The following is a 57,298-nucleotide window of genomic DNA, read 5'->3' as shown; positions in this document are numbered from 1 at the left end:
CACGGCGACAGTGATCTTCTTCGACAGGTCGCCCGAAGCGACCGCAGTCGTCACCTCGGCGATGTTGCGCACCTGGCCGGTCAGGTTCTCGGCCATCGAATTGACGTTGTCGGTCAAGTCCTTCCAGGTGCCGGCGACGCCGCGCACCTGCGCCTGGCCGCCGAGCTTGCCCTCGGTGCCGACTTCGCGGGCGACGCGCGTCACCTCGCCGGCAAATGAATTCAGCTGGTCGACCATGGTGTTGATGGTCGATTTCAGCTCGAGGATCTCGCCCTTGACGTCGACGGTGATCTTCTTCGACAGGTCGCCCAGCGCCACAGCCGTCGTCACCTCGGCGATATTGCGCACCTGGCCTGTCAGGTTTTCGGCCATCAGGTTCACGTTGTCGGTCAGGTCCTTCCAGGTGCCGCCGACACCTTCGACGCGCGCCTGGCCGCCGAGCTTGCCTTCTGTACCGACTTCGCGCGCGACGCGCGTCACTTCCGAGGCGAAGGAATTGAGCTGGTCGACCATCGTGTTGATGGTGTTCTTGAGTTCGAGGATTTCGCCTTTCACGTCGACGGTAATCTTCTTCGACAGGTCGCCGGAAGCGACGGCGGTCGTCACCTCGGCGATGTTGCGCACCTGCCCGGTCAGGTTCGTCGCCATCGCGTTGACGTTGTCGGTCAGGTCCTTCCAGGTCCCGGCCACACCTTTCACGCGGGCCTGGCCGCCGAGCTTGCCTTCGGTGCCGACCTCGCGCGCCACGCGCGTCACTTCCGAGGCGAAGGAGGCCAGTTGCCCGACCATGGTGTTGACGATCTTGCCGATGCGCAGGAATTCGCCGCGCAACGGCCGGCCGTCGATTTCGACCATCATCGTCTGCGACAGGTCGCCTTTGGCGACTGCGCCGATGACGCGCGCCACTTCGGCCGTCGGCTGAACCATGTCCTCAATCAGATCGTTGACGGAACGGACGCTCGATTCCCAGCTGCCGGTGGCGTTGCGGACACGGCCGCGTTCGCCGATCCGGCCATCCTTGCCGACGACCTTGCTGAGGCGTTCGAACTCGCGCGTGACCTGATCGTTGAGTTCTACGATTTCGTTGAAGGTGTCGGCGATCTCGGAATCAAGGCCGGCGTAGACATTGTCGATACGAACGGAGAAATCACCGCTCCGAAAAGCCTTCAGCGCGTTCAGTATTTGACGGTGGTCCAATTGCCTTGTGGATGCAAGCACGCTCACAGCGCCCCTCCCAGCTCACGGATTTCTTGAATGTCCTGGTGAAACTGTCCCCTGCGGCCGACACAACTCCCCGCAAGCGCAAGAACGCGGCATGCTCGATTTGGTTCCAGACGAAACTGCCGCTATGCGGCAGGAATTTCGCAGCCGCATTCACGAAACGACGAGCAACAAAGATCCATAATGATGTATCGATCAATATTTCTGCCCAACGGAACATCTCGAAAAAACTCTCGTTGGTATAGATCGCGATAGAGCGATGCAACTCGATGGAGACACTAAGATGATGAAAATTCTCTCTGCATCCCTACTTGCTATCGGCCTGGCCACATCTGCCATGGCACAATCCATGGACTCCGCGACCGGTAGCGCCGATGGCAATACCGGCGTCAACACAGGCACTTCCGGCGGCAACACCGGGACCGGCAGCGCAACTACCCCGAACACGATCGATCCGAACGCAACGAACGCTACCACGCCGCAGACAAACGGTATGGAGGACCGCTGTAAGGATACGGCGAGCAGCGATACCGACAACAATACCCCCAGCGGCGCCATGACGTCGGATATGCAGAACTGCAACAAGTAACGGAGTTTTGCTCAGCCGTCATTTCAGCCCGCTGCCTGGTCCAGGCCGGTGCTCGCGGTTCAAACCACAGCCAGAAACATGCACTGACCGGGCACGGGCTCATTACTTCTGAATGGATCGGCGAGCCCAAGCCGGGCGGCCGATTAACTAGTCTCAGCTAGGTTCTGCGATAGGCAGCGGCCAGCCCGGACGGGCGGGCGGGCGTTCTGCTGATTTCGCGGAGAGAACTGGTGGAGCCAATCGGAATCGAACCGACGACCTCTTGAATGCCATTCAAGCGCTCTCCCAACTGAGCTATGGCCCCACTCCGGCAGTTCACCGGCGCCGTTTCCGGCGAAGAGATCCGGCGCGGGTTCTAGACCGCGCCGTTAGTGAAGGCGGCTTCTAACCCCGCCTTCAGTCAATATCAAGCCTTCAAGAACCGCTTTTTCTAGGCAGCGCCGCGAAAGCCGGCGAATGCGGTTCGCTCAGACTTCGTCGTCGTCTTCGCCGACGCCGATCATGTCGGCAACGTCGTCGTCTTCTTCCTCCTCGTCGGCGAGGAACGTGTCATCCTCGTCATCGCCAAGGTCAACGTCGTCTTCGTCATCGCCGAGATCGGGAAGCTCGTCGGCCTTCGCGTCCTCGTCCGCCTCTTCGAGCGAGACGACCTCGACGCCCTCTTCCTCCTCGGCGTCCACTTCCTTCTCGGCAACTTCCTCTTCCTCCTCGAGAGCGGCGATCTTGCCTTCTTCGAAATAGGAGCGCGGATAGCTCTTGCCCGTGTAAGGCGAGACGATCGGGTCCTTGTTCAAGTCATAGAATTTTCGACCCGTCTCCGGGTCGATGCGTTTGGTGCCAAGTTCGGGTTTTGCCACAGCAAGCCTCGTCGATGAAAGTTTGGTCCCCTTAACCAGAGTTTACGGCGCTGTCAAAGCGAAAAGCCGGCGTCCCAAAAAGCTTGAATTCGAAGGCCTTCGTACCAAGGGGATGACCATTTCGGTCCGCCATGATAGGAGACCGCGCAAACCAGCAGAAAATGGCCGGCCGCCGGCGTTTCCAGGAAAGAACCATGTCGCACACTGCCGCCCCGAAGCAGGCCACCGCCCGCAAATCATCTGGCCTTTCAGGCGCGGCACGGGTGCCGGGCGACAAGTCGATCTCGCACCGCTCGTTCATGTTCGGTGGCCTGGCCTCCGGCGAAACCCGCATCACCGGGCTGCTGGAAGGCGAGGACGTGATGCGTACGGGCGCTGCCATGAAGGCCATGGGCGCCCATATCGAGAAGCATGGCGCTGAGTGGGTGATCCGCGGTACCGGCAACGGCGCGCTGCTGCAGCCGGTAGGCCCGCTCGATTTCGGCAATGCCGGCACGGGCTCACGCCTCACCATGGGCCTGGTCGGCACCTATGACATGGAAACCACCTTCATCGGCGACGCCTCGCTGTCGGGCCGGCCGATGGGCCGGGTGCTCGAACCGCTCCGCCAGATGGGCGTGCAGGTGCTGAAGGCGACGCCCGGCGACCGCATGCCGATCACGCTGCACGGGCCCAAGCACGCCGCGCCGATCACCTACCGCGTGCCGATGGCATCGGCGCAGGTCAAGTCGGCGGTGCTGCTGGCTGGGCTGAACACGCCGGGCATCACCACCGTCATCGAGCCGGTTATGACGCGCGACCACACCGAAAAGATGCTCAAGGGGTTCGGCGCCAATCTGTCGGTCGAGACCGACGAGCGCGGCGTGCGCCACATTTTCATCGAAGGCCAGGGCAAGCTCACGGGGCAGACGATCGCGGTGCCTGGCGACCCCTCCTCGGCCGGCTTTCCGCTGGTGGCGGCGCTGATCGTGCCGGGTTCGGACATTATCATCGAAAACGTGCTGATGAACCCGACCCGCACAGGCCTTCTGCTGACGCTGCAGGAAATGGGCGCCCGGATCGACATTCTCGACCGCCGCAATGAAGGCGGCGAAGAGGTCGCCGACCTGCGCGTGCGTTACTCCGAGCTGAAAGGCGTCACCGTACCGCCCGAACGGGCGCCGACGATGATCGACGAGTATCCGGTGCTTGCCGTGGCGGCCAGCTTCGCCGAGGGCGAAACGCTGATGCTCGGGCTGGAAGAGCTGCGCGTGAAGGAATCCGACCGGCTGTCGGCAGTGGCCGAAGGGCTGAAGCTCAACGGCGTCGATTGCAGCGAAGGCGAGGCCTCGCTTGTCGTGCGCGGAAAACCCGGCGGCAAGGGCCTCGGCCAACACCCCAACGGACAGGGCACCATCGTCCAGACCCATCTCGACCACCGCATAGCCATGAGCTTCCTGGTGATGGGGCTGGCGACGGAAAAACCGGTGACCATCGACGATCAGGCGATGATCGCAACGAGCTTTCCGGAATTCATGGGACTGATGAAGGGGCTGGGCGCGGAGATCGAGTAGCTTGATGGCAATCAATAGCCTTGGGGGTTGGGGCCAAACTGCAACGTCGGCGGGACAGCGCCCCCCTCTGTCCTGCCGGACATCTCCCCCACAAGGAGAGAGATTGGCAGCTTCGGCGCTCCGCTCAATCCTGCGACGTAGACAATTGGCGAAAGCCGCGATGGCCGCCGATCTCCCCCCAAGTGGGGGAGATGTCCGGCAGGACAGAGGGGGGCGCGAAGGATCGCCACGCCTATCTGGATCATTGCGCTTTTCGATTCCGGTGGGCGGCCAATGACCTCAACTTTCACCATCGCCATCGACGGACCTGCCGGTGCCGGCAAAGGCACCCTTGCCCGGCGGCTGGCCGATCACTACCGGCTGAACCTGCTCGACACCGGTCTTACCTATCGCGCGGTGGCGCATTCGCTGCTCCGGCTCGGCCTGCCGCTCGACAATGTCTCGGCCGCTGAAACCGCGGCTCGCCAGGTCGATCTGGCAAAGCTCGACCGCGCCGTGCTGGCGGCACACGCGGTCGGCGAGGCGGCTTCGAAAGTGGCTGTCATCCCGTCGGTCCGGCGCATACTGGTCGACAAGCAGCGCGACTTTGCAAAAACCCCGCCGGGTGCGGTGCTCGACGGCCGCGACATCGGCACCGTCGTCTGTCCCGATGCCGACGTAAAACTCTATGTCACGGCCAGCGCCGAGGTGCGGGCAAAGCGGCGGCTGGATGAAATCGAGAGCATCGGCGGCACTGCCAATTTCGATGAAATCCTTGCCGATATCGTGCGCCGCGACGAGCGCGACATGGGCCGCATGGACTCGCCCTTGAAGCCCGCCGCCGATGCGCACTTGCTCGACACGTCGGAAATGGCTATAGAGGCCGCGTTTCTGGCAGCTCAGGCGATCATCGACGATGTCCTGGCCAAGAGAAACGAAGCCTGAGCCGGGTTTTCCTGCCGCCGCCGATTGCCGGCGACAAAAAGACTTCCCATATCGGGTATGAACCAGCCTGCTAGCATTCTTCATGCGCCGGAATTGCCGCTCAAGGGCGGCCAAGGGCTTTTTGCCCGGAACGCCGGCAGGCCAACGCAACGCTAACCCACGGCGCCCGCCCCGCGACAGATTGCGGGGCATTCCAGGAGAAACTATGTCAGTTGCAAATCCCACTCGCGATGATTTCGCGAGCCTGCTCGAAGAATCATTTTCCGCCGGCCATTCCGGCGAAGGCCAGGTCGTCAAGGGCATCATCACAGCCATTGAAAAGGACATGGCCATCATCGACGTCGGCCTCAAGGTCGAAGGCCGCGTGCCGCTGAAGGAATTCGGCGTCAAGGGCAAGGACACGACGCTCAAGGTCGGCGACACGGTCGAGGTCTATGTCGAGCGCATCGAGAACGCGCTTGGCGAAGCCATGCTGTCGCGTGAAAAGGCCCGCCGCGAAGAGAGCTGGGTCCGTCTCGAGGAGAAATTCACCAAGGGCGAACGCGTCGAAGGCGTGATCTTCAACCAGGTCAAGGGCGGCTTTACCGTCGACCTCGACGGTGCCGTTGCCTTCCTGCCGCGCAGCCAGGTCGATATCCGCCCGATCCGCGACGTCTCGCCGCTGATGCACAACCCGCAGCCCTTCGAGATCCTCAAGATGGATCGCCGCCGCGGCAACATCGTGGTGTCGCGCCGCACCGTGCTCGAGGAAAGCCGCGCCGAACAGCGTTCGGAAATCGTGCAGAACCTCGAAGAGGGCCAGGTGGTCGAAGGCGTCGTCAAGAACATCACCGACTATGGTGCGTTCGTCGACCTCGGCGGCATCGACGGCTTGCTGCACGTCACCGACATGGCATGGCGCCGCGTCAACCATCCGACCGAAATCCTCAATATCGGCCAGACGGTCAAGGTGCAGATCATCCGCATCAACCAGGAAACCCACCGCATCTCGCTCGGCATGAAGCAACTCGAGAGCGATCCGTGGTCCGAGATCGGCACCAAGTTCCCGATCGGCAAGAAGATCAAGGGTACCGTCACCAACATCACCGACTACGGCGCGTTCGTCGAGCTGGAGCCGGGCATCGAAGGCCTCATCCACGTTTCGGAAATGTCGTGGACCAAGAAGAACGTGCATCCCGGCAAGATCCTGTCGACGACGCAGGAAGTCGACGTGGTGGTGCTCGAAGTCGATCCGGCCAAGCGCCGCATCTCGCTCGGCCTCAAGCAGACGCTGGAGAACCCGTGGGAGGCCTTCGCGCGCAGCCACCCGGTCGGCAGCCAGGTCGAGGGCGAGGTCAAGAACAAGACCGAGTTCGGCCTGTTCATCGGCCTCGAAGGCGACGTCGACGGCATGGTCCACCTTTCCGACCTCGACTGGACCCGTCCTGGCGAGCAGGTGATCGAGGAGTACAATCGCGGCGACATGGTCAAGGCGCAGGTGCTCGACGTCGACATCGACAAGGAACGCATCTCGCTCGGCATCAAGCAGCTGGCCAAGGATACGGTCGGCGAAGCAGCGACGTCAGGCGAACTGCGCAAGAACGCAGTCGTCACCTGCGAGGTTATCGGCGTGAAGGATGGCGGTCTGGAAGTGCGGCTGGTCGACAGCGGCATCGAGACCTTCATCAAGCGCTCCGACCTCAGCCGTGACCGCGACGAGCAGCGCCCCGAGCGCTTCACCGTCGGCCAGAAAGTCGACGCCCGCGTCATCGCCTTCGACAAGAAGACCCGCAAGCTGCAGGTCTCGATCAAGGCGCTGGAAATCGCCGAAGAGAAGGAAGCGGTCGCTCAGTACGGCTCAACCGATTCCGGCGCTTCGCTGGGCGACATCCTTGGCGCCGCGCTGAAGAAGCAGGGCAGCTAAGCCAACACCGCGCCTCGCGCGGGTTATAAACGAAACAAAAAAAGCCCCGCCGGAACGATCCGGCGGGGCTTTTGCTTGTGACCTTTGCTTGTGACGAGCCGCAGGCTTAGGCCCTGCCGTAAAGCGGCACCAGCGTGCCGCTGATGGCCATGTTGGCCGGCGAGGCGAGATAGGCAATGGCCTCGGCGGCCGCTTCAAGGCTGACCCATCTGCTGAAATCTGCGTTCGGCATGTCAGCCCGGTTGGCCGGCGTGTCGAGCGTCGAAGGCGCCACGGCGTTGACCAGGATGCCGTTGCCCTTCAGCTCTTCGGCTATCGCCACGGTCATCGCGGCGACTGCCGCCTTGGCGGCGGCGTAGGCCACCTTGCCGGAGCCGCGCCGCGGATCGAGCCCGGCTCGCGCGGTGACATTGACGATGCGACCCGGCACGGAAGATCCCAGCATCGAGCGTATCGCCGCGCGGCAGCACAGAAAGGTGGTGCGGGCATTGGTGTCCATCATCTCGGCGAAGGAGGCGGGTTCGATCTTCTCGACCGGCGCCGCGGTGAAGCCGCCGGCAAGATGCACCGATGCCCATAAATCTGGAACGCTGGCATAGAAGGCGTCGACCTTGGCAGGGTCGGCAAGGTCGACATTGTGCGCCAGCCTGACGCGGTCATGCGCCGGAAAGGGAAAATGCGCAGGCGCGGCAGCGTGGGCATTGGGCACATGGCAGATCGCGCCCTGCTCCAGCAGTTTTCCTACGACCGCGCCGCCAAGGGCACCGGTGCCGCCGGTCACCACGATATGTCTGCCGTCCAGTGTTTCCGTCATATTCGACCGCTCCGTCATTGCGCGCCGCCGATGCGGAAGGTCGCGCCTTTCGCGCGATCACTCAACCGAAATCTCGATGACGTAAGGTCGTCCAGTCGCCCGCGCGCGCCCAAGCGCGTCCGCCAAGCCGCCGGTGCCGGAAATCCGCTCGGCGGCAATGCCGTAGGCTTCGGCCAATTTGCAGAAATCCGGCGGTGCCGGGGAGACGCCGACCGGCTCGACGCCGACGTCGAGCATCGAGGTTTCGATCTCGCGGTAGCCACGATTGTTCCAGACTGTGAAGATCACCGGCGCCGCCGCGTCGAGCGCGGCGCCCAGTTCCGGCAGGGTGAACTGGAAGCCGCCGTCGCCGGTGAGGCAAACGACCGGCGCCTCAGGCCTGGCAAGGACGGCACCGATCGCCGCCGGCGGGCCATAGCCGAGCGCGCCGAAGCCGGTGGCGGCGTTGAACCAGCCGCCCGGCCGGTCATGATCGTAATAGAGGTTGGCGGCGTAGACCGGCTGGGTCGAATCGCCGACGATGATCGCGCCAGGCAGCGCATCGCGGATCGTCTCGACGGCGCGCAGTTGCGCCTGCATGGCCGGGCCAATCTCGGCAAAGGCCGCCTGCCGCGTCGCGGCGGCGCGGGCTGAACCATCATCCAATGGCGTCTCGTGCGTGCCGATTTCGGCAAGCAGCGCCTTGAGCGCCGCTCCGCAATCGGCCTGGATCGAAATCCGCGCAGGCCGGCGGGCAAGCTGGTCGGCGCCGATGTCGATGCGGATCAGGTTGGCGGGCAGGACAAAACCGCCGTCGCCATAGCCATCATAGTCGGTCGGACCGAATTCGGTGCCAGCGGCAATGACCAGATCGGCGCCGGCCATCAGCGCACGCACCGCCTTCAGGCTGGGGCTGGCCGGCACGCCAAGCGGATGACGATAGAGCAGGCCGCGCGCATTGGCGGTCTGGACGACCGGCGCTCCCAACCTCTCGGCCAGGCGCTGCAACGGCGCTTCGGCCGCTTTGGCGCCGCCACCGGCGAGGATAAGCGGCAGGCTGGCAGACGCGCACAGCCTTGCCGCCTCTGCAATCGCCGCCACATCCGGCCCGGGCGGCGCTGAATTCCGCAGCAGCGGCACGATGCCGTCTGCCGGCATGGTCATGACATCGGTCGGGATCTCAATATGCACCGGACCCGGACGCGAGGATGAGAACAGCGCAAAGGCGCGGGCGAGCACGCCGGGCAGTTCGCCGGCCTCGGTGACACGGTGCGAAAACAGCGCCACCTTCTCCATCATGCCGCGCTGGTCCGGCAGTTCATGCAGGTGGCCAAGGCCTTTGCCCAGCGTCGGTGTGGCGTTGACGCCCGAGATTACCAGCATGGGTACCGAATCGGCGCGCGCCTGACCCATGGCGGTGATGGTGTTGGTCAGCCCCGGCCCGGTGATGACGAAGGCGATACCCGGCCTGCCGCTGGCGCGCGCATAGCCGTCAGCCATGAAGCCGGCGCCCTGCTCGTGGCGCGGCGTGACGTGACGGATCTTCGATCGCGCAAGCCCGCGATAGAGCTCGACCGTGTGTACGCCGGGAATGCCGAAGACGGTGTCGACGCCGTGCGCTTCGAGCAAGGTGATGAGCGCTTCGCCGATGGTCGTCATTGTCTTAGCACCGGGCGCGTGAGGCAGGTAGGGCCGCCCTCGCAGGCAATGCACAGCGCATCGGCCTCGAATGTCGAGACCGTACAGCCGGCGGCTTGCATGGCAGCCGCCGTCTTCGGAAAACCGGCAACGGCGATAACCTGGCGCGGCGCGGTCGGCAGCACGTTCAGGCTGAGCCCATTCGAGGCGAAGAATTCGTCGGCGTCGCCCTCGACCAGCCGAATGCCGCGTTCGCGCAGCATCTGGTGGAAGGCGACCGGCAGGAGGGGCGCATACACCAGCGCCAGATCGTCTGCGAGCGGGCTGATCACCGACATCAGATGCAGGCAGGCCTCCTCGCCCTGCCAGAGCGGCAGGTCGAAGCCATAGACCTGGATGCCCTTGGGTGAAAGCAGGTTGGAGAGCTGCTGGATGCCGTGCTGATTGGTGCGCACGCCGCGGCCGACGGCCAGCGTGTTTGCATCCACCCACACGCAGTCGCCGCCCTCGACCTGGCCGGGAGCCTCGATACGGCCGAGGATGGGGATGCCCATGCGCCCGTAGGCTGCCTCGTGCAGGCCGGGCTCTCGCCGGCGCAGCGCCTTGCCCATGGCAAGGATGACCGCGCCATGGTCGGTCATCAGCGACGGATCGTGGGTAAAGACCGAATCGGCAAGCCCGTCATCGGCGTCGCTCAGCCATTCGATATCGGCGCCTGAGACAGAAATCAGCCTGGCCAGTGCATCATGCTGGGCCGCCGCTTTTTGTGGATCGAAGCCGGGGCCATAGTGCCACTCCAGCGCTTCGGCCCGACGCATGGCGCTGGCGGCGGAGCGCATCAGCACGCGCTGCAGCAGCCCGGCCATCGACTGCGACCCGTATGCTTTGCCCACTAAGTTCTCCTGAAACGCGCCCCTCCTGCCAATAGCCACTCGGCAGGCCGTGATCAATGGTCCAAAAACTGCGGTTGACGGAGGCAAGCGGAACGGTCCATCTTGAGAATCGGAACGCTGTCCAGTGACGGGTAATGGGTAAAAAATTCCAGCAAGGACTGCCTCGGCTGCTCCGCGGGGCGCCGCGACGATGACAGCGCCGGCCACCGCCCTGAAGCATACGGCGCAGAACGGCGCTGCCGAAGCCATCCACGTCGAGAACCTGCACAAGAATTTCGGCAAGCTGCATGTATTGAAGGGCGTTTCGCTGTCGGCGCGCGATGGCGAGGTGATCGCCATCATCGGCGGCAGCGGCTCGGGCAAATCGACGCTGCTGCGCTGCATCAACTGCCTGGAGAACCCGACCAGCGGCATCATCCGGGTCAATGGCGAAGAGATAAAGCTGAAGGCCGACAGCTACGGCCACACCGTGCCCGCCGACCGCAAGCAGATCGAACGCATCCGCTCCAAGCTCGGCATGGTCTTCCAGAACTTCAATCTGTGGAGCCACATGACGTTGATCGAGAACGTCATCGAGGTTCCCGTGCATGTGCTCGGCGTCAAGCGCGATGTGGCGATCGGCGAGGCGGAAAAATTGCTCGCCCGCGTCGGCCTGGCCGAAAAACGCGACGTCTATCCCGCCTATCTGTCGGGCGGCCAACAGCAGCGCGCCGCGATTGCCAGGGCGTTGGCCATCAACCCGCGCGTCATGCTGTTCGACGAGCCGACCTCGGCGCTCGATCCGGAGCTGGTCGGCGAGGTGCTGAAGGTGATCGGCGACCTGGCGCGCGAAGGCCGCACTATGGTGCTGGTCACCCATGAGATGAAGTTTGCCCGCGAGGTCGCGACGCATGTCGTCTACCTCCACAACGGGCTGGTCGAGGAAGAAGGGCCGCCGGAACAGATCTTCGGCGCGCCAAAATCCGAAAGGCTGAAGCAGTTCATCCGCAACATCAGTTAAACTGTGGGCGGACGAAAACCGGGAACAACAACAAAACTGGGAGTCATGACGATGAAGATTATTCTCAAGACCTTTGCCGCAGCGCTGCTGCTCGGCGTTGCCGCGATGGGCGTGGCCAAGGCCGATCCGGTCAAGATCGGCGTCGCCGCCGAACCCTATCCGCCCTTCGCCTCGCCGGACGCTTCCGGCAAATGGGTCGGCTGGGAGATCGAATTCATCGATGCCGTCTGCGCCGAGGAGAAGCTCGACTGCGTCATCACCCCCGTCGCCTGGGACGGCATCATTCCGGCGCTGACGACCAAGAAGATCGATCTTATCGCCGCCTCGATGTCGATCACCGCCGAGCGCGAGAAGACGATCGCCTTCTCGGACAAATATTACAACACCCCGACTGCGATCATCGGGCCGAAGGACCAGAAGTTCGGCTCAACACCGGAGGACCTCAAGGGCAAGATCATCGGCGTCCAAGTCTCGACCGTACACGCCGACTACGCCAAGAAGCACTTCGCCGACGCGGCGGAAATCAAGGAATACCAGACCCAGGACGAGGCCAACCAGGATCTTGCCGCCGGCCGGGTCGACGCGGTGCAGGCCGATTCCATTGCCCTCGACGCATTCCTGAAATCGGACCAGGGCAAGCAATGCTGCGATCTGAAGGGCATGGTCGCGCCGGATCTGGCCATTCTCGGGCCCGGCGTCGGCGCCGGCGTCCGCAAGGAAGACTCCGAGTTGAAGGAAAAGATCAACGCCGGCATCAAGGCCATCCGCGCCAACGGCAAATATGACGAGATTTCGAAGAAGTACTTCGACTTCGACATTTACGGTGCCGACACGCAGTCGAACTGACGGCCTCATCCATGAGCGATTAACCACGCGGCCCCGATAGAGCCGCGTGGTTCGTCGAAATCCATCGACGCGAGCTTCCGCGGGCGGAGATCGCCGGCGGTTTTAGCGCCAGCAATTCGAGGGCGACGCTGATCAACGCATTTGTTCCGGCTTGGGCCGCCTCTGCCATCGCGCTTCTCTCGCCCGTGCCGCCGGGCTGGGGTGGAACGCTCATCGTCGGGCTGCTCCATACGATCGAGATCGCGGTCGGCGCCACCGGTCTCGGCCTTTTGATCGGCATCGGCGGCGCCTCCGGCAAGCTGTATGGTGGTCCGGTGGTGCGCGATCTCCTGGCAGTCTATACGACCGTCGTGCGCGCCGTGCCGGAGCTGGTGCTGATCCTTCTGCTCTATTACGCCGGCACCGACCTGATCAATCAGATGCTGACGGCAATGGGCTATCAGCGCATGGACATTAGCGGGCTGGCGGCCGGCATTGCCGTGCTCGGCTTCGTCCAGGGCGCCTATTCGACCGAGGTGATCCGCGGCGCGATCCTTGCCATTCCGCAGGGCCAGATCGAAGCCGCGCGCGCCTATGGCATGTCTCCCGGCCTGCTGCTGCGGCGCATCACGCTGCCGGCGATGCTGCCGTTCGCCATACCCGGCCTTGCCAATCTCTGGCTGATCGCCACCAAGGACACCGCCTTGCTGGCGGTCGTCGGCTTTTTCGAGCTGACATTGGCGACACGGCAGGCGGCCGGCGTCACCAAAGCCTATCTGACATTCTTTATCGCCGCCGGCGCGATCTACCTTCTGTTGACGCTGGTTTCGAATCTGATCATCGGCCGTATCGAGACATGGGCCCGCCGCGGCATGCCGTCGCTCAAGGAGGCCCGGTGATGGCTGACCCGGCGATGACTGGCGAAGCGGCGGCCGTCGAGATAGCCGCACGCGCTTCGCTGTGGCTGAAGCCGCATCGTATCGTGCTGATCCTGATCGCGCTGGGGCTGGTTTTGGCGGCGGCCGTCTTCATGCGCTGGGACTGGCTGCCTAAATATTACGGGATAGGACTGCTCGGCATCTGGCGCGCGCTGTGGATTCTTGCCGTCACTTGCACGCTGGGTTTCCTGCTCGCCGTGCCGCTCGGGCTGGCGCAGGCTGCGGGCTCGTTCTGGTTCGCGGCACCCGCCAAGGTCTTCTGCACCGTCATCAGAGGGACGCCGCTGCTGCTGCAGCTCTGGTTGCTCTATTACGGGCTGGGCTCGCTGTTTCCACAATATCCATGGATTCGCGAGTCTTGGATGTGGCCCTATCTGAGGCAGGCATGGCCCTATGGCGTCCTCGGGCTGACGCTGTCCTTCGCCGGTTATGAGGGCGAGGTGATGCGAGGCGCTTTCGCCGGCGTGCCGAAAGGCCAATTGGAAGCCGCCCGCGCCTTCGGCATGAGCCGCTGGAGGATTTTCCAGCGAATCTGGCTGCCGCAGGCCTTCTACCGCGCGCTGCCGACACTGACGGGCGAAACCGTGCTGCAGCTGAAATCGACGCCGCTGGTGGCGACCATCAGCGTGATCGATATATTCGCCGTCTCTTCAAAGGTGCGTCAGGATACCTACCTCACCTATGAACCCTTGCTGCTCCTGGCGTTGATCTATATGGCGATCACCGGCATCCTCGTCTTCACCCTGGGCAAGATCGAGGCGCGGATTCCGAACAAGATTGGTTAGGTGAATGGTGAATAGTGAATAGTCAGTAGTGAGTAGCCCGTAGTGTTACCGGCTAAGTCCCACTCACCATTTACCATTCACCCATTCCCTCAGATATCCATGGCAATCACAATGCAACTCAGTCTCGACCAGGCGACAGGGCTGTGCCGGATGGCCGCACTTGGCGCTGGCGCCAACGAAGAGGCGGCGCAGTCGCTGGCTGCCTCGATCGTCGCGGCCGAGGCGGAAGGACTGTCGATCGTCGGGCTTTCGCACTTTATCGATTATCTTGAAGCACTGGAGGCCGGCCGTATCGACGGCAACGCCGATCCGGTGATCACCAGGCCGGCGCTCGCGGTCTATCTTTCCGATGCGCGCGGCGGCTTAGCGCATACCGGTTTCGACCGCACGATCGATGACCTCGCCAAGGCGGCGCGGTTGTTCGGCGTCGCCATCTTTTCGCAGAAGAATGCTTATACGTGCGGCGCGCTCGGCTATTTCACCGGACGGCTGGCCGCGCAGGGATTGGTGTCGTTCGCCGCCACCAACGGCCCGGCCGTGCTTGCCGGCTCGGGCTCGGTCAAGCCGGTCTACTGCACCAACCCGATGTCCTTTGCGGCACCCGCCGCGGACGGGGCGGCGCTGGTCATCGACCAGTCGTCGAGCGCCACCGCCTTCGTCAACATCCGCAAGGCGGCCGAGGACGGCAAGAAGATACCCGAAGGCTGGGCACTGGATGCCAGCGGCAATCCGACCACGGACCCGGCAGCTGCCATGAAGGGCGCCATGCTTGCCTTCGGCGGCCAGCGCGGCGCCAACATCGCGCTGATGGTCGAGGTGCTGGCTGCGGGCCTGTCGGGCGCCAACTGGTCGCTCGATGCGCCATGGTTCAGCGGCGGGCCGGACAGTCCGGGGACCGGCCTGTTCGTGCTTGCCGTCGAGCCCAAGCTGCTCGATCCGGACTTCGAAAAGCGGATGAAGGATCAGCTCGACCGGCTGCGGCGGCGCTATGGCGTGCATGTGCCGGGGCGTGCCCGGGCCGAGGCCGCGGAGAAGGCGGCGGCGCGCGGCATAAGGGCGCCGAAAGCCGTGGTGCAACGCATTTCCGAATTCGCCGGGCGCTATTCGTCCTGAAGAAATTCGTTTGTCCGATGAGCGGCTGACGGGGCCGGCCGATCCGGCAGCGCGAGCCTACTTCCCGCAATGATGATCGTTGATCGCGTTCACCGCATTCGCGTCCGGTCCTACCCTGTTGTAGGAGCAGGGTTCGGCGGCCGTCGTGAACAGGTGGTTGTCATAGTAGCGCGGGCCACCGAACAGAATGTCGATGATGTCGCCGTTGGCGGGAACGTAGCGTTCGGGTTGAGCTTGGTGGTGATGCCGGTTTGCCGCGAATGCCGAGGCACCAATGCTGCAGCCTGTTGCGAAAGCCAGAGCGAAGATCGCAACGCGTTTTGTCGTCATCGGCAATATCCTCCATTCGGAATCAAATCATACATCTAAAATCGCCGACCGAACAAAGGTTCCTGTTCCTAATGGAGTTGCCGTAAAGCCGGGCCTCGGCGGCGTTTTCTGCCATTTCGAACGGATCCGGAAAATCATGCTTCAACAGTGCCGGGCGACCGATGGTCGCCCTTTGCCTTTGGCGCGAAACCGACTATGAAACGGCTTCAATCAAGCCATCTGGATAGCCCGCCGGAGCCAGCCATGACCGAAATCCTTCAGACCCCAAAGCTCGTCGTCGTTTTCGGCGGCTCCGGCTTTGTCGGTCGTCATGTCGTGCGGGCGCTGGCCAAGCGCGGCTACCGCATCCGGGTTGCCTGCCGCCGGCCCGATCTCGCCGGTCATTTGCAACCGCTTGGCAATGTCGGGCAGATCCAGCCGGTGCAGGCCAATGTCCGGGTCCGCTGGTCGGTCGACCGCGCCGTGCAAGGCGCCGACCATGTCGTCAATCTGGTGGCGATCGCGCATGAGGCCGGCCGGCAGAAATTTACTGCCGTCCACGAGTTCGGCGCGCGCGCTATTGCCGAAGCGGCGCGCGCCGTCGGCGCCGGCCTCACCCACATCTCGGCTCTGGGAGCGGACCTCCACGCGCAATCGGACTACGCGCGTACCAAGGCGCTCGGCGAAAAGGCCGTTCTTGAGACGGTCCAAGACGCCGTGATCTTGCGGCCATCGATCAATTTCGGGCCGGAGGACGGTTTCTTCAACCGCTTTGCCAACATGGCCCGCTTTTCCCCAGTGCTGCCGCTGATCGGCGGCGGGCAGACGAAATTCCAGCCGGTCTATGTCGGCGACGTCGCCGAAGCGGTGGCGCACTCGGTCGACGGCAAGGTCCAGGGCGGCCGGATCTATGAACTCGGCGGGCCGCAGGTGCTTACCTTCAAGGAATGCATGCAAGAGCTGCTTGTCATCATCGAACGCAAGCGGTTTTTGCTGCCCGTGCCATGGTGGCTGGCGAACCTCCAGGCATCAATTCTCGGGCTGCTTCCCAATCCGTTGTTGACCAAGGACCAGGTCCTGCTGTTGCGCCAGCACAATGTGGTGTCGGAAGCCGCCGTCAAGGACAACAGGACGCTCGCCGGCCTCGGGATCCAGCCACGGTCGATCGGAACCATTCTGCCCAGCTATCTCTGGCGCTACCGCGCCGCCGGCCAGTTCCAACGCAAGTCCGCCGCATAACACGAACGGACGTGCGGTTGCCTACGAGCCGCGCCGGGTGACCTGCATCGGCAGGCCGCCTTGCGGCTGCGTCGTCAGCTTCTGCACCGGCCAGGGGTGGGTTTCCGCGGTGGCGTCGAAACGGTAGCGCGACAGCATGATCGCCAACGCGATGATCGCCTCCTGCATGGCGAAGCTGGCGCCGATGCAGACGCGGGGGCCGGCGCCGAACGGCAAATACTGGAAACGATCGATCTTTTCGCGGTTTCCCGGATGGAAGCGTTCCGGCATGAAAGCGTCCGGCCGGTCCCACAATTTCCGATGGCGGTGGACGACCCACGGCATCACCAGCACCGCGGCACGCCGCGGTATGTAGAGGCCGTTCCAGGTTTCGGGTTCGATCGGTTCGCGGTTGATCGACGGCGCCGGCGGATAGAGCCTGAGCGCCTCGTCGAAGGCGGCGCGGGTGAGCGGCATGTCGTCGAGCCATTTCGTCGGGTCGGGCTCGCGCGCCAACACCGCATCGATCTCGTGCTCGATCTTTTCGCGCTCCCACGGCGCTTCGGCAAGGCAGTAGAGCGTCCAGCCGAGCGCCCTGGCCGTAGTCTCGTGGCCGGCACCGATGAAGGTGATGATGTTGTCCTCGACCTCGGCCCGGGTCAGCCCGCCCGGTCCCTCCGCCTTCAACAGCAGCGTGAGAAAATCCTGCGGCACCGTGTCCGAAGCGCGCCTCAGCCGCGCCTCGCGCATCTGCACCGTGTCGGTTACGATCTTGCGGAAGTAGGCCATGGTCTTGCGGCCGCGGATGCGGGTCAGGCGCGGCAGCCAGTCGGGCGCACGCAAAAGGTCGAGCGGATCGACCCGGCCCATGGTCTCGAACAGGCGATCGATCTCCTTGGCGAAGCTACCGGGCTCGCCCGATATCTCGCCCGAAAACAGTGTCTCGGCCAGGATGTCGAAGGTGAGCAGCGTCATGTCGTGGGCGATGTCCGACGTGCCACCTTGCTCGTAACGGGTGACGAATTCGAGCGTGCGTTTCAGCATCGGCTCGGCGAAGCCGAAGATGTGGCGCGGCGTGAACACCGGCGCCATCGCCTTGCGCGAACGCCGCCACACTTCGCCTTCGGCGGTCAGCAGGCCGTCGCGCAGGATTGGCCGCAATATCTTCTGACGCACCGTCGCCATCTTGTAGTTCTTGGCGTTATCGACGAGCACATGGCGGATGAGGCCGGGATCGTTGGCGATGACCAGCGGCCCGCCGACGCCGGTCACCGAAATCCAGGGCTCGTTATAGGTCGGCTCGCCCCACAGTTCGAGCGGATTGCGGTAGACGATGCGGATCATCTCCAGCGTCGAGGGCGGCGCTGTGCGCGGCTTCGGCGCCGGCGGGACGAAGGGGACGGGCTGACTGTCCATGGCTTGCTCCGCTGACACCTCAATGTAGTGGCGGGCAAGGCAGGCGTCCATGTGACCGGACGACAAGGCGAAGCATCCGCTCTCTGGAATGTGACCGGGGCACCGGAAAGTGCCTGCTTGCTGTGTCCGGCTGCGTGTCTTAGGTGGCAGCACCACAGATGCCACTAACCGGCGGGAGCCTGCCTTGAAGCACCAGTTGAACGTCATCATCGGCAGCACGCGGCCGGGCCGCGCCGGGCCGGTTTTCGCAAATTGGCTGGAGAGCTTTGCGCGCGAGCACGGCAAATTCGAGCCGGTGCTCACCGACATCGCGGCCTTCAACCTGCCGGTGCTGGACGAGCCGCATCATCCGAGACTGGGCAAATACGAAAACAGCCACACGAAAGCCTGGTCGAAGGCAATCGACGCCGCCGACGCATTCGTCTTCGTGGCGCCGGAATACAATTATTTCGCCGCCCCCGCGATCGTCAACGCGGTCGACTACCTGCTCAGGGAATGGCGATACAAGCCGGCCGCCATCCTCAGCTACGGCGGTGTCTCCGGCGGCCTGCGGGCGGCGCAGGCGGTCAAACCGTTGCTGACCTCCGTCGGCGTCATGCCGATCCCGGAAGGCGTGGCGCTGCCGATGTACCAGAAGCTGCTCGACGAGACCGGCGCCTTCTTGCCCAGCGAGCAGGTGCTCGGCGGGGCCAGGACCATGCTGGACGAGTTGTTCCGCTGGAGCGAAGCGCTGAAGCCGATGCGGGTCGGCTGACAACGCGAACGGCCGGGCTTGCCGATGCCGTAACTTGCTCATGCCATAAAGAGATGGAATGCTCCGGCAAATGACCGGGCCGGGGCGGTTCGATTTGCGTTTTCTGTTTGCCTTGCTGCTGATCCTCTCGACGGCCTCCGCTGCCGTGGCGGAGCGGCGCGTTGCGCTGGTCATCGCCGAGAACGACTATCGGCTGATCCGGCCGCTCGCCAATCCCGTCAATGACGGTGAGGTTATGGAAACGGTGCTGAGGAAGCTTGGTTTCGAGGTCTTCCTCGAAACCAACCGCGACCTGCGGCGCATGCGCCGGGCGCTCGACGATTTCCGCGAGGATGCCAAAGGCGCCGACGTGGCGCTGGTGTTCTTCTCCGGCCACGGCGTCGAGATCGCCGGCGAGAATCGGCTCCTGCCGGTCGATGCAGACGCGTCGTCGCTCGCTACGCTGGAAAGGACCAGCCTGCCGCTGGAGGTGATCCGCGCGACCGTCGCCGCCACCAGCAAGGTCGGATTGATCGTGCTCGACGCCTGCCGTAGCGATCCGTTCGCGGCTACGGGCGGCGAAGGCCGCGGCGCGACGGCGCTGGCAAAAGACGTCAGCGACAAGGTCCGGCCGGGCCTTGGCCGCATCGGGCGGGCAGAAAACATCCTGTTTGCCTTTTCGGCGGCGCCCGGCGAGACCGCCGCGGATGGGACGGGCCAGAATTCGCCGTTTACCGCGGCGCTGACGAAATACCTCGGCACCGAAGGTCTCGAGATCCGCTCCGTGCTGACGCTCGTGCAGCAGGAGGTCTACGACCTCTCGCGCGGTAAGCAATTGCCCTATGTCGAGAGCGGCCTGCCGCAGCTGTTCTTTGCCGCCTCGGCCAAGGAGAAATTGCCGGAGCGCGAACGCTTGTTGCTGGCCATGGCCGAGGTGACGCCCGCGATGCGCGGCGAGGTGGAAAAGATCGCCAGCGACGCCGATATGCCGCTGGCGCCGCTCTATGGCGCGTTGATCAGTTCCGATGCCGGCCATCTCTCCGCAAACAGTCTGAACACCAGGCTGCGTGAGGCAGCCGACGCCTTCGTCAAGGTGCGGAGCGAAATGCAGACGCTTGGATCCGACGATCTGCGGGTGGCAGCGTTGCGCCGGCAGGCCGAAGAGCAGCTTTCGCTGGGAGCGTTCGATGCCGCGCGTAAAAAGCTCGCCGAGGCAGCCGAGATCGACAATGTCTCGCGCAACGCGCTGAAGGCCAATTTCGTCAGCCGCACGCTCTCCGAAGCCGCGACGCGCTATCTGTCCGGCGGGGCGGCGCGCGCCGACCTCGACTACGCTACAGCCATCAGGGACTATGAGTCCGTGCTCGCGCTTTATGACGAAGCCGGACAGGTGGTGCTGTCGCTCGACGACGCCGACCGCTTGATCCGCACGCTGGACGAGCTCGGCAAGCTCTATACCACGGTCGGCAATATCGATGCGGCTGGCCGTGCCTTCGAGGCGCTGCAAGCCGATCTCGAGCGGCGGTCGCATCATGAAACCGATCCCAACGTGAAGCGCGACTTCGCCGTCAGCCACGTCAAGCTCGGCAACGTGCGGATGGCGCAAGGCAATCTGCCGTCAGCGCTGCAGAATTATGAGACCGCCAAGACCATTCTGCAGGGCCTGACCGAGGCAGAACCGGACAATCTGGAGTGGTTCGGCGACCTCGCCATGGCCGACGACAAGATCGGCAACGTATTGGCGACCCAAGGCGATCTGGCCGGCGCCGCAGAGGTCTACCAGGAAAGCCTGTCGATCAAGAAGCAGCTCGCCGCCGGAGAGCCCGACCGTGCCGAACTGCAGCGCGACCTGACCATCACCTACGATGAGATCGGTCACCTTGCCCATATCGCAGGCCAACTGGACAACGCACAGGCGGCCTATGAAGAGAGCCTGAAGGTGCGGCTGGCGCTGGCGGCGGACAAACCGGGAGACGCCGACCGGCAGCGTGACGTCTCGGTCAGCCACGATACGATAGGCGACCTGCTGCGCGAACGCGGCGACGCCGCCGGGGCGCTGGCGGCCTACAAGGAAGGTCTGGCGATCGTCAAGCAACTGGCGAAACGCGATCCGGACGACACTGAGTTGAAGCGCGACCTGTCGGTCGGCAACGCCAAGATCGGCAATGCGCTGAGCGACCAGCAGAATTGGCCGGCGGCACTTTCGACTTATCGTGAGGCACTTTCGCAGGCCAGCGCGCTCGCCGCCGGCGACCCGAACAACACCGAATGGCAGCGCGACCTGTCCGTGTGCATCGAGAAAGTCGCCGGCGTCCTGGCGATACAGGGCGACCACAAAGGCGCGCTGAAAGCCTATCTGGACAGCTACGCGATTGCGCAGAGGCTGGCCAAGCTCGATCCCGCCAATTCCGACTGGCAGCGGGACTTGTCGATAACGCTGTCCGAAGTCGCCACGCTGCGCCTCAGGCAGCGCGACGTCAGGGGCGCCCGGCAAGCCCTTCAGGACAGCCTGGCCATTCGCGAGAAACTTGCCCGGTCCGATCCGGACAACGCCACCTGGCAGCGCGACCTGGTGGTCGCCTATATCGACTACGCCCAAGTCGCAAAGGACCCGAAGGCTGTGCTTTCCAAGGCGCTCGACATGACGCTCGAGCTCGACCGGAGCGGGCGGTTGGCACCGCGCCACAAGTTCATGATCAAGTTTTTACGTGAGCGGCTGGCCAGGATCGAAGCCAGGCGCCGGTAGCCGGCTCACGCGATGGTCATTCCGTTCCGAAATGCCTGCAAACCTTGGAAAAACCGCCTTTTGCGCCTATATCTACGACATTAGAAATGCGCGATTCGAAGCCGATTTTTCGCGCTCTGCACCCGGCATCAATCAGACAGGTTTTCATGAGCGACCAGACCGACATCGCCAACGGCGTTGAAGCCGAATACGGCGCCGATTCCATCAAGGTTTTGAAGGGCTTGGATGCCGTTCGCAAGCGGCCGGGCATGTATATCGGCGATACCGACGACGGCTCGGGCCTGCACCACATGGTCTATGAAGTCGTCGACAACGCCATCGATGAAGCACTGGCCGGCCATGCCGACCTGGTGACGGTGACGCTCAATCCGGACGGATCGGTGACGGTCATCGACAATGGCCGCGGCATTCCGACCGATATCCACACCGGCGAAGGCATTTCGGCGGCCGAAGTGATCATGACGCAGCTGCATGCCGGCGGCAAGTTCGACCAGAACTCCTACAAGGTGTCAGGCGGCCTGCACGGCGTCGGCGTGTCGGTCGTCAACGCCCTGTCGGCCTGGCTGAAACTGAAGATCCGCCGCAACGGCCAGATCTACGAGATGAGTTTCACGCATGGCAATGCCGACGCGCCGCTGCGCATCACCGGCAGTTATGAACAAGACAAGGTCCCCGGCACCTATGAGGGGCGCAGCGGCAGCGAAATCACGTTTTTGCCGTCGTCCGAGACTTTCACCATGGTCGAATTCGACTACGGTACGCTGGAGCATCGGCTGCGCGAACTCGCCTTCCTGAACTCCGGCGTGCGCATCGTTTTGACCGATGCCCGCCATGCCGACATCATGCGCCATGAATTGCACTACGATGGCGGCCTCGAAGAGTTCGTCCGATATCTCGACCGGACGAAGAAGCCGTTGCTCGACAAGCCGATCTCGATCCGCGCCGAGCGCGACGGCATCACGGTCGAAGTCGCCATGTGGTGGAACGACAGCTACCATGAAAACGTGCTGGCCTTCACCAACAACATCCCGCAACGCGACGGCGGCACGCATCTGGCAGGCTTCCGCGGTGCGCTGACGCGCCAGATAACCGGCTATGGCGACTCCTCCGGCCTGACCAAGAAGGAAAAAGTGGCGCTGATCGGCGATGATTGCCGCGAAGGGCTGACCGCGGTGCTGTCGGTCAAGGTTCCCGACCCGAAATTCTCCTCGCAGACCAAGGACAAGCTGGTGTCGTCCGAGGTCCGCCCGGTGGTCGAAGGGCTTGTCAACGAAGCGCTCGGCACCTGGCTCGAGGAGCACCCGACCGAGGGCAAGGCGGTCATCGAGAAGGTCATCCAGGCCGCTGCCGCGCGCGAAGCCGCGCGCAAGGCACGCGACATCACCCGCAAGAGTTCGCTCGGCGTCACCTCGCTGCCCGGCAAGCTGGCCGATTGCCAGGAGCGCGATCCGGCGAAATCCGAGATCTTTATCGTCGAGGGCGACAGCGCCGGCGGCTCGGCCAAGGGCGGCCGTTCGCGCCAGAACCAGGCCATTCTTCCGCTGCGCGGCAAGATCCTCAATGTCGAGCGCGCCCGCTTCGACCGCATGCTCGGCTCCGACATGATCGGCACGCTGATCACCGCGCTCGGCACCTCGATCGGCAAGGACGAGTTCAACGCCGACAAGCTGCGCTACCACAAGATCATCCTGATGACCGACGCCGATGTCGACGGCGCCCACATCCGCACCTTGCTGCTGACCTTCTTCTTCCGCCAGATGCCGGAACTGATCGAACGCGGTCATCTCTACATCGCGCAGCCGCCGCTCTACAAGGTGACGCGCGGGAAGAGCTCGCAATACATCAAGGACGAAGCCGCCTTCGAGGAATTCCTGATCGGCTCCGGGCTGGAAGAAGCGTCGCTTGCGCTCAGCACAGGCGAGGTGCGGGCCGGGCAGGACCTGCGCAGTGCCATCGACGACGCCTTGGCTGTCCGCCAGCTCATCAACGGATTGCACACGCGCTATAACAGAGGCGTGGTCGAGCAGGCAGCGATTGCCGGCGCGCTCAACCCGGAGATATTCACCGACCTCCGCCGCGCCAACGAGACGGCCGAGCGTGTTGCCCGTCGTCTCGACATTATCGCCGAGGATACCGAGCGCGGCTGGATCGGCCGCATGTCGACCTCGAACGAGGGCATTGGCGGCTATGTCTTCGAGCGAACGGTGCGCAGCGTCAAGGAGTTCGCGCATCTCGACCTGGCGCTGATCAATTCCGCCGACGCACGCCAGCTCGACCGCTATGCGCCGCGCCTGGCGGAAATCTACGGCGAGCCGCCGGTGCTGCGCCGCAAGGATGTCTCGGAAACCATTTCGGGGCCGCTGGCACTGCTCAATGCCGTGTTTGCCACCGGCCGCAAGGGCCTGACCATGCAGCGCTACAAGGGCCTTGGCGAAATGAACGCCGAGCAGCTCTGGGAAACGACGCTCGACCCGAATGTGCGCTCGCTGTTACAGGTCAAGGTCAATGACGCGACTGATGCGGACAGCTTGTTTTCACGGCTGATGGGCGACGAGGTCGAGCCAAGGCGCGAATTCATCCAGGAAAACGCGCTGTCGGTTGCCAATCTGGACATCTGAGCCAAGGCCGAGATACCCAGCCAGCAGGCATGAAGTGCGTTGGTGCGCCTTGGCGCACCAATACGGCTGCTGCAACGCAACAAAGATCACCAGGACCGCCGGAACGGAAAGGCTTTCAAGGCATTGTAGTCGATCACAATCGCCGCAGGAGGCATCCATGGGACGTGGCATTTTGCTCTGGCTTCTCGGAGTCCCAATTCCGATCATTATTCTGATCATGCTGTTCGCACGGTAGGGAGGCTTCGATGCAGTCCACCGTAACAGCTGTCGACGTTTCCGCCCCGACGGAATCCGCTTCCACTGCTGTCAGCTGGGGGCCAATCGTCGCCGGCGCCTTTGCTGCGTCAACGCTTACCTTCATCTTGATGCTGCTCGGCTCCGGGCTTGGGCTGAGCATGGTGTCGCCATGGTCCGGCTCGGGTGCGTCAGTCACCACTTTCGCCGTTTCCACCGCCGTCTGGCTGATCGTCGTGCAGTGGCTGTCGTCGGCCCTGGGCGGCTACCTCGCCGGACGCCTGCGCACCAAATGGGTCGGCATCCACACCGATGAAGTCTTCTTCCGCGATACCGCTCACGGCTTCCTGGCCTGGGCGCTGGCGACGCTGCTCGTCGCCGGCGTGCTCGGCACGGCGCTTTCGGCCGCGATAGGTACCGGTGTCCAGGCTGCTTCGACTGTGGCATCGGGCGCGGCAATGGGCGCTTCGGCAGGTGCTGCTGCAAACGCGGGTAGCGCCTCGACTGACAACGCCACATCGTATTTCGTCGATACGCTGTTCCGCCCGGCCGATCCGGCAAGGCTCGCTGCCGCCAATCCGGAGAGCGACGCTGCGGCAACGGCGCAGGCATCGCGCATTCTAATCGCGAGTGCCGCAGCAGGCGAAATATCGGCCGACGACAAGACCTATCTGTCGCGGCTCGTGGCCGCCCGCACAGGCCTGTCCGAAGCGGATGCCACCGCTCGCGTCGATACGGTAATCGCCAGAGCGCAGGACGCCAAGGTCAAGGCCCAGCAGGCGGCCGACACCGCCAGAAAGGCAGGCGCCACCTTCTCGCTGATTGGCGCGCTGTCGCTGGTCGTCGGGGCCTTCATTGCCAGCGCGGCTGCAGCACTTGGCGGCAGGCAGCGCGACGACGAGGAAGCGATTTTCCTGACCAATCGTTGATCGGTGACTAAGCGAACTCGGTCCGCTTCGGGAAGATTACGCCCGAAGGGGACCTTGCTTTGAACTGCCGCCGCGGCATTGTCGTGCGCTGCTCGCCGCCTACAGCTCAGCTTCCAGTTTGCGGCCGAGATCGACCGCATCGCGCAGCACGGCAAGGTGCGAGCGCGGCTGTACGCCGGCCGGCGCGTTGACCTCGAGGCCGCTCGCCGTCAGCGACCAGTAGAGCCTGTGCGTGAAGACGCGGCCGCCCGAGCCGCGCAGCTCGACCTGGATGTTTTCCACGCCGGGACCAAAATTTTCCGTCATCCGCCCTGAAATCGGGTCGCCGGTCAGCCAGCCATTGCCCCTGTCGAAAATATTGGTCCAGCGCGTCGCGGCAAACACCGCGCCATGATGCACCGCCCGCTGCGGCTTGCCGGAATGGCTGCGCCCTTCCTGGTAGAGCATGGTCCCGCCCGCCGCCCTGTCGGCGATCGGCGGGCATGCCGAAAACAGGCGCTCGGCGATGCCGCGCCTGAGTTCGGCGAGGTTGTAGGTCACTAGAAACTCGCTGTGGGTCAGCGGACTGCCGAGCGTGACGAAATCGCTGATCTTCCACGGCAGCGGATGATCGGCGTCGCCGACGCGAAGCTGCCGGTAGAGCTCCCATTGGCTGCGCCGGAATGCGGGGAGGTCATCGAGGCTGTCGGGCCAAGCGGAGGCATCGGCGGCCAGCGTCGCCTTGTCGACGGCGTGGATCGCCTTCAGCCTCGCTTTGTCGCGAATGGCTTCCAACTTTCTAGGCCTGAAATCGGCCCACAATATCTGCAACAGATCATAGGCGATGATCGACCCGAGGCTGTGCGAGACCAGCACGATGCGGTCATAGGCATCGTCCATCATGAGACGCTTCAGCAGCTTGAGGCCACGCTCGCGGACCAGCGCCCGCTTCTCGACCGTTGCCGCTTCGGCCCGCACATAGGCGGCGACGTCGCCGAAATAAGGCAAGCCAAACTGGTCCACCGACCAGATGACGAACGACGCCAGAACCGTGACAAGCACACCGGTCGTCCAGGAGATGTAGCCTTGCCAGGTCGACGTTGCGAGCGCCAGCGCCGCGCCGAGGACGACGATGGTGGCCAAAAGCGTGACGACATAGAGTTTGAGCACATCGCGCGGAATATCGGCCGGCTTGCGCCAGAGCAGGGTCGTCACCCAGGCAGCAAGGCGGCTTCGGGTCGTGCCCTGGGTGATGTCGGCCCAGTAAAGCTCGTAGAAATCGGTGCGGCGGCCATCGACATCATAGGGCGTGGTGATCCGGCGGAGTTCGTGCGAATTGGTCCGGCTGTCGGGCGTGATCCAGCTCTGGTTGATCTTCGCACCCATCGGGTCGGCCGGATCGGGGACATGGGCATAGAACGGTGCCCGGGCCGGATCGTGGCTCCATACGGCCTGGACAAACTCCCTCAACGTGTCCATGGGCCGCTGCTCGCCCATGCCGTGCACGACCACTACCGCCTGGCTGCGCTTGCGTGGCGCCTTCTCTGCTGCGGTCAGATCGGCGGCCGGCGATGCAGCAGAACCAGGGTCGGGCACCAGCACCTCCACGATGACTCCGTTAGCAAGACGACGGGTCGGCATCGTAGCTTCAGAACCGGTAACAGCCAAGAAAAAGCCCGGCGCGGAGCCTGGCTGTATTCGACGATCGGCAGTGAGTTGGCAGCGACGCCGTTTCAGTGATCCATCGCTTTGACGATCTCCTCGGTCATCTTCTTGGCGTCGCCGAGCAGCATCATGGTGCCGTCCTTGTAGAACAGCGTGTTGTCGATGCCGGCATAGCCGGAGCCGAGCGAGCGCTTGACGAACAGGCAGGTGCGCGCCTTGTCGACGTCGAGAATTGGCATGCCGTAGATAGGTGAGGACTTGTCGTCACGAGCCGAGGGATTGGTGACGTCATTGGCCCCGATGACATAGGCGACGTCGGCCTGCGCGAACTCAGAGTTGATGTCCTCCAGCTCGAACACTTCGTCATAAGGCACGTTGGCTTCGGCCAAGAGCACGTTCATGTGCCCGGGCATGCGGCCGGCAACCGGGTGGATGGCGTATTTGACGTCGACGCCGTTGGCCTTGAGCTTGTCGGCCATCTCGCGCAGCGCGTGCTGCGCCTGGGCGACGGCCATGCCGTAGCCCGGCACGATGATGACCTTTTGCGCATTCATCATCAGATAGGCGGCATCCTCGGCCGAGCCCTGCTTGACCGTGCGCTCGATGCCGTCGTTGGCAATGGCTGATGTCTCGCCGCCGAAGCCGCCGAGGATGACCGAGATGAAGCTCCGGTTCATGCCTTTGCACATGATGTAAGACAGGATGGCGCCCGACGAGCCGACCAGCGCGCCGGTGATGATCAGCGCCAGATTGCCGAGCGTGAAGCCCAGGGCGGCCGCGGCCCAGCCCGAATAGGAATTCAGCATCGACACGACCACCGGCATATCGGCGCCACCGATCGGGATGATGAGAAGCACACCCAGCACCAGCGAGGCGGCAACGATCAGCCAGAACACCACCTTGGACTCGGCGGTGACGAGCAGCACAATCAGCACGATCAGCGCAATGCCCAGGGCCGCGTTGATGAAGTGGCGGCCACCGATCATGATCGGCTTGCCCGACATGCGGCCGTCGAGCTTCAAAAAGGCGATGACCGAGCCGGTGAAGGTGATGGCACCTATGGCAACGCCGAGGCTCATCTCGATCAGTGCCTGGGCATGAATATCGGCGACGGTGCCGATGCCGAAGCTTTCCGGTGCATAGATGGCGGCGGCCGCCACCATGACCGCGGCAAGACCGACCAGCGAGTGGAAGGCGGCGACCAGCTGCGGCATCGAGGTCATGGCAATGCGCCGTGCCGTGACCGCACCGGCCGAGCCGCCTATCAGCAGCCCGAGCACTATGAGGCCGAAGCGCCCGGCCGAAGGGGTCGCCAGCGCCAGCGTCGTGGCGATGGCGATGCCCATGCCGATCATGCCGTACATGTTGCCCTGGCGGCTGGTGGTCGGATGCGACAGGCCGCGCAATGCCAGGATGAACAGTATGCCGGAGACCAGATAGAGAAAGGAGGCGAAGTTGGCGTTCATAGCGGCCTACTTTTCCTTCTTCTTGTACATGGCCAGCATGCGCTGGGTGACGAGGAAACCGCCGAAGATGTTGACCGATACCAGCATCAGCGCAACGAAGCCGAAGCCGGTGGCAAGCCCTGAGGCCGAGATGCCGACGGCCAGCAGCGCGCCGACGACGATGACGGAGGAAATGGCGTTGGTGACCGCCATCAGCGGCGTGTGCAGTGCCGGCGTGACGGACCACACGACGTAGTAGCCGACGAAGATCGCCAGGACAAAGATGGCGAAGCGAAAGACGAAGGGATCGATGGCACCGCCGGACAGCGCGTGAGCGGCGTCACCCGCCGCCTCGGTGCCGGGCGCGGCCGCCAGGTTCTGCACCGCGAGCCGCACGGCAGCTGTCGCCTCGTCGAGCTGGTCGAGGGCTTTCTGCAGGGTCTGGTCCATCACGCGATCCCTCCGGTGGTCTTGGGCTTCCTCGAAGCGGCCGTTTTCTTCGCAGCCGGCTTCGCCGAAGCCTCGGCAACCATCGTCCTGGCCGGAATGGCCGGTGGTTCGACATATTGGCCCTTTGGCGGCTCCTGCTCAGCCTTTGCGAAAGCCGGATGCACGATCTTGCCAGCATCGGTCAGCATCGTCGCCTTGACCAGTTCGTCGTCGTGGTTGATGGCAAGCGTCTTCGCCGCCTTGTCGACCAGCGTCTCGAGGAAGGCATAGAGGTTCCTGGCATAGAGAAGCGAAGCGGAGGCGGCGACGCGACCGGGAACGTTGAGATGGCCGACGATCTTTACCCCGTTGGCCGTGGTCACCACCTTGCCGGCTTCGGCGCCCTCGACATTGCCGCCGCGCTCGACCGCGAGGTCGACGATCACAGAGCCGGGTTTCATCGAGGCGACCATCGCCGCCGAGACCAGCTTCGGCGCCGGACGGCCGGGGATCAGCGCGGTGGTGATGACGATGTCCTGCTTGGCGATGTGCTCGGCGGTCAACGCCGCCTGCTTGGCCTGATACTCCTTTGACATTTCCTTGGCGTAGCCGCCGGCCGTCTCGGCCGCCTTGAACTCCTCGTCCTCGACCGCCAGGAATTTTGCGCCGAGCGAGGCAACCTGCTCCTTGGCGGCCGGGCGCACATCGGTGGCGGTGACCACGGCGCCGAGGCGGCGCGCGGTGGCGATGGCCTGCAGACCGGCGACGCCGACGCCCATGATGAAGGCCTTCGCCGCCGGTACCGTGCCGGCGGCCGTCATCATCATCGGCAGTGCCCGGTCATATTCGGCAGCCGCGTCGACCACTGCCTGATAGCCGGCGAGGTTCGCCTGGCTGGACAGGACGTCCATCGACTGGGCACGGGTGATGCGCGGCATGAACTCCATGGAAAAGGCAGTAACACCAACCTTGGCCAGCGCGGCGACGGCAGCATCGTTGCCATATGGATCCATGATGGCAATGACGGCAGTGCCCGGCCGATAGGCTTTCAGCTCGGCATCGCTCGGCCGGCGCACCTTCAGCACGACATCAGCCCTGGAAACATCGCCGGCCTTGCCGATCGCGGCGCCGGCCTTGGCAAACTCCTCGTCGGGAATGCGCGAAGCAGTGCCTGCGCCGGCTTCGACGACCACGCCGAAACCCAGCGCCGCCAGCCGTTTCACCGTGTCGGGCGAGGCCGCGACGCGCGGCTCGTTCGCGTCGAGCTCACGAGGGATGAAAACCGTCTGTCCCACCGCATGATCCTTTCGGCCGGAACCCGTTACCCAAGACGCCGGCCGGCCACCGGCGGCGCCCTCGACAAAGGTTGGAGGAGTCTATCGGAGAATAAAGGCGCCGACGGCCAGGATCAGCACGAACAGGATAGTCCCCGAGAAGAAGCCGCCCACAAAGAAGCCGAACGCCATGGCCAGAAGCACGGCGGCGCAAAATAGCGACCCATATTTGGCCAGCATCACAAAGCCGGCATAGGTGCGGTCGTGCTCGGCATAGTCCATCTTCGCGCCCAGTTCGACAGGACCGGTCGGCGTGTGTTCAGCCATAGGAATACCCCTTCGAAGACATCTTTCAGGCACATAGCGAAAAGCCGCGTTAAGGGCAATGGCGCTATTGCCGCATCGCCGCAGCCAACAATCTCAAGCGAAACTGGAAATCGCTGCGTCAATGATGTGGCGCAACATGCGCAGCGGTTATGACTGACCCGAGCCTGAAAACGAAGCGGGGCGGAGCGCGGCGATACCAATCACAATGGATGGCAGGTCCGCTATTGCCGATGTCGTTAGCCGGCGAGATGCGGGAACAGACCGAGCAGGCCGACAACGATCAGATAAAGGGCGACGATATAATTGAGCAGCCGCGGCATCACCAGGATCAGCACGCCTGCAATCAGCGAGATAAGCGGGGTAAGGGCGAGCGTGGAAATGGTCATATCGGTTCCTTTGATCGGATCGCTATCGAAGCGATGCTTGGCGGACGCCGGCCATGCCGACCTACCACCAGCACCCTTGCCCAGAACGCCGAAGCGACCGGAAGGCTCCATGGGCTCGTTCAGGCGGCTTCGCGAAAATACTTGGCGGTGGGCAGGATGGTCAGCGGGGCGAGTTCGCCGGCACCGGGCGTATCGAACAACATGCGCTGCTCCATTGGCGTCGAACGGAAGAACGGAAAGCGAGCGTAGGTTTCATTCTTGATCGCCAGGACATCGGCTTGATAAAGCAGCGCGAAACAGTTGATCACGCCGGCATAGGGCCGCGCATCGCCAATCGGTCGCGCCCGATAGATGCGCTTGTAGAAAGCCGCATGGTCCTCGCGGATCATGGATATGCAATAAGGCGCGCCGAAATGGAAGCAAGCCATGCCCGCAAGGCGCAGCGTCACATACGGGATCTGCGGGTAAAGCCGTGACCATTCGGCGTCCACGGCAAAACGGCTCGGGTCGATAAAGACTTCGCCGGCCGCCAGACGCGGCATCAACAAGTCCTTGTAGACGCTGAGCGCTGGTGATGTGGCGTTATCAGCAGACACGTTATGCAGGCGCATTGTGCTGACCAGCCGCCCCTCGATGTAGATTCCGAACGTATGGCAATTGGGCAGTTCGTCAAACTCGTCATGGACCTGACGGGACGCATTCTCGGGCACCAGATCGTTCATCCGATAGGAATTGTAGCGCAGCCTGTAAATGCTTTCGAAGTCCTCGCCGCTTTCACAGCGTCGGTACTCCGTCCGGTCAAGCAGCGCATAAACATGTTGCGCGAAGCTGGACATGGTCTCGGACGCATCTTTCCCACCAGCGCCCGCCGCATGGCCGAGCGAACTCAACTGGGCACACATGAACTCTATTCCCCGCGATTACCGCCACCAGCCGACACTACGGACGGGTCATGAGATGTAAAGATGAAAATAAGTAGGAGCTCGTTTACCGGTCATTAAGGTTAACAATTAATAAAATTATACTAAAATACGCGGTCTTTCAGCGCGAAGTCAGCGCCGCGGCGCCTTCCTTGCCGTCTGGATGTCCTTGGCGAAGGGCCAGACGGTGCTCGACATCGTCTCGATGCCGGACGCGCTGAGTGCCGACCCGAACAGAAAGCCCTGGACCAGGTCCGGCTTGACCTGCAATGCCAGGATCTTGAGCTGTTCGAAGGTCTCGACACCTTCGACGGTAACCGAAAGTCCCAGCGGCCGTGACAGGTTGACGATGCCCTTGAGCAATTCGAGCGACCGGCTGTTCTGAGTGACATCCATCAGGAACGAGCGGTCGATCTTGATTTTGTCGAGCGGCAGTTTGTGGAGATAGCTGAGGCTCGAATACCCGGTACCGAAATCGTCGAGCGCAATGCGCACGCCGAGCCGCTTCAACTCCTCGATATATTGGCGTGTCAGCGACTTGTCGTCGAGCAGCGCCGTCTCGGTGACCTCGATCTCCAGACGTCCGGCGGAGAGACCGGATTCAGCCAGCGCGTCGCGAACCTTCTGGATGACATCACGGTTGCGGAAATCCTTGGCCGAGAGATTGACCGACACGCTGGTCTGGGCCGGCCATTTGGCGCATTCCGTGCAGGCCGCATGCAGGACGAAGGTGCTGATGTCGGAAATAATCCCCATTTCCTCCGCCAGCGGAATAAAGATACCGGGGGAAATCGGCCCGAGATCGGGATGATCCCAGCGGCACAGCGCTTCGCAACTGGCGATACGCATCGTGCTCATCGCCACGATCGGCTGATAGACCACCCGCAATTCGTTGTTTTCCACGGCGCTGCGCAGGTCCGCCTTCATCAGCTGACGGCTGCGGAAGGCAGCATCCATGGAGGCCTCGAACAGCCGCCAACCGTTCTTGCCAAGCTCCTTGGCCTTGTAGAGTGCAAGGTCGGCTTTGACGATCATGGCGTCGACGTCGGTATCCTTGACCCGCGACAGCACCGCGCCGCCGCTGGCCTGGATGCGTAATCCGTGGCCGGCGACATCGACCTCGCCTTGTAGATTGACAAAGATCTCATCAACTTGGCCGGTCAGGTGGCTTTCATCCTCGATGCGCTCGAAGAAGATCATGAACTCGTCGCCGCCGAAGCGGCTGACGGTGATGCCTGGCCCAGCGACTGCCGCCAGCCGCTCGGCAACGGCGTAGATCAATCCGTCGCCGACCGGATGGCCGAGCGTGTCGTTGACGCTCTTGAAATCATCGAGATCGAGCACCACCAGCCCGCAGAGACGCTCGGGATCCCCTGAGGCCATGGCTTCCACCACCAACTCGTGGAAGTAGGCGCGGTTGGGCAGGCCGGTGAGACTGTCGTAGCGCGCCATGAAGCGGATCTTGTCTTCCGCCTCGACCCGGGCGGTCACATCCTCGAAAGTGACGACGCCCAGTTCCTGGCTGCCTTCGCGCGCCGAAAATTCATAGTGCTGGCCGTTGGTGAGCGAGACCAGGACCTTGCGGTCGCGGCCCTCGCGCAACGCACGCGTCAGCTGGGCTTCGATGTAACGGCAATCTTTCGGCGCCAGCATGCCGCCTGCAGCGCCGCGCATCAGCAGACCGTGGATCGAGCGGCCTAGCAGCGCATCGGCCGATTTGAGCGACATCAGGTGCGCGGCTTCGGCATTGGCCACCGCCACCCGGCCGTCGGGACCAAGCATGACAAGGCCATGCGACATGGTGTTGAGCGCGCGGTTGAAACGCTGCGCGATGCGGTTCGCCTTCTTTTCCTCCGACAGGGCGGTAAACAGGACTTCGCGGACGATGTCGGCGAACCGCTTGATCGCAAACAGAAAAGGGGCCGACATCAGACCGAGGATGATGTGGTAGATATCGCCGCGCAGGATAAAGCCAAGCGATATGGGCCATGTGGTGGTTATGATAAAAATCATAACCATGCGCGGCGACCCATAATTGCGGCCGGCAATCGACGTGACCGATGCCAGAGTGACGCAGACAGAGGCTATTTCGGCATAGTTGTCGTGGCTGTCATTTGCCAGATAGATACTGACGAAACAGAACGCGCCAAGCATGAAACCATGCATCGAACCGAAAATTATGTAATCGTTTTCGCGATCATGGGCTTCTTCCCACGTCGTCGGGGAAGGAAGTCGCCCGTATTTTCGGATGTTGCGAAGGCGCAGAGTACCGACAATGATGAGCCCAGCGGCAACTAGAAGATACGCCAAGTCCATGGTCTTCCAATAGACCAGAATGACGAGGAGCGTCTGCGCAACAAGGCCGATCGACAGCGTGAACCCGTCGCGAAACAGCGTTTCCACGAACGGAATGTAAACGTCGACCGGAATCTCGTTTTTTCGTCTCAGATTCACGCCTGGATCCCAACCCTGGGGAACCCAGCAGTGTCACATTGGCCTTAAGAAAGGTTTAGAGCAGCGGTTCTGGCTCTATTGGCATTCATTGGTGACGCAGCGGAAGCAGGGAAACTACAGTTCAGGTAAACAAGGCGTATCACAGCGCTGAATTATTCGGCGGCTTGAAGTTGCGGCCGCAGCGGCGCCGTCGAGAGGCGGTCGAGCAGACGCTGGCGTTCGCCGGCGGCTTTTTCGGCACTGGCCTGCTTGACGTGGCCAAAGCCGCGGATGAGCGCCGGCACCGAAACAAGCGCGGCAGCAACCTCGATCTTGCCCGGCGCCAGCGCGCCGGCGACAAGCTCCAGGTCGGCTTCATAGAGGGCAAGAAGCTGCCGCTCCATACGCCTCTCGGCGCTGTAGCCGAACAGGTCGAAAGCGGTGCCGCGCAGGCCCTTCATCGCCGCCAGCAGGCGGAACCCGTTCATCGTCCACGGGCCAAAGCTCGATTTCTTCGGCTTGCCGTCACTGCCGCGCCTGCCCATGATCGGCGGTGCGAGATGGAATTCAAGCTTGCCGTAGCTCTGGAACTGCTTTGCGATCTCTGCGGCAAAGGAGCCGTCCGTATAAAGCCGCGCCACCTCGTATTCGTCCTTGATCGCCATCAGCTTGAACAGGTTCTTTGCGGCAGCCTCGGTCACCACGGTCGACCCGGGCACAGCATTGGTTTCGGCCTTGCGCAGCGCCGCCAGTCTGTCGGCATAGCGCTTGCCATAGGCGGCGTTCTGATAGGCGGTCAGGAAGGCGACGCGGCGAGCAATGATATCGTCCAGCGTCTCGGCAATGGCGGCATGCTGCGTGGCCTTGCCCGGCTGGGCAAGAAGGCTGCGCACGAAATCCGGCTGGTGGGCGGCGCGGCGGCCCCAGCGAAATGCCGCGATATTCATCGCTATCGCCTCGCCGTTGAGCTCGATCGCCTTCTCGACCGCCTCCGCCGACAGCGGCAAGCCGCCGTGCTGGAAGGCGAAGCCGAGCATGAACATGTTGGCGCCAAGCGAGCTGCCGAACAGCGCGGTGGCGGTGCGGGTAGCGTCGAAGAAATGCGTCCTGTCGTCGCCCGCGGCCGTTCTTATCGCTTTCTTCAGCCGCTCGACGGGCAGCGAGAAATCGGCCGAACGGGCGAACTCGCCCGGCATGATCTCGGCAGTGTTGGCGAGGAAGATGGTATGGCCTTCGCGCACCGCGGCCAACACCTTCTTGGCACCCGAAACGACGAGATCGCAGCCGAGCACGAGATCGGCCTTGCCGGCCGATACCCGAATGGCGTGGATGTCGTCCGGCGTGCGGGCGATGCGGACATGGGTGAACACCGAGCCGCCCTTCTGGGCGAGGCCGGCCATGTCGATCATGCCGCAGCCCTTGCCTTCCAAGTGCGCGGCCATGCCGAGCACCGCGCCTATTGTGACGACGCCGGTGCCGCCGACACCGTCGATGATCGCCGCCCAGCCTTGTTCACCGAGCGTAAATTGCGCCGGCGCCGGCACCCCCGCGAGCGGGTCGGCCGCGCCGGCTATGCCTTCGGCTTTCCTGATTTTGGCGCCGTGGACGGTGACGAAGGAGGGGCAGAAACCGTTGACGCACGAGAAGTCCTTGTTGCAACTCGACTGGTCGATCTTGCGCTTGCGGCCGAATTCGGTCTCGACCGGCTGGATCGAGACGCAATTCGACTGCACGCCGCAATCGCCGCAGCCTTCGCAGACCAGCTCGTTGATGAAGATACGCTTGTCGGGATCGGGGAAGGTGCCGCGCTTGCGGCGGCGACGCTTCTCGGCGGCGCAGGTCTGGTCGTAGAGCAGCACCGAGACGCCTTTGACCGAACGCAACTCGCGCTGGACGAGATCGAGGTCGTCGCGGTGATGGATGGTGGCGCCGGCGGGAAATTCCACCTTGCCGGTATATTTGTCCGGCTCGTCGGTGACGATGGCGATGCGCTCCACGCCCTCGGCGCGCACCTGCCTTGCGATCATGTCCACCGTCAGGCCGCCCTCGTGCGGTTGCCCGCCGGTCATCGCGACGGCGTCATTGTAGAGGATCTTGTAGGTGATGTTGGCGTCGGTCGACAGCGCGAAGCGGATCGCCAGCACACCCGAGTGGTTGTAAGTGCCATCGCCCAGATTCTGGAAGATGTGCTCGCGCTTCGAGAACGGCGCCTGGCCGACCCACTGCGCGCCCTCGCCGCCCATGGCGGTGAAGCCGACGGTGTTGCGGTCCATCCACAGCGCCATGAAATGACAGCCGATTCCGGCGGCGGCGAGCGAGCCGTCCGGCACCTTGGTCGAGGAATTGTGTGGGCAGCCGGAGCAGAAGAAGGGCGTGCGCGAGGCGATGTCTGACGTGTCGGCCAGCATCGCCTGGAACTGGCGCAACTTCGCCACCCGCGCGGCAATTTCTTCCGACGGGCCGATCGTTCGCAAAATCCTCTCGCCGAGCGCGATGGCAATATCGTTGGGGTCGAGCGCGCCCTTGGCCGGGAACAGCCAGTCGCCGCGCTCGTCCTTCTTGCCGACGATGATCGGCTGCGTCGCGGTGCCGTAAAGGTTCTCGCGCAGTTGCACCTCGATCAGCGAGCGTTTCTCCTCGACGACGACGATGGTATCGAGGCCGCGAGCAAAGTCGGCGATGTGCTGCAGGTCGAGCGGCCACGGGCAGCCGACCTTGAACAGCCTGATACCGATGCGACTGGCGGCCGCTTCGTCGATGCCGATATCCTCCAGCGCCTGGCGAACATCGAGATAACTCTTGCCGATGGTGACGATGCCAAGCTTGGCGCTGCTGCCGCCCGAATAGACGATCCGGTTCAGCCCATTGGCGTGGATGAAGGCCGAAGCGGCGGCGCGCTTGTGTTCATGCAGCCGCTCCTCCTGGCCGAGCATGTCGATCTCGTTACGGATATTGAGGCCGCCGGGCGGCATGTCGAAGTCCGGCACGATGATGTTCAGCCGTTCGAGCGCGGCATCGACCGAGGCCGTCGATTCGATGTTGTCCTTGACGCATTTGATCGCCGCCCAGGTGCCGGCAAAACGCGACATGGCAAAGCCGTAGAGGCCGTAGTCGATGATCTCCTGGACGCCGGCCGGATTAAGGATCGGCACCATGGTGTCGACGAACAGGAACTCGGTGGCATGCGCGTTGGTCGAGGATTCGGCCATGTGGTCGTCACCCATCAGGGCCAGCACGCCGCCATGTTTCGACGACCCGGCGAGATTGGCGTGGCGGAACACGTCGCCGGAGCGGTCGACGCCCGGACCCTTGCCGTACCAGACCGAAAAAACGCCGTCATGGGTACCCTCGCCCAGCAATTCGGCCTGCTGCGAGCCCCAGCAGGCGGTGGCGGCGAGCTCCTCGTTGAGACCGGGCTGGAAGACGATGTCCGACTGCGCGAGCTGGTTCCTGGCCTTCCACAGCTGCATGTCGAGGCCGCCGAGCGGCGAGCCGCGATAGCCGGAGACGAAACCGGCGGTGTTCAGGCCAGCCCGGCGGTCGCGCTCGCGCTGCATCAGAAGCATGCGGATGACTGCCTGGGCACCCGACAGGAAGATGCGCTCCTTTGCCAGGTCGAACTTGTCGTCGAGCGCGACATTGTGCAGCGTCATCAGGCATTTCCTGTGCGGAGGCCGCGCCTGGTGGTGCGCGGCCAACGTCGGAGTCGAGTGCCCACAGTCTTTCTTCCCTTGCCGGGGAGGTCAAACAAAATCGAAGGTGCCAGGCGGTCCGCAACAAACGATCCGTGCGCGGCCGTGTGGCGCCACGAAACGCCTGTCGGGGAGGATGGCCGAGCATGAAAAATTCCGGCGGCGGTCAGTGCCGCTGGTGATGCATCATGCAGGCTTTGGGCAACTGGGCTTCGGTTCACCGGGCAGCTTGCCGTCGACATGGCCGGCCAAGTCCTTGTTGAGCTCGTAGACTGGCCCGACCACCAGAGGCCGGTCGGGCAGGACCGACTGGTCGAGCGAGGACGTCAGAGTGGTCGCGAAACTCTGCAGCAACTTGCCGCTGGAATCCTCGATGCGGATCGACACCGCATAGGGCTTGTCCTTGACAACGCAGGTAAGCGGCGGGCTGGTGAGCGTCACATGCGGCAGCTTCGGCCATATTTTCTGGGTGACGATGATCGGATCACCACCGGCCGGGTTCTGGAAGGAGACCACAGCGACCTGCCCCTCACCCACCGGCCGCAGCGGATTGAGGGTGATGACATAGGTGGCGATACCCAGCCGGTAGTTGAACTCGAACAGCTTCCCGGAAATGGCGAACAGCTGGTCCTTGCCGGAATCACGGCAGGCGCCGAGCGCGGCCGCCGCGAACAACGCCGCGACGACAATCATCGCGCGTGAGAATCTTCTAGACATTGGTGACCTCCCTGGCCGCGGTCCGGCGGCGATAGTGTCGGTTTGCCTTCTGGCGGTTGCCGCACACCGCCATGTCGCACCAGAGGCGGCTGGAATTGCGGCTTTTGTCGACAAACAGCCAGCTGCAGTTCGGACATATCCGCAGCCTGGCGATGGTGTCGCTACGCAGCAGCGACAGCGCCGAGACCGCAAGCGCGGCCTCGAAGGCAATCGGCGTCGCCGGATCACCGAACGGTTTTCCAGGCGTGCCGATTTCGGTGCGGCTATGAGCAAGGCCATCGGCGCAGGCTTCCAAGAATTTCGGCATATCGCCGGTCGCGATCGCACCTTTCGATACCGCGCCGCGAAACAGCCGATCGGTCGTCTCCCGGATCGACAGCACCACCGGTGCGATCTTTTCAGGCGCCGGCGCTACGAGCCGCCTGCCGCCGAGCTCGGCGGCGCGAAAGGCACTCGCGGCTTCGGCAAAGCGGGCGATCTCGGCCGGATCGTCGAAACGGTCGAAAGTTTTCTTCGGATCGTTCCGCAAAACGACGGTGTTCGCCGTATCGAGCGCCAGCATGCCACCGGTAAAGCGGTGCGGAGTCCAGGATACTGTCATATGGCGAATCTAACTGATAACTCGCGTTTGACAAGTTAGATTCCGGGTGCAACGCTCGTCACTGAGGCGATCGCCGTACTGAGAATATCGTTCGTCCCAAACCTCTGCCCCGATTGCGGGGCATGCATAGAGGGTCTTGCATGCTCTATTTCTTCCAGCAGGTTCTGAACGGGCTGCATTCGGGCGCGCTCTACGCATTGCTTGCCTTCGGCTACGTGCTGACCAATGGCATCCTGCACCGTACCAATCTTGCCTATGGCGCGCTGTTCGCCTTTTGCGGGCATACGATGATCCTCACCGCGGCGTTCGGCTATCAGGCGCTGTGGCTGACGCTGTTTGCATCGGTCGCGCTCGGCGTAGCTGCGGCATTCCTTTATGCGGCGCTGCTCAGCCATGTCCTGTCGCGAAGTATCTTCGAACCGCTGGCCGACCGCTCGCCCAACGCCATCGTGGTGACGACGCTCGGCATATTGCTGGTCTTGTCGGAAGCCAGCCGCATCGCCGCCGATACCCATGACCTATGGTTGCCGCCAATGCTGGCCCAGACCATCGTCTTCGCGCAGAATGCCAGCTTCAAGGCGACGTTGACGCTGATCCAATTGCTCGATTGCGCCGCCGTACTGGCGGCCATAGCGCTGGCTGCTTGGGGCTTCGCATATTCGAGCTTCGGCCGGAGCTGGCGCGCCGTATCCGACGATCCCAAGGCGGCTGCGATGTGCGGCGTCGATGTCCGTGCGGTGTTTCGGCGTGCGGTGCTTTTCGGCGGCCTTTGCGCGGCACTGGCTGGCGTGCTCGCCGCCTTCTACTACGGTAACATCAGCTTCGGCACAGGGTTGGTCTACGGGTTGAAAATCCTGTTCGTGACCGCAGTGGGCGGCTATCTTTCGCCTTTGCGGGCGGCACTGGGCGCCGCCGCTTTCGGCATGGCCGAATCGCTATGGGCCGGCTATTTTCCGCTCGAATGGCGGGACGGCTGGATGTACCTGTTCCTCGTCGCCATGCTTGTGCTGATCGGCGCCGGCCGCGACCAACAGAAGATCGCCTGAGCCGCACCCGACTTTGCTTGGGTGAAAGCGCCGCATGTCCTTGGACATGCAAAGGATGCGGCAGCATTTTGCCGCCCGTCATCTCACAACTGTGTTTATGCGGGCTGTCCCGTGTTGACCCGCCGGACCACGCACTGCATACCGTTGGTCCACAGCGACGCGACGGACAGGGAACCGCCGCGCTCTGACACAAGGGAGGAATGCATGGCAGGGCTTCTCGCTCTTTCCAGAACCATTGACCGTTTGAACGAATTCATCGGCAAATGGGTTTCGTGGCTGATCCTGCTGGCGATCCTGGTAAGCGCCGCCAACGCCGTCATCCGCAAGATGTTCGACATGTCCTCGAACGCCTGGCTGGAATTGCAATGGTATCTGTTCGGCGCCGCCTTCATGCTGGCCGCCGCCTACACGCTGAAGCAGAACGACCATATCCGCATCGATATCGTCTACGGCATGTTCTCGCGCCGCGTGCAGCACTGGATCGACCTTTTCGGTCACGTCTTCTTCCTGATGCCGTTCGTGACGTTGATGGTGGTCTATTTCGTTCCCTATGTGTCGCTGTCGTATCGCAGCGGGGAGATGTCGAACAATTCCGGCGGGCTGATCATCTGGCCGGCGAAGGCGATCCTGCTGGTCGGCTTTTTTCTGCTCGCACTGCAGGGCATTTCCGAAATCATCAAGAAAATCGCCATCATGCGCGGTCAGATGGACGATCCCACCCCGTTCATATCGGCGCATGAGCAGGCCGAACTCGAAGCCAAGGCGCTCGCCGAAGAGGTGCGCTCGTGATCGAGTTCATCGCCCAGAACATGGCGCCGATCATGTTCGCCTCGCTGGTCGTCTTCCTGCTGATCGGCTACCCCGTCGCCTTCTCGCTCGCCGCCAACGGCCTGATGTTCTTCTTCATCGGCGTGCTTCTGTCGCCCTATTCGGGCGGCTCGATCAATCTCGCCTGGCCGTTGCTGCACGCGTTGCCGGATAATTTCTATGGCAGCCGGGTGATGTCGAACGATACGCTGCTGGCGATCCCGTTCTTCACCTTCATGGGCATCGTGCTCGAACGATCCGGCATGGCCGAAGACCTGCTCGACACGATCGGCCAGTTGTTCGGACCGGTCCGTGGTGGCCTCGCCTATGCCGTGATTTTCGTCGGCGCGCTGCTTGCCGCGACGACCGGCGTGGTGGCGGCCTCCGTCATTGCCATGGGTCTGATTTCGCTGCCGATCATGCTGCGCTACGGCTACGACCGGCGGCTGGCATCCGGCGTCATTGCCGCGTCCGGGACGCTCGCCCAGATCATCCCGCCGTCACTGGTGCTGATCGTCCTGGCCGACCAGCTCGGCCGCTCGGTCGGCGATATGTATAAGGGAGCGCTGATCCCCGGGCTCATTTTGACCGGCATCTACATGCTCTACATCCTGCTCATGTCGATCTTCCGGCCGAAGTCGATGCCGGCCCTGCCGCTGGAGGCCCGCACGCTCGGCCACGGTGTGCTGTCGCTGCTGGCGGCGCTGCTGGCGGCGGTGGTGGTTTCCTATGCGGCGTATCGCTACCTTGCGCCGAACCATGGCGGCAACGCCGATATCCTCGGCGCCACCATCGGCGTCATCTTCATCTATGTCGTGGCGATTGTTGACCAGCGCCTGAAGATCAACCTGATGTCCAGACTGGCACAGCAGGTGATCATCGTGCTGATCCCGCCGCTGGCGCTGATCTTCCTGGTGCTGGGCACCATCTTCCTTGGCATCGCCACGCCGACGGAAGGCGGCGCCATGGGCGCCGTCGGCGCGCTGGCAATGGCGGCGATGAAGGGGCGGCTGTCGCTCGACGTGGTCAAGCAGGCGCTGGCCTCGACGACCAGGCTGTCGTCCTTCGTTCTGTTCATCCTGATCGGCGCGCGGGTGTTCTCGCTGACCTTCTACGGCGTCAATGGCCACATCTGGGTCGAGCACCTGTTGACGTCGCTGCCGGGCGGTGAAGTCGGTTTCCTGATTGGCGTCAACATCCTCGTCTTCGTGCTCGCCTTCTTCCTCGACTTTTTCGAGCTTGCCTTCATCATCGTACCGCTTTTGGCGCCAGCGGCTGACAAACTCGGCATCGACCTGATCTGGTTTGGCGTGCTTTTGGGCGTCAACATGCAGACCTCCTTCATGCATCCGCCCTTCGGCTTCGCGCTGTTTTATCTGCGCTCGGTCGCCGCGCGCGTGCCCTATCTCGACCGACTCACCGGCAAGCAGATCGCGCCGGTCACCACAGGGCAGATCTATTGGGGCGCAGTGCCCTTCGTCTGCATCCAGGTGATCATGATCGGCCTGACCATCGCCTTCCCGCAGATGGTGATGCACTACAAAGGCACTGTCGTCGATCCTGGCACCATCAACTACCAGGTGCCGGAAACGCCTGGCATCGGCTTGTCGCCGCTTGGCACGCCGCCGGCCAACGGCGGCACTGCCCCGGCCTCACCTTCCACACCGGATTTGTCGCAGCCGCCGAGCTTCGACGAAAAGCCGCCCGCGAAACCGGCGGCGCCGGCAATCGATCTGTCGCAACCACCGAGTTTCAACTGAGGAAGGCCCGGCAGCCATGAAGGCGGTTCGGTTGGAGCGAGTGGGCAGCCTCGCCGTGTGCGAGGTCGAGAAACCGACCGCCGGGCCGAACGATCTGCTGGTGCGCATCGAGGCGTGCGGCGTCTGCGGCACCGACAGGCATCTTTTCCATGGTGAATTCCCGTGCACGCCGCCGGTGACGCTCGGGCATGAATTCTCCGGCATCGTCGAGGCGGTCGGACCTGCCGTATCCGGCTTTTCCGTCGGCGACCGCGTCACCGGCGATCCCAACATTGCCTGTGGCCGATGCGAGCATTGTCAGGCCGGCCGGGTCAATCTCTGCGGCAATCTACGCGCCATCGGCATCCATTGCGATGGCGGCTTTGCCGAATATCTTGTCCTGCCACAGAAACAGGCCTTCGTCTTGCCAGGCGATCTGAAGCCTACGCATGGTGCTTTCTGCGAGCCGCTCGGCTGCTGCCTGCATGGCGTGGACCTTGCCGCGATCAAACCAGGCTCGTCGGTCGCGGTGCTCGGCGGCGGCGTGATCGGCCTGCTCACCGTTCAGCTGGCAAAGCTCGCCGGTGCGACGACCATTATCTTGTCGACCCGTCAGGCCTCGCGGCGGGCTCTTGCCGAGCAATTTGGCGCAACGGCGACGCTCGATCCCAGCGCCTTCGATGTCACCGATGCGATCGTCGGCCCGTCGGGTTTCATGCCGGGCGGCGTCGACGTGGTGTTCGAATGCGCCGGCGTGAAAGACACTGTTGAGCAGGCGATGCGGCTGGCCAAAGCGGGCGGCACCGTCGTCGTCGTCGGCGTGATGCCGCAAGGCATGAAAGTGGCGTTCGAACCGTTCGATCTGCTGTTCCGTGAGTTGAAGGTCCTGGGTTCCTTCCTCAACCCCTTTACCCATCGCCGGGCCGCCGATCTTATCGCCTCGGGGGCGATCGAAGTAGATCGGCTGATATCACGACAAGTCAGCCTCGACGAGGCGGTGGCGATCATTGCCAACCCGCCGGCGCCAGGTGAGGTCAAAGTCCTGGCAGTGCCTCAGAGCTGATCCATCGGGCCAGTTGCCACCGGCAGGCTTCGCGGTTCTGCGTCGCATCGATGGCTTCATCCTCAATCTGATAAAGCCGGGCTGATGAAGCCGGGGAAAGGCGACCCCGCCACCTATGCCGACGCCGGCTTACAACCGGGTGAAGGTCCAGCAACTGATGCGTGGCCGCATCAAGTCGACAGTGTTCTATTGCCATGCTCCGGGCGGGAATACCGGTGGAAGTCAGTGCGTCCGAGGCTGACAGGAAGGAACACAGGGCGTGCTCAGGGTCCTTTGACAAGAACCACGTCTTCCTGGAGCGGAATGCATTCAAATAAAACCGGGCATCCGCTTTGTTTTAGCCCATTTCTGCGACGCCGAGTGGAGCCACTCGGCGTCGCAGAATGTTCTAGAGCTTGCTGTTGCGCTGCTGGACCATCATGAAGGTGTCATAGTTGTACTCGGCCACCTGCGCCCAGAGATAATGCTCCTTGCGGAACGCCTTGATCGAATCCCAGATCTTCTTGAACGGCGCGTTCGAGGCTTCCATCTCGGCATAGACTTCGTTGGCCTTTTCGAAACAGGCGGCCATGATCTCCTGGCTGAACGGGCTCAACTTGGCACCGCCGGCAACCAGCCGCTTAACCGCCGCCGGATTGAGATAGTCGTATTTCTGCAGCATGTTGGCGTCGGCCGCTTGAGCGGCAGTATGCACCAGCGACTTGTAAGCCGGCGAAAGTTCGTCGTATTTCGCCTTGTTGAACATCAGATGGACAGTCGGTCCACCTTCCCACCAGCCGGGATAGTAGTAATAGGGCGCAACCTTGTAGAAGCCGAGCTTCTCGTCGTCATAGGGGCCGACCCATTCGGCGGCATCGATCGTGCCTTTTTCCAGCGCCGGATAAATGTCGCCACCGGCGATCTGCTGAGGAACCACGCCGAGCCTTTGCACCACTTTGCCGGCAAAACCACCGATACGCATCTTGAGGCCGGAAAGGTCGGCGACCGTTTTGATCTCCTTGCGGAACCAGCCGCCCATCTGCACGCCGGTATTGCCGCCCGGCAGCCCAAACAGACCCTGCGTCGCCAGGAACTCGTTGAACAGATCGATGCCGCCACCATGATAGTGCCAGGCGTTTATGCCGCGCGCGTTGAGCGAAAACGGAACCGCCGCTCCCAGCGCCCAGGTCGGGTCCTTGCCCCAGTAATAGTATGCCACCGTGTGGCAGGCCTCGACGGTGCCGGCAGTGGTGGCATCGGCGGCCTGCAGGCCGGGAACGAGTTCGCCGGCGGCGAAGACCTGGACCTGGAAGTTGCCGTCGGTCGCCTCCGACAGCATCTTGGAAAACACTTCGGCGCCACCATAGATCGTATCGAGCGACTTCGGGAAGGACGACGCCAGCCGCCAGGTCACTTTCGGATTGGACTGAGCGATGGCCGGGGCGGCAAGTGTCGCGGCAGCGGCCGCGGCGCCAACGCCGGCGGTGCCGGCCTTGCGGATGAACGAACGACGATCCATGAAGTTCCTCCCTTTTGGATCCACTGACCGACATTCGGGACACTGGGGCCCGGATCGGCTTCGAGCCGACAATACACAGGCAAGGAGTCGAGTCCAGCACGGCAGCCCGGTTTGAGCGGCGCATTTCGGGGAAATTCACGGCGTTGGGGCAGATCTTGCAACTATAGTCTAAGGTCGATTAACTGGCCTACGCGACACGCCGAAACTTGCCATGGAAATGCGCCTTCGGATCGCCTATTTTGCAGGCAGATAATTCGTTGCACCCGATGGGATCCGGACCAATGCACCAGCCGCTCGTCGCAATATCGACCGACGTCCGCCAGTTCGACAATTACACCTGGCATGCCACGCCACAGCAATATCTTGAAGCGGCGCTTTCGGGTGCAGGCGTGTTCCCGCTGCTGGTACCATCCTTCGGCGACCGGCTCGACTTCGACGAACTGCTTTCCGCCGTCGACGGCGTCATGGTCACCGGTTCCAAATCGAACGTCCATCCCTCGCTCTATGGCGGTGACGCCAGCGAAGCCAATGGTCCTTACGACTCCGCCCGCGACGCGACGACGTTGCCGCTGATCCGCCGGGCGGTGGAGCGCGGGGTGCCATTGCTCGCCATCTGCCGCGGCATCCAGGAGATGAATGTGGCGCTGGGTGGCACGCTGGCCACCGAAATCCAGGAACGCGCCGGTTCGCTCGATCATCGTGCGCCGGCAAGCGACAAACAGGACGAACGCTTCGCCATCCGCCAGAGCGTGTCAATAAAACCCGGCAGCTGCCTGGCCGGGGTCTTCGGCGCCGGCGACATCATGGTCAATTCGGTGCATCGCCAGGCCATCGACCGGCTTGGCCCAAAGTTGCAGGTCGAAGCGGTCGCCGCCGACGGCACTGTCGAGGCGGTTTCGGTGCGCGATGCACGGGCTTTCGCCGTCGGCGTCCAGTGGCATCCCGAATACTGGGTCAAATCGGACAGTATCTCGGTAAAGATATTTCGCGCATTCGGCGATGCGGTGCGCCTGCATCAGGCGGCGAAATCGGGTGCGCGCGCAGCCGCGGAATAGGTCAATCGCAGAGGTCACCCGACGCTGACGTTGCACTCGGCCGGCCAACAGAAGGCGCTCAATAAACCGCCGACAGCAGAAGCTGCCGGTGGCACAGTTCATAGGGCAGCTGTCTCGTTTTGCGGGAACATGGCGCGACGTGTTTCGGTATCGAGCTCCGTCTTGAAGGCATGCTTCGCCTTCATATCCAAGGCGCGCTGGACAGCAGGGCGCTTGGTCACTTCATTCATGAAGTGCATGACATTGGGATAGTCGCCAAGACCTTTGGCGCCGAATACATATCCGGCGGAGGCGGCCCAACCCCAAAGTGCCATGTCTGCGATCGTGTACTCGTCGCCTGCCAGATATCGGGCCTCCCCGAGGCGACGGTCCAGAACCGCGTAGTGGCGCTCAAGCTCCTTCACGTAACGATTTTTCGCATAGGCGATATCTTCCGGCGCATAGTGAAGGAAGTGGATCGCCTGGCCGGAAAACGGCGACAGGCCCGTTGCCACGAACTGCAGCCATGACAGCATGACAGCCCTGTTCTTCAGTTCGGCGGGAATGAATTTTCCGTGCTTCTCGGCGAGGTAGAGGAGGATGGCATGAGAGTCGAATATCGTCACATCCCCGTCCACCATCGCCGGAACCTTGCCGTTTGGATTGACCTCCCTGAATTCCGGCGTGTGCTGTTCGCCCTTGAAGATATCGACCGGCGAGATGTCGAAGGGCAATTCCAGTTCTTGCAGCAGCACCGCCACCTTCATGGAATTCGGCGTGGCATGAAAATATAAATTGAGCATTTTTTCTGTCTCATCGTTGAACATCTGCCCAGTCAACCCAATTGGCCGTCTGCCGATGTTGGAATCAGAACATGCTGGCTTGCGCACCAACGCGCCAATCGATCTCGCGGATTGGTGGCATCGAGCCCGTTCATGGCAGGTCGGGCGATGGGATGGATTTGGATTTCAGCAAGCGCCAAACCCATGAACACGATCGATCGGTCTCATCATGAAAGGCGATTTCTCGAGGGGCGCGCGGGGTTCTAGAGCGGTGACATCAACCGATCGAAAGGAACCAATCATGATCTCTCGCTCTCTAATGGCTGGCGTCGCCGCTATAGCTTTTTTCAATCTTGTATCGCCATCGATGGCCGACAGCACGGCTCATGGAATTTCGTTTACCTCCGACCAGAGTTATCCGGAAAGCATTACGTGGTCGGCCAAGCAGGACACCTTCATGGTCGGCTCGGTGCGTCATGGCCTGGTTGGCAAGGTCGACGAAGCCGGGAAGTACACGGTGTTCGTCCACGACGCGAAACTGATTTCCACCGCGGGCCTGCTCGTCGACGACAAGCGCAATACGCTCTGGGTGACGAACTCCGATCCGGGCGTCGGCGATCGCACCAATGCGGCGAGCCAGGGCAAGCTTGCGGGCGTGGCCACATATGATGCCACGACCGGCCAGCCTCTTGCCTATCATGACCTCGGCAGCCTCAGCGAAGGCACGCATTTTGCCAATGATATCGCGCTCGACGCCGGCGGAAACGCTTATGTGACCGACAGCTTTGCCCCGATCGTCTACCGGATCGATACAGCGGGCAAGGCGACGATCTTTGCGCAGGACCCGCGCTTCAAGGATGGCGGTGGCTTCAACCTGAATGGCATCGCCTGGCACAAGGACGGCTATCTGCTCGTGGGCAAATACAATACGGGTGAGCTGTTTCGGGTCAGCATCGCCGACCCCAGCGAGGTCGAGCTAGTGAAACTGCCCGAGGCCCTGACGGGTGCCGACGGCATTCAGCTGATCGATGACCAGCATCTCGTCGTCGTGCAGAACCTTGGCGTCGATCGCACCGTCGAACTGGTTTCCACCGACGGGTGGACATCGGCAACGATCGTCCAGCAGGAGCGCAGCGTCATGTCGATGCCAACGGCCGCGGCGATCATGGGCGACGTCATCTACGTGCTGAACTCGCGGCTCGATACGCTGTTCGATCCCGCTGCCGACAAGGTCGGCGATTACCTGCTTCAGAAGTTCTGATTGCGCGACATGTGGTGGCCGGAACGGTTGCGTGGCGTCCGGCCGCTACTCTTCGTGACTATTACGAGCGCTCTGCATCACCAGTTTGCGCAGCCATATGTGGGCCGGGTCACTCCGCATCCGCGGGTGCCAGAACAGGTTCATGGCGAACGGCGAGAGCTCCAAGGGGGCTTCGAACAGATCGAGGACCTCAGCGAAGCGCTTCAGAAAACGCCGGGGCAGGGTGCAGATCAGATCGCTGTTCGCTAGAACGAGCGGGGCCAGGGCGTAGCTCTGGATGGAGACCGTGACGTTGCGCTCGCGGCCAATCTCGGCAAGCGCGTCGTCGATCATTCCTGCAAAGTGCCCGCCGCTCGTCGAAATGAGCAGATGGTCGAGGGCACAGAATTCGTCCAGGGTAATTGGTCCCTTGCCGCGTGGATGGCCGGGCCGCTGGGCCGTGACGAATTCCTCTTCGAACAGTTTTTGTCCGATCAGACCACCCGAACCGTCTTCTGCGGCTCCGATGAAGAGATCGACGTCGCCTTGCTCCAGGTGCTCCACGATCCTCGGCTTGTTGGGCACCGTAAAGGCGACCTTTGCGTTGGGAGCTTGGGATTTAAACTGCGGAATGAGGTCCGGAGCCAAGATTGCCGCCGGATTGTCCGTTGCGGCAATGCGATAGACACGTTTGCTTGTCGCAGGGTCGAACAGATGGGCAGTATTCACGAAATCGCTCAACCGTTCGAGCAGCCGCGTGAGCTCGGCCTCAAGTGCCAAGGCGTGAGGCGTCGGGGTCATCCCCCGTCCGGACGCCGCGGTGGTGAAGAGTGGGTCGTTCAACAACTGACGCAGCCGCATCAGGCGGGCCGACAAGGCAGATTGGGTGATGTTCAATCCCGTCGCTGCGTGGGTGACGTTCTGGTGCTTCAATAGCGCGTCGAGTGTCAGCAGCAAGCCGATGTCGAACTCCGATAGTTGTTTAGTCAATGGGACCTCGCAACAGCAGGCGCTATTCAACCGGAGCGATCTTTAGCACGGCTCCCCAGTTTGACGGGCATGCGGTCGCAGTCAACTTGCGATGGCCTCTAGCCGGTCCTGTCATTAGCTGTTTCTAACATCCGGCGGCTTGTTCTGCTCATGGTCTGGCCGCTAGCGATAGCAGCGGCAGCGCCGGCGCGTAGGATTCATAGCCATCGCCGTCGGCAACCGCGAACGTGACGATCGGATCGCTGCCATTGGCGCTGAGGGACACCGTGCCGTCCTCCTGCTCACGCCAGAATTTCGCCCGCTCGATGCCGGGCAGAAGCCGACGGCAATTCGAAGCGACGGTCAGCAGCGACAGGCCGGCCGAGACTTCGGCGCCGCGCCTGACCGCGCAATCCGCCTCGTCGCCGTTGGCGGTCAGCCGATAATTGCTGGAAGGCACTGCCTCATTGGCCGCACGGCTTTCGCCGGTGCCGCCGTGAAACAGCTGAAAGCCGCCGAAAAGCGCCGCTGCCACAATCAATGCAGGAAGCGTTTTCATCCTGTTTCTCCGCATCCTAGAAGCGCATCGCGTCTAAAGAGGCTCACGCGGCGCTTCAAATCCTGCTCTCCTGCATGTTGCCCAAAACCGCTGCGCAGTTCAGGTTACATGCCTAACGAAGTATGCAGAATGTTTCCAAAGCGTTAAGCCGGCGTTAATAAATGTGGCGGACCGCAGCTTAAACTCGCGCTTCAACGTCTGCCGTCTCCGGCACCGGCGTCAGCGCCTTTCGCTGCGAAAACCACGAGACCAGATTGTCGACGCACAGGTCCGCCATGGCGCGGCGGGTGTGCTGCGAGGCTGAGCCGACATGCGGCAAAAGCGAGGTGTTGGGCGCGGCAAGCAACGCCGCTGGCACATTCGGCTCGTCGGCAAAGACGTCTAGCCCGGCAGCGGCGATGCTGCCGCTGGCAAGTGCGGCGGCAAGAGCTGGTTCGTCGACCGTGCTGCCCCGGCCGATATTGACGAAGACGCCGTTCGGCCCCAGAGCCGAGAGGATTTCGGCATTGACGGCCTTTTCCGTCGAGGCCCCGCCGGGCGCCACCGAGATCAGCGTGTCGACCGCCTCGGCGAGACCTTTCAGCGTCGGGTGATAGTCATAGGACAGGCCTTCGACTCGGCGCCGGTTGTGATAGGCGATGGGCAGTCCGAAAGCATCGAGCCGCCGGGCAATGGCGAGGCCGATGCGGCCCATGCCGAAGATGCCGACATGGCGACCGCGCAAAGTCAGCCGGCTCAGCGGATAGTTGCCGTTGCGCAGCCAACTTCCGTCGCGCAGCCAGGCCTCGGCGCGCGGCAGTTCGCGGACGGTATTGATCAACAGGCCGAGCGCCGTATCGGCGACCTCTTCGGTCAGCACATCCGGTGTGTTGGTGACCATGATGCCGCGCCGTGCGGCGTGGCGGACATCGACTGAATCATAGCCGACGCCGAAATTGGCGATAATCTCGAGCTTTGGCAGCGCGTCCATCAACGCGGCGCTTATGCCGCCAAAGGCGGCTATGCCGCGCACCGTACGACGCATCTCGTCGGTGACCAGCGACGGATCGGCGCGTTCGATCCGGACGCGGCTGAAGGCCCCGTCGATGCGGCCAACCGCATGGTCGTTGAACTGGCCCGGCACCAGAATGGTAACATGTTGCTGTTCGGTTTTTGTCATGCACGTTCCACCGGTTTGCCGGTCGACTGGCGCACATGCAGTTCCGGCTTGATCAGTTCCTGCGACGGCCGCACCGTCTGTCCGTTGAGTTTGTCGAGCAGCGCGCTGGCGGCGCGGCGGCCAACCTCGCGCTGGCCGTTCCACACGGTAGTCAGCGCCGGCGTGGCGATCGCCGCTTCCTCGAGGTCGTCATAGCCGGTAACCGAGATGTCGATGCCCGGCACCAGCCCGGCGCGGGCAATGCCATTCATCAGGCCGATGGCGACGAGGTCGTTCCAGCAGCAGGCTGCGGTCGGCCTGTCCTTCAGCGCCAGGAACTGCCCGGCGGCCTCGAAGCCGGCCTGCTTGGTGCGCGGGCCGGCGATGCGCCAGGACGGCCTGACCTCAAGCCCTGCCGCCTCCATGGCGTTGACATATCCCTGATAGCGGTCGCGGCCGGTCGAGGTCTGGTCGGTACCGCCGATCATTGCGATGCGCTTGTGGCCAAGCGAGATCAGATGATTGGTAGCAAGCCCGGTGCCATAGGCATCGTCGCCGCGAAACACCGGCACGTCGGCACCTTCGACGGTGCGTGCAATCAGCACTGCCGGGAGACCGTTCTCCTCGGCCATGATTATGTCTTCGGGCGGCGTGCCGATGGCCGGCGACATGATGACGCCGTCGGCGCCGAGTTGCAGAAGCGTGTCGATGAAGGTGCGTTGTTTCTCGAGTTGGTCGTAGTGGTTCGACAGGATGAAGGTTTGCCGGCTGCGGTCGAGTTCGCTCTCGATCGAACGCAATATCTCGGCAAAGAACGGGTTCATGATATCGTGGACGACGACGCCGACAATGCCCGAGCGCGAGGTGCGCAGGCTGGCGGCGCGGCGGTTGTAGATATAGCCGATGGCGCGGGCATGTTCCTTGATGCGATCGCGGGTGCCGCCGGCGACCAGCGGGCTGTCGCGCAAGGCCAGCGAGACCGTGGCCGTGGACACGCCGAGCGCATCCGCGATGGTGGAAAGCTTGATCTTCTGTGCCAGCGCCCTGCGCTCCCGAAGCAATTTAAACTGTTTAAAGGCCGGCTCTTATGCCATCGATCCCGCGCAAATCAAAGTTTTTTTGCCAGCGCTTCCGCCTCCGCGTCCAGCGTCGCGCGGTTGCGCACACGAAGCCGGTGCTCGCGGTGGACGATGTAGAGGCCGCTGGCGACGATGACTGTCGCACCGGCCAGCGTCCAGCGGTCGGGAAACTGGTTGAAGACGATCAGGCCGGAGATGATCATCCAGATCATCTGCGAATAGGGATAGGGGGCCAGGGCCGTGGTGGTGGCAAGGCGATAGGCCTGCACAAGAAGCCAATGGCCGATGGCGCCGAAGACGCCCAGCATCAGCAATATGAACCAGTGCCAGCCATCCTGCGGCAACGAAAGCGAAAACGGCAGTGTCGGCAGCAGCAGCACGGCCGGCGCCAGTGCCGAAAACAGGATGAGGCTTTCCGAGGTTTCCGTCGCCGACATGCGGCGCGTCATGATGACGTAGAAACTGTTCGATAGCATCGAGCCGAGCGCAAAGAGATGGCCGACGCCAAAAACCCCGATGCCCGGCCGGGTGATGATGAGGACGCCGACAAAGCCGCTCATGATCGCCAGCCAACGCCGCCAGCCGGCCCATTCCCCTAGCAACGGACCGGCAAGCGCGGTGATCACCATCGGGCCGAAGAAGTAGATCGAGGTGGTTTCCGCCAGCTGCAGCGTCCGCAGCGCGAGAATGTTGCATATCGTCGATCCGAACAGGAGCAGACCGCGCGTGAGATGCGCCGGCAGGTTGGCGGGACGAAAGCGCAGCGGCTCACGCCATCCGTGCAGAAAGACGCCGACGATCAGCACATGGACCGCGAAGCGGGTCCAGGCGACGATCAGCGCCGAGACGCCGGCCAGCACAAGGTACTTGCTGCTGGTGTCGAGGAAGGTGAAAAACACATAGACGGAAAGCATGCACAGGATCGCCGCCGGCGATGTCGCGCTTTCGTCTTGTCTTGGGGGAGCATTCAATTTCAGGCCGGACGGGAAGCAAGGCGGTCCCTCACCAATGCGGCAATTGTCGCCTGCGGGCAAGCCAAAACAGTCTGGCACAACGACAGCCGCCGACAGGCTCAGTTTGTTTCCCAGTGGCCGACCTAGTGGCCGACGACTCAGGCGTGCATGCGGGCGCCCTTGGTGATCTTGTCGACGAGCTTCTTTTCGGCGCGAAGCGCGATGCCGACCACCTTGGCATCCTCCGGCGCAAATTCGGCAAAGACGGCGCGGTTGGCCAGATCATACCCGGTCGAAAACATATCCTCGACATAGAGCGAAACCGTCACACCACGCTCCAGCGCCCGCCGCTGGATCGCGCCGAGCGTCTGGCCGTCCGCCGAAAGCACGATGACCGGCTGGATCGACAGCGGGTTGTAGATATTGCCGGCGCGATCACGGTAGGGGTCGCCGATAATGTCGGGAAATTGCGCGACGATGCCGCTGGTCAGAAAGGCGGTGACATTGAGCTTTTGCCAGACGGGAAGATCATCCTTGAGCACGATTGCAAATTTCGTATCGAACATGCGACAGTTTCCAATCCGAAAAGGGGGCCAATCCGAGGCTGCGAGTGAAGCGATGGCGCACGATCTAGACCGGGAAGCCTTTCAGGGTCTTGGACGTTTGTGCGTGGATGCAGCCGAGAACTGCATCGTACCGGCACCCGGTGCTGCCGGGATGGAACGCATCGAGGCCCGGTTCCACGGCAATGCCTTCGATCTCCATCGCCACGACACCTATGCGATCGGGGTGACGTTTTATGGCGTGCAGCGCTTCCGCTATCGCGGCCAAACGCATCAGAGCCTGCCTGGCCAGATCATTATCCTTCATCCCGACGAACTGCACGATGGCGGTGCCGGCACCGAAGACGGCTTGCGATACAGAATGCTCTATTTGGAGCCGTCCCTGATGCTCGATTGTCTCGGCGGCGGATCACTACCATTCGTCGGGAATGCCGTGGTGACAGACCGCGATCTCCGGGCGACGCTGCTTTCCGCGCTCGGGCCGTTGAATCAGGAACTGGACGAGCTGTTTGTCGTCGATTTCATGACGCAGCTTATGCAAAGCTTGGCCCGGCACGCCGGTCAGCCGACGAAACCGGTAGCGAAAACTGCGTGGCGCGCCGCCAGCCTGGCGCGCGACTATCTGGAGGAAAATGTCGCGCGGATTGTACGTTCGGATGAATTGGAGGCGATAACCGGATTGGACCGTTATGCCCTGTCGCGGCATTTCCGCGCCACCTTCTCCACCAGCCCGCACCGGTTCCTGTTGATGCGCCGGCTTCAACGAGCCCGTCGGATGATCGAAGCCGACGAGCCGCTGGCGCAAATCGCCATCGCAGCCGGCTTCAGTGATCAAAGCCATTTCAATCGGCATTTCAAGAAGGCGTTCGGCGTCACACCGGGACGTTGGTCGGCACTGACGCGGCGGCCGTCAGCGGCGAACGCGTGAGCTATTCAAGCATCTTGTCTTCGATATCGAGTTCGTCATCCGGGAGCACCATTTCGCCGTTCGACAGGTTCGCCTCGACGCGGGCAAGCAGCTTGAACAGCGCTTTCTGATCCTTCTTGTCGAGACCCTTCAATGCCTGCTTTTCGGTCTTCTTCACCGACTTCTCGATGGCGTGGATGATTTCGCGGCCGGTGTCGGTGAGGAAAATATGCGCCTGGCGGGCATCGGCGGACGAGGCCCGTTTCTCCAGAAAGCCCTGCGCCTGCAGCCGGTTGATGGTCTTGGTGATGGTCGGCGGACGCACGCCGAGGCGGCCGGCAAGGTTGCCGGGCGTCTGCCCGTCCTCGCGGTCGAGCGCCAGCATGATCTGGTCCTGGCCGGCATAGAAACCATGCGCCAGAAGCCGGGCGGCGAGCGCCGTGCGCGCCAGCCGCGCCGCCGAATGCAGCCGGCTCATTGTTGCAGTCTTGTCCGCCTTGGCCATGCTCATCCCTCCTCGGCCGAACCGGAGCGGACAGCATAGAAGCAGGCCGCCGGTTGGCAATGACGATCGAAAACATTCCGGCTCGGAAAATAGCTTTGCCGGCAAGCTTCGCGGTGTTCGCCGTGGCTAATGCCAGATGTTTATTTCAGTTAGATGACAAACGACTTTCCGCAATGGCTGGATGGGGACGTGACGAGGCGTTCTCAACCGGCCTTCACCGCGACCACCATCAGGGCCTGAAAGGCGTCCGCCATTTCCCGCAGCGCTGCCTGCGACAGCGGCCCGGCCTGCCGCGCAATGCCGTCCCGCGCGTTCGATGTATCGCGTTTGCCGGGGCGATCTTTATAGGGCGCGACGGTGGCGAATATCTGCTCGCTGAGGCTGTCGGGGAAGAACATCTGGCCGGTCATCACCGAGCGGTCGTCGGGGAAGATCTTGAAATGGATGTGGGTGGTGCGGCCGCGATACCAGCCGGGATAGATGGTGGCGAAAGAAGCGATGCCGCTTTCATCGGTTCTCTGCCAGCCGCGGAGAAAGCTCTGGCCGGACGTGTCGATATCCTGCCCGTCGCCCTGTCCGGGATAGCCGGAATAGGTGCCCTGGGCATCGCAATGCCAGATATCGACGCGTGCGCCGGGAAGCGGCCGGCAGGCGGCGTCGACGATTTGCAGCCGCACATTGAGGCCGATGCCCTTCTTGCCCTCGGTGATATCGGCGCGTTCGAGCTTCGGGTCGAAATAGAACGGCCCTTCGGTGACCTCGGGCGTGATGGCGCAGACGCCGGCACCGGCTTCGAACAAAGCAAGCCCGGCATAGGGCGAAACCTGCCCGGCCCTTGCACCGGCGGGCAGGAATATGCCGCCAGCGGTAACCGCAACGAGACCGAGCGCCTGCCGACGGCTTAGTGGCAAGGACTTGTCGGACATCTGGCGCCTCTTCAACGCGAACAGCTCCGTAAATGACCCCGCCTATCTAGGGCCCGCTGTCAGGCGGCGCCAATGAAAGTTCGGTAATGTGAGGAAAGTTCGGCAATACCAGCCCCTCTTTGGCCCACCGGTTTGCCTCGTGCAAAAGCCGAGCACACATCCTATATGGAGCCGACAATCCCTATTCGAGGCACAATATGAGCGACGCACAGACGCAGATCCCCGTAACCGTCCTCACCGGCTATCTCGGCGCCGGCAAGACGACACTGCTCAACCGCATCCTTTCGGAAAACCATGGCAAGCGCTACGCCGTCATCGTCAATGAATTCGGCGAGATCGGCATCGACAACGAGCTGATCGTGGAATCCGACGAGGAAATCTACGAGATGAACAATGGCTGCGTCTGCTGCACCGTGCGCGGCGACCTGATCCGCGTCGTCGAAGGCCTGATGCGCAGGCCTGGCCGCTTCGACGCCATCCTCGTCGAGACCACTGGCCTCGCCGATCCCGTGCCGGTGGCGCAGACCTTCTTCATGGACGACGACGTGCGTTCCAAGACCAAGCTCGATGCGGTGGTGGCGCTGGTCGACGCCAAGCACCTGCCGCTGCGTCTGAAGGATTCCCGAGAGGCCGAGGACCAGATCGCCTTTGCCGATGTCGTCGTACTCAACAAGACCGATCTGGTCACCCCCGAAGAGCTGAGCAAGGTGGAGGCGACGATCCGCGCCATCAACCCGGCGGCACGAATCCATCGCACCACACGCGCCAGCGTGGCGCTGTCCGAGGTGCTCGATCGCGGTGCGTTCGACCTGTCCCGGGCGCTGGAGAACGATCCGCACTTCCTCGAGGCGCATGACGATCACGACCATCATGATCATGATCATGACCACCATCACCATGATCACGACGGCCATGATCACCACGATCATGACGGGCATCATCACGCGCATCCTTCCGACATCCATGACGTGACGGTGCAGTCGGTGTCGCTGCGCGGCGGCGAGATGGATCCGAAGAAATTCTTCCCCTGGATCGAGAAGATCACCCAGATGGAAGGCCCGAACATCCTGCGGCTGAAGGGTATCATCGCGCTCAAGGGCGATGACGAGCGCTATGTCATCCAGGGCGTGCACATGATCATCGAGGGCGACCACCAGCGCGCCTGGAAGGATGGCGAGAAACACGAGAGCCGGCTGGTGTTCATCGGCCGCGATCTCGACGCCGAGCGGCTGAAGAAGAGTTTCGAGGCCTGCCAGGCGGCTTGATTTCCAGATCTTATAACGTTAGCGCTGCCCCTTCTTTCCTTCTCCCCTTGTGGGCTAGCGTGCGCACACATCTGCTTCGGAGAGGTGTCAAGGGAGTTTTGGTTGGGTAGCAGGTTTGGCTT

50 protein-coding genes and 1 tRNA gene (1 of these 51 cut by a window edge) are annotated in these 57,298 nt (G+C 62.8%); 22 read left to right on the top strand and 29 right to left on the bottom strand.

All coding sequences use genetic code 11. The features are described from left to right. Positions 1 to 1,218, bottom strand: the 5' portion of a protein-coding gene (locus tag NKK47_RS24805; RefSeq protein WP_352578588.1) for a HAMP domain-containing protein. Its footprint begins 4,494 nt before the window's first position; 1,218 of the gene's 5,712 nt are visible here — the first part of the coding sequence; the start codon lies at positions 1,216 to 1,218; its stop codon lies off the left edge, out of view. A gap of 286 nt (positions 1,219 to 1,504) precedes the next feature. Here NKK47_RS24805 and NKK47_RS24800 point away from each other — a divergent pair, with 286 nt between their 5' ends. After that, on the top strand, positions 1,505 to 1,810 hold the full coding sequence (locus NKK47_RS24800; protein ID WP_031211671.1) for a hypothetical protein: 306 nt from the start codon (positions 1,505 to 1,507) through the stop codon (positions 1,808 to 1,810). A gap of 228 nt (positions 1,811 to 2,038) precedes the next feature. Here NKK47_RS24800 and NKK47_RS24795 read toward each other — a convergent pair. Further along, positions 2,039 to 2,114: transfer RNA gene (locus NKK47_RS24795), tRNA-Ala, on the bottom strand. 163 nt (positions 2,115 to 2,277) lie between these two features. Next, positions 2,278 to 2,667 (bottom strand): TIGR02300 family protein, encoded by a 390-nt coding sequence (locus tag NKK47_RS24790; protein WP_023676282.1) that lies wholly within the window; start codon positions 2,665 to 2,667, stop codon positions 2,278 to 2,280. A 194-nt stretch (positions 2,668 to 2,861) separates the two neighbouring features. Between NKK47_RS24790 and aroA the strand changes: the two genes are divergently transcribed. The 3 genes from aroA to rpsA all read left to right on the top strand — a co-directional run bounded on the left by aroA (position 2,862) and on the right by rpsA (position 7,047). Continuing rightward, positions 2,862 to 4,220 (top strand): 3-phosphoshikimate 1-carboxyvinyltransferase, encoded by a 1,359-nt coding sequence (gene aroA / locus NKK47_RS24785; RefSeq protein WP_352578583.1) that lies wholly within the window; start codon positions 2,862 to 2,864, stop codon positions 4,218 to 4,220. Positions 4,221 to 4,493: 273 nt separating this feature from the next. After that, on the top strand, positions 4,494 to 5,144 hold the full coding sequence (cmk, locus tag NKK47_RS24780; RefSeq protein ID WP_352578582.1) for a (d)CMP kinase: 651 nt from the start codon (positions 4,494 to 4,496) through the stop codon (positions 5,142 to 5,144). Between the two features lie 205 nt (positions 5,145 to 5,349). Then, the gene (gene rpsA / locus NKK47_RS24775; RefSeq protein WP_023676278.1) at positions 5,350 to 7,047 is read left to right on the top strand and encodes a 30S ribosomal protein S1; all 1,698 of its coding nucleotides are present in this window, start codon (positions 5,350 to 5,352) and stop codon (positions 7,045 to 7,047) included. A 106-nt stretch (positions 7,048 to 7,153) separates the two neighbouring features. Here rpsA and NKK47_RS24770 read toward each other — a convergent pair whose 3' ends face one another. From NKK47_RS24770 to NKK47_RS24760, 3 genes are read right to left on the bottom strand one after another with little or no spacing between them, the layout of a single operon-like run. Next, positions 7,154 to 7,861, bottom strand: coding sequence for an SDR family NAD(P)-dependent oxidoreductase (locus tag NKK47_RS24770; RefSeq protein WP_023676277.1), 708 nt, complete (start codon positions 7,859 to 7,861; stop codon positions 7,154 to 7,156). A gap of 57 nt (positions 7,862 to 7,918) precedes the next feature. Further along, positions 7,919 to 9,499, bottom strand: a complete 1,581-nt coding sequence (locus NKK47_RS24765; protein ID WP_352578581.1) for a 5-guanidino-2-oxopentanoate decarboxylase — start codon at positions 9,497 to 9,499, stop codon at positions 7,919 to 7,921. Further along, positions 9,496 to 10,344, bottom strand: a complete 849-nt coding sequence (locus tag NKK47_RS24760; RefSeq protein WP_352578587.1) for a dimethylarginine dimethylaminohydrolase family protein — start codon at positions 10,342 to 10,344, stop codon at positions 9,496 to 9,498. Before NKK47_RS24760 ends, NKK47_RS24765 begins: the two co-directional genes overlap by 4 nt. A gap of 217 nt (positions 10,345 to 10,561) precedes the next feature. On the opposite strand from NKK47_RS24760, the gene NKK47_RS24755 reads away from it, so the two are divergent. The 5 genes from NKK47_RS24755 (at position 10,562) to NKK47_RS24735 (ending at position 15,032) form a co-directional block, all read left to right on the top strand. Beyond that, on the top strand, positions 10,562 to 11,371 hold the full coding sequence (locus tag NKK47_RS24755; RefSeq protein WP_023676274.1) for an ABC transporter ATP-binding protein: 810 nt from the start codon (positions 10,562 to 10,564) through the stop codon (positions 11,369 to 11,371). Between the two features lie 51 nt (positions 11,372 to 11,422). Beyond that, positions 11,423 to 12,217: a transporter substrate-binding domain-containing protein gene (locus tag NKK47_RS24750; protein WP_352568373.1), complete on the top strand. Its 795-nt coding sequence runs from the start codon at positions 11,423 to 11,425 to the stop codon at positions 12,215 to 12,217. A 212-nt stretch (positions 12,218 to 12,429) separates the two neighbouring features. Beyond that, positions 12,430 to 13,095: an ABC transporter permease gene (locus NKK47_RS24745; protein ID WP_352578586.1), complete on the top strand. Its 666-nt coding sequence runs from the start codon at positions 12,430 to 12,432 to the stop codon at positions 13,093 to 13,095. Continuing rightward, positions 13,095 to 13,919 carry an ABC transporter permease gene (locus tag NKK47_RS24740; RefSeq protein ID WP_502894420.1) on the top strand — a complete coding sequence of 275 codons (825 nt, stop codon included), beginning with the start codon at positions 13,095 to 13,097 and terminating at the stop codon, positions 13,917 to 13,919. Before NKK47_RS24745 ends, NKK47_RS24740 begins: the two co-directional genes overlap by 1 nt. 111 nt (positions 13,920 to 14,030) lie before the next feature. After that, complete coding sequence (locus NKK47_RS24735; RefSeq protein ID WP_352578580.1) at positions 14,031 to 15,032, top strand: Ldh family oxidoreductase; 1,002 nt, start codon at positions 14,031 to 14,033, stop codon at positions 15,030 to 15,032. Between the two features lie 57 nt (positions 15,033 to 15,089). Here NKK47_RS24735 and NKK47_RS24730 read toward each other — a convergent pair whose 3' ends face one another. Further along, positions 15,090 to 15,362: a hypothetical protein gene (locus NKK47_RS24730; RefSeq protein WP_352578579.1), complete on the bottom strand. Its 273-nt coding sequence runs from the start codon at positions 15,360 to 15,362 to the stop codon at positions 15,090 to 15,092. Positions 15,363 to 15,605: 243 nt separating this feature from the next. Here NKK47_RS24730 and NKK47_RS24725 point away from each other — a divergent pair, with 243 nt between their 5' ends. After that, positions 15,606 to 16,580: a complex I NDUFA9 subunit family protein gene (locus NKK47_RS24725; protein ID WP_352453681.1), complete on the top strand. Its 975-nt coding sequence runs from the start codon at positions 15,606 to 15,608 to the stop codon at positions 16,578 to 16,580. A gap of 21 nt (positions 16,581 to 16,601) precedes the next feature. On the opposite strand, the gene NKK47_RS24720 is transcribed toward NKK47_RS24725, so the two are convergent. Continuing rightward, the gene (locus tag NKK47_RS24720; protein ID WP_352578578.1) at positions 16,602 to 17,975 is read right to left on the bottom strand and encodes a cytochrome P450; all 1,374 of its coding nucleotides are present in this window, start codon (positions 17,973 to 17,975) and stop codon (positions 16,602 to 16,604) included. 184 nt (positions 17,976 to 18,159) lie between these two features. On the opposite strand from NKK47_RS24720, the gene NKK47_RS24715 reads away from it, so the two are divergent. From NKK47_RS24715 to NKK47_RS24700, 4 genes are all read left to right on the top strand, one after another. Further along, positions 18,160 to 18,729, top strand: a complete 570-nt coding sequence (locus NKK47_RS24715; RefSeq protein ID WP_023676267.1) for an NADPH-dependent FMN reductase — start codon at positions 18,160 to 18,162, stop codon at positions 18,727 to 18,729. A gap of 58 nt (positions 18,730 to 18,787) precedes the next feature. Continuing rightward, complete coding sequence (locus NKK47_RS24710; RefSeq protein ID WP_352578577.1) at positions 18,788 to 21,454, top strand: caspase family protein; 2,667 nt, start codon at positions 18,788 to 18,790, stop codon at positions 21,452 to 21,454. Between the two features lie 146 nt (positions 21,455 to 21,600). After that, positions 21,601 to 24,072: a DNA topoisomerase (ATP-hydrolyzing) subunit B gene (gene gyrB, locus NKK47_RS24705; RefSeq protein ID WP_352578576.1), complete on the top strand. Its 2,472-nt coding sequence runs from the start codon at positions 21,601 to 21,603 to the stop codon at positions 24,070 to 24,072. Positions 24,073 to 24,317: 245 nt separating this feature from the next. Then, on the top strand, positions 24,318 to 25,235 hold the full coding sequence (locus tag NKK47_RS24700) for a hypothetical protein (RefSeq protein WP_352501122.1): 918 nt from the start codon (positions 24,318 to 24,320) through the stop codon (positions 25,233 to 25,235). Positions 25,236 to 25,334: 99 nt separating this feature from the next. On the opposite strand, the gene NKK47_RS24695 is transcribed toward NKK47_RS24700, so the two are convergent. From NKK47_RS24695 to NKK47_RS24645, 11 genes are all read right to left on the bottom strand, one after another. Then, a complete protein-coding gene (locus NKK47_RS24695; protein WP_352578575.1) occupies positions 25,335 to 26,855 on the bottom strand; it encodes a hypothetical protein in 1,521 nt (506 codons plus the stop codon). 92 nt (positions 26,856 to 26,947) lie between these two features. Beyond that, entirely contained in the window at positions 26,948 to 28,345 is a 1,398-nt protein-coding gene (locus tag NKK47_RS24690; protein WP_352454727.1) for an NAD(P)(+) transhydrogenase (Re/Si-specific) subunit beta, read from the bottom strand. 6 nt (positions 28,346 to 28,351) lie between these two features. Then, positions 28,352 to 28,774, bottom strand: a complete 423-nt coding sequence (locus tag NKK47_RS24685) for an NAD(P) transhydrogenase subunit alpha part 2 (protein WP_502894421.1) — start codon at positions 28,772 to 28,774, stop codon at positions 28,352 to 28,354. After that, positions 28,774 to 30,048 carry a Re/Si-specific NAD(P)(+) transhydrogenase subunit alpha gene (locus tag NKK47_RS24680; protein ID WP_352578573.1) on the bottom strand — a complete coding sequence of 425 codons (1,275 nt, stop codon included), beginning with the start codon at positions 30,046 to 30,048 and terminating at the stop codon, positions 28,774 to 28,776. Before NKK47_RS24680 ends, NKK47_RS24685 begins: the two co-directional genes overlap by 1 nt. Positions 30,049 to 30,129: 81 nt before the next feature. Further along, positions 30,130 to 30,354: an aa3-type cytochrome c oxidase subunit IV gene (locus NKK47_RS24675; protein ID WP_352522521.1), complete on the bottom strand. Its 225-nt coding sequence runs from the start codon at positions 30,352 to 30,354 to the stop codon at positions 30,130 to 30,132. Positions 30,355 to 30,590: 236 nt separating this feature from the next. Next, a complete protein-coding gene (locus NKK47_RS24670) occupies positions 30,591 to 30,740 on the bottom strand; it encodes a DUF3096 domain-containing protein (RefSeq protein WP_013528205.1) in 150 nt (49 codons plus the stop codon). 119 nt (positions 30,741 to 30,859) lie between these two features. Continuing rightward, positions 30,860 to 31,642: an N-acyl amino acid synthase FeeM domain-containing protein gene (locus NKK47_RS24665; protein ID WP_023676258.1), complete on the bottom strand. Its 783-nt coding sequence runs from the start codon at positions 31,640 to 31,642 to the stop codon at positions 30,860 to 30,862. 150 nt (positions 31,643 to 31,792) lie between these two features. After that, positions 31,793 to 34,114 carry a putative bifunctional diguanylate cyclase/phosphodiesterase gene (locus tag NKK47_RS24660; protein WP_352452207.1) on the bottom strand — a complete coding sequence of 774 codons (2,322 nt, stop codon included), beginning with the start codon at positions 34,112 to 34,114 and terminating at the stop codon, positions 31,793 to 31,795. Positions 34,115 to 34,266: 152 nt separating this feature from the next. Further along, positions 34,267 to 37,746: an indolepyruvate ferredoxin oxidoreductase family protein gene (locus tag NKK47_RS24655; RefSeq protein ID WP_352578572.1), complete on the bottom strand. Its 3,480-nt coding sequence runs from the start codon at positions 37,744 to 37,746 to the stop codon at positions 34,267 to 34,269. Positions 37,747 to 37,971: 225 nt separating this feature from the next. Then, the gene (locus NKK47_RS24650) at positions 37,972 to 38,502 is read right to left on the bottom strand and encodes a hypothetical protein (protein ID WP_352578571.1); all 531 of its coding nucleotides are present in this window, start codon (positions 38,500 to 38,502) and stop codon (positions 37,972 to 37,974) included. Further along, positions 38,495 to 39,103 carry a CGNR zinc finger domain-containing protein gene (locus NKK47_RS24645; protein ID WP_352454730.1) on the bottom strand — a complete coding sequence of 203 codons (609 nt, stop codon included), beginning with the start codon at positions 39,101 to 39,103 and terminating at the stop codon, positions 38,495 to 38,497. The genes NKK47_RS24650 and NKK47_RS24645 overlap by 8 nt, the downstream gene beginning before the upstream one ends. Before the next feature lie 140 nt (positions 39,104 to 39,243). Here NKK47_RS24645 and NKK47_RS24640 point away from each other — a divergent pair, with 140 nt between their 5' ends. The 4 genes from NKK47_RS24640 (at position 39,244) to NKK47_RS24625 (ending at position 43,758) form a co-directional block, all read left to right on the top strand. Further along, positions 39,244 to 40,149: a branched-chain amino acid ABC transporter permease gene (locus tag NKK47_RS24640; RefSeq protein WP_023676253.1), complete on the top strand. Its 906-nt coding sequence runs from the start codon at positions 39,244 to 39,246 to the stop codon at positions 40,147 to 40,149. A 204-nt stretch (positions 40,150 to 40,353) separates the two neighbouring features. Further along, positions 40,354 to 40,938, top strand: a complete 585-nt coding sequence (locus NKK47_RS24635; protein WP_352568382.1) for a TRAP transporter small permease subunit — start codon at positions 40,354 to 40,356, stop codon at positions 40,936 to 40,938. Next, the gene (locus NKK47_RS24630) at positions 40,938 to 42,716 is read left to right on the top strand and encodes a TRAP transporter large permease (protein WP_352568565.1); all 1,779 of its coding nucleotides are present in this window, start codon (positions 40,938 to 40,940) and stop codon (positions 42,714 to 42,716) included. Before NKK47_RS24635 ends, NKK47_RS24630 begins: the two co-directional genes overlap by 1 nt. 16 nt (positions 42,717 to 42,732) lie before the next feature. Then, positions 42,733 to 43,758 carry a zinc-dependent alcohol dehydrogenase family protein gene (locus NKK47_RS24625; protein ID WP_352568383.1) on the top strand — a complete coding sequence of 342 codons (1,026 nt, stop codon included), beginning with the start codon at positions 42,733 to 42,735 and terminating at the stop codon, positions 43,756 to 43,758. Between the two features lie 388 nt (positions 43,759 to 44,146). On the opposite strand, the gene NKK47_RS24620 is transcribed toward NKK47_RS24625, so the two are convergent. Then, complete coding sequence (locus NKK47_RS24620) at positions 44,147 to 45,256, bottom strand: TRAP transporter substrate-binding protein (RefSeq protein WP_352492671.1); 1,110 nt, start codon at positions 45,254 to 45,256, stop codon at positions 44,147 to 44,149. 281 nt (positions 45,257 to 45,537) lie between these two features. Between NKK47_RS24620 and NKK47_RS24615 the strand changes: the two genes are divergently transcribed. Continuing rightward, positions 45,538 to 46,311, top strand: a complete 774-nt coding sequence (locus NKK47_RS24615) for a gamma-glutamyl-gamma-aminobutyrate hydrolase family protein (RefSeq protein WP_352578570.1) — start codon at positions 45,538 to 45,540, stop codon at positions 46,309 to 46,311. A gap of 98 nt (positions 46,312 to 46,409) precedes the next feature. On the opposite strand, the gene NKK47_RS24610 is transcribed toward NKK47_RS24615, so the two are convergent. Then, positions 46,410 to 47,117 (bottom strand): glutathione S-transferase family protein, encoded by a 708-nt coding sequence (locus NKK47_RS24610; RefSeq protein WP_352578569.1) that lies wholly within the window; start codon positions 47,115 to 47,117, stop codon positions 46,410 to 46,412. Positions 47,118 to 47,373: 256 nt separating this feature from the next. Between NKK47_RS24610 and NKK47_RS24605 the strand changes: the two genes are divergently transcribed. Further along, entirely contained in the window at positions 47,374 to 48,333 is a 960-nt protein-coding gene (locus NKK47_RS24605; protein WP_352578568.1) for a hypothetical protein, read from the top strand. 45 nt (positions 48,334 to 48,378) lie between these two features. On the opposite strand, the gene NKK47_RS24600 is transcribed toward NKK47_RS24605, so the two are convergent. The 6 genes from NKK47_RS24600 to NKK47_RS24575 all read right to left on the bottom strand — a co-directional run bounded on the left by NKK47_RS24600 (position 48,379) and on the right by NKK47_RS24575 (position 53,576). Beyond that, positions 48,379 to 49,302, bottom strand: a complete 924-nt coding sequence (locus NKK47_RS24600) for a LysR substrate-binding domain-containing protein (protein ID WP_352578567.1) — start codon at positions 49,300 to 49,302, stop codon at positions 48,379 to 48,381. A 148-nt stretch (positions 49,303 to 49,450) separates the two neighbouring features. After that, entirely contained in the window at positions 49,451 to 49,840 is a 390-nt protein-coding gene (locus NKK47_RS24595; RefSeq protein ID WP_352578566.1) for a hypothetical protein, read from the bottom strand. A 178-nt stretch (positions 49,841 to 50,018) separates the two neighbouring features. Continuing rightward, complete coding sequence (locus NKK47_RS24590; protein ID WP_352578565.1) at positions 50,019 to 50,999, bottom strand: 2-hydroxyacid dehydrogenase; 981 nt, start codon at positions 50,997 to 50,999, stop codon at positions 50,019 to 50,021. Continuing rightward, the gene (locus tag NKK47_RS24585) at positions 50,996 to 52,018 is read right to left on the bottom strand and encodes a LacI family DNA-binding transcriptional regulator (RefSeq protein ID WP_023676245.1); all 1,023 of its coding nucleotides are present in this window, start codon (positions 52,016 to 52,018) and stop codon (positions 50,996 to 50,998) included. The genes NKK47_RS24590 and NKK47_RS24585 overlap by 4 nt, the downstream gene beginning before the upstream one ends. 68 nt (positions 52,019 to 52,086) lie before the next feature. Further along, positions 52,087 to 52,971, bottom strand: a complete 885-nt coding sequence (locus tag NKK47_RS24580; protein ID WP_036238364.1) for a DMT family transporter — start codon at positions 52,969 to 52,971, stop codon at positions 52,087 to 52,089. A 197-nt stretch (positions 52,972 to 53,168) separates the two neighbouring features. Continuing rightward, entirely contained in the window at positions 53,169 to 53,576 is a 408-nt protein-coding gene (locus tag NKK47_RS24575; protein WP_352568386.1) for a DUF2000 family protein, read from the bottom strand. A 52-nt stretch (positions 53,577 to 53,628) separates the two neighbouring features. On the opposite strand from NKK47_RS24575, the gene NKK47_RS24570 reads away from it, so the two are divergent. Continuing rightward, entirely contained in the window at positions 53,629 to 54,501 is an 873-nt protein-coding gene (locus NKK47_RS24570; protein WP_352578584.1) for an AraC family transcriptional regulator, read from the top strand. A gap of 1 nt (position 54,502) precedes the next feature. Here the strand turns inward: NKK47_RS24570 and NKK47_RS24565 are convergent, their stop codons facing one another. After that, positions 54,503 to 54,985, bottom strand: a complete 483-nt coding sequence (locus tag NKK47_RS24565) for a MarR family winged helix-turn-helix transcriptional regulator (protein ID WP_254816029.1) — start codon at positions 54,983 to 54,985, stop codon at positions 54,503 to 54,505. Between the two features lie 203 nt (positions 54,986 to 55,188). Then, positions 55,189 to 55,911 (bottom strand): intradiol ring-cleavage dioxygenase, encoded by a 723-nt coding sequence (locus tag NKK47_RS24560; protein WP_352578564.1) that lies wholly within the window; start codon positions 55,909 to 55,911, stop codon positions 55,189 to 55,191. A gap of 197 nt (positions 55,912 to 56,108) precedes the next feature. Between NKK47_RS24560 and NKK47_RS24555 the strand changes: the two genes are divergently transcribed. Then, the gene (locus NKK47_RS24555; RefSeq protein WP_352578563.1) at positions 56,109 to 57,176 is read left to right on the top strand and encodes a CobW family GTP-binding protein; all 1,068 of its coding nucleotides are present in this window, start codon (positions 56,109 to 56,111) and stop codon (positions 57,174 to 57,176) included. Positions 57,177 to 57,298: the final 122 nt, after the last annotated feature.

The sequence above is a fragment of the Mesorhizobium sp. M0019 genome (assembly GCF_040323975.1).
Taxonomy (GTDB): Bacteria; Pseudomonadota; Alphaproteobacteria; order Rhizobiales; family Rhizobiaceae; genus Mesorhizobium.
The sequence above is the reverse complement of the archived record's forward strand: the minus strand, read 5'-3'. Positions and strand labels throughout refer to the sequence as shown.

Bases quoted from the DNA above. Each gene is read 5' to 3' on its own strand.
- NKK47_RS24800 (WP_031211671.1), top strand. From the start codon at position 1,505: ATGATGAAAATTCTCTCTGCATCCCTACTTGCTATCGGCCTGGCCACA.
- aroA (WP_352578583.1), top strand. From the start codon at position 2,862: ATGTCGCACACTGCCGCCCCGAAGCAGGCCACCGCCCGCAAATCATCT.
- cmk (WP_352578582.1), top strand. From the start codon at position 4,494: ATGACCTCAACTTTCACCATCGCCATCGACGGACCTGCCGGTGCCGGC.
- rpsA (WP_023676278.1), top strand. From the start codon at position 5,350: ATGTCAGTTGCAAATCCCACTCGCGATGATTTCGCGAGCCTGCTCGAA.
- NKK47_RS24770 (WP_023676277.1), bottom strand. From the start codon at position 7,861: ATGACGGAAACACTGGACGGCAGACATATCGTGGTGACCGGCGGCACC.
- NKK47_RS24765 (WP_352578581.1), bottom strand. From the start codon at position 9,499: ATGACGACCATCGGCGAAGCGCTCATCACCTTGCTCGAAGCGCACGGC.
- NKK47_RS24760 (WP_352578587.1), bottom strand. From the start codon at position 10,344: ATGGCCGGGCTGCTGCAGCGCGTGCTGATGCGCTCCGCCGCCAGCGCC.
- NKK47_RS24755 (WP_023676274.1), top strand. From the start codon at position 10,562: ATGACAGCGCCGGCCACCGCCCTGAAGCATACGGCGCAGAACGGCGCT.
- NKK47_RS24750 (WP_352568373.1), top strand. From the start codon at position 11,423: ATGAAGATTATTCTCAAGACCTTTGCCGCAGCGCTGCTGCTCGGCGTT.
- NKK47_RS24740 (WP_502894420.1), top strand. From the start codon at position 13,095: ATGGCTGACCCGGCGATGACTGGCGAAGCGGCGGCCGTCGAGATAGCC.
- NKK47_RS24735 (WP_352578580.1), top strand. From the start codon at position 14,031: ATGCAACTCAGTCTCGACCAGGCGACAGGGCTGTGCCGGATGGCCGCA.
- NKK47_RS24730 (WP_352578579.1), bottom strand. From the start codon at position 15,362: ATGACGACAAAACGCGTTGCGATCTTCGCTCTGGCTTTCGCAACAGGC.
- NKK47_RS24725 (WP_352453681.1), top strand. From the start codon at position 15,606: ATGACCGAAATCCTTCAGACCCCAAAGCTCGTCGTCGTTTTCGGCGGC.
- NKK47_RS24720 (WP_352578578.1), bottom strand. From the start codon at position 17,975: ATGGACAGTCAGCCCGTCCCCTTCGTCCCGCCGGCGCCGAAGCCGCGC.
- NKK47_RS24710 (WP_352578577.1), top strand. From the start codon at position 18,788: ATGCTCCGGCAAATGACCGGGCCGGGGCGGTTCGATTTGCGTTTTCTG.
- gyrB (WP_352578576.1), top strand. From the start codon at position 21,601: ATGAGCGACCAGACCGACATCGCCAACGGCGTTGAAGCCGAATACGGC.
- NKK47_RS24700 (WP_352501122.1), top strand. From the start codon at position 24,318: ATGCAGTCCACCGTAACAGCTGTCGACGTTTCCGCCCCGACGGAATCC.
- NKK47_RS24695 (WP_352578575.1), bottom strand. From the start codon at position 26,855: ATGCCGACCCGTCGTCTTGCTAACGGAGTCATCGTGGAGGTGCTGGTG.
- NKK47_RS24690 (WP_352454727.1), bottom strand. From the start codon at position 28,345: ATGAACGCCAACTTCGCCTCCTTTCTCTATCTGGTCTCCGGCATACTG.
- NKK47_RS24685 (WP_502894421.1), bottom strand. From the start codon at position 28,774: ATGGACCAGACCCTGCAGAAAGCCCTCGACCAGCTCGACGAGGCGACA.
- NKK47_RS24675 (WP_352522521.1), bottom strand. From the start codon at position 30,354: ATGGCTGAACACACGCCGACCGGTCCTGTCGAACTGGGCGCGAAGATG.
- NKK47_RS24670 (WP_013528205.1), bottom strand. From the start codon at position 30,740: ATGACCATTTCCACGCTCGCCCTTACCCCGCTTATCTCGCTGATTGCA.
- NKK47_RS24665 (WP_023676258.1), bottom strand. From the start codon at position 31,642: ATGTGTGCCCAGTTGAGTTCGCTCGGCCATGCGGCGGGCGCTGGTGGG.
- NKK47_RS24655 (WP_352578572.1), bottom strand. From the start codon at position 37,746: ATGACGCTGCACAATGTCGCGCTCGACGACAAGTTCGACCTGGCAAAG.
- NKK47_RS24650 (WP_352578571.1), bottom strand. From the start codon at position 38,502: ATGTCTAGAAGATTCTCACGCGCGATGATTGTCGTCGCGGCGTTGTTC.
- NKK47_RS24645 (WP_352454730.1), bottom strand. From the start codon at position 39,103: ATGACAGTATCCTGGACTCCGCACCGCTTTACCGGTGGCATGCTGGCG.
- NKK47_RS24640 (WP_023676253.1), top strand. From the start codon at position 39,244: ATGCTCTATTTCTTCCAGCAGGTTCTGAACGGGCTGCATTCGGGCGCG.
- NKK47_RS24635 (WP_352568382.1), top strand. From the start codon at position 40,354: ATGGCAGGGCTTCTCGCTCTTTCCAGAACCATTGACCGTTTGAACGAA.
- NKK47_RS24625 (WP_352568383.1), top strand. From the start codon at position 42,733: ATGAAGGCGGTTCGGTTGGAGCGAGTGGGCAGCCTCGCCGTGTGCGAG.
- NKK47_RS24620 (WP_352492671.1), bottom strand. From the start codon at position 45,256: ATGGATCGTCGTTCGTTCATCCGCAAGGCCGGCACCGCCGGCGTTGGC.
- NKK47_RS24615 (WP_352578570.1), top strand. From the start codon at position 45,538: ATGCACCAGCCGCTCGTCGCAATATCGACCGACGTCCGCCAGTTCGAC.
- NKK47_RS24610 (WP_352578569.1), bottom strand. From the start codon at position 47,117: ATGTTCAACGATGAGACAGAAAAAATGCTCAATTTATATTTTCATGCC.
- NKK47_RS24605 (WP_352578568.1), top strand. From the start codon at position 47,374: ATGATCTCTCGCTCTCTAATGGCTGGCGTCGCCGCTATAGCTTTTTTC.
- NKK47_RS24595 (WP_352578566.1), bottom strand. From the start codon at position 49,840: ATGAAAACGCTTCCTGCATTGATTGTGGCAGCGGCGCTTTTCGGCGGC.
- NKK47_RS24590 (WP_352578565.1), bottom strand. From the start codon at position 50,999: ATGACAAAAACCGAACAGCAACATGTTACCATTCTGGTGCCGGGCCAG.
- NKK47_RS24580 (WP_036238364.1), bottom strand. From the start codon at position 52,971: ATGCTTTCCGTCTATGTGTTTTTCACCTTCCTCGACACCAGCAGCAAG.
- NKK47_RS24575 (WP_352568386.1), bottom strand. From the start codon at position 53,576: ATGTTCGATACGAAATTTGCAATCGTGCTCAAGGATGATCTTCCCGTC.
- NKK47_RS24570 (WP_352578584.1), top strand. From the start codon at position 53,629: ATGGCGCACGATCTAGACCGGGAAGCCTTTCAGGGTCTTGGACGTTTG.
- NKK47_RS24565 (WP_254816029.1), bottom strand. From the start codon at position 54,985: ATGGCCAAGGCGGACAAGACTGCAACAATGAGCCGGCTGCATTCGGCG.
- NKK47_RS24560 (WP_352578564.1), bottom strand. From the start codon at position 55,911: ATGTCCGACAAGTCCTTGCCACTAAGCCGTCGGCAGGCGCTCGGTCTC.
- NKK47_RS24555 (WP_352578563.1), top strand. From the start codon at position 56,109: ATGAGCGACGCACAGACGCAGATCCCCGTAACCGTCCTCACCGGCTAT.